This is a genomic window from Actinomadura livida, from assembly GCF_014648675.1.
Lineage (GTDB): Bacteria > Actinomycetota > Actinomycetes > Streptosporangiales > Streptosporangiaceae > Spirillospora > Spirillospora livida.
In genome coordinates this window covers 226,476-269,407 of sequence record NZ_BMRO01000013.1, presented here as the reverse complement: position 1 = coordinate 269,407, position 42,932 = coordinate 226,476, and the positions used below count along the sequence as shown (strand labels likewise).

The window sequence follows — 42,932 nt, the reverse complement described above, 5'->3', positions numbered from 1 at the left end:
GCTCTTACTTCCGGCCTTCTGGGCCGCCTCGACCCGGGCCTTCCACCTCTCGTTGCCCAGCAGCCAGTCAAAGGAGTTGGTCTGCAGAGCAAGGAGGTCCGGGACTTCGAGCGGCTCCTTGATGCGCGCGAAGGAGACGCGGTTCGGACCGGTTGCGGTATTCGAGGCGTTGCGCGAGGCTGCCAAGAGTGGTCCTTCCGAGGGCTCGCGGCGTAACTGGTGACACGCACGCCAGACGATCCACCACCGAGACCTGCACAAAGGGGTCCAAAAGGGACCACGGCAGGGATGCTCTCAGCAGCGGATAGTCAGAGGGCAGCGCAAAGGGGCAGTGTAGCCGACTGGTACACCGCTCGCAACTCTAGCGCCGCAGTATGCATCACGTTGCCATGGAGCATCGCTCCTCAACGCCTCTCAGTCAAGAGCGGACTTGGACTTTTCAGCCCCTGACCTGCAGTGAGGAAGGCCATAGTTTAAGGCTTGGGCGCGGGTGGGCCGGCAGGGCCCCGGGAAGCGGCGAACGGCCGCCCCCGGAGGGGACGGCCGCACGGTGTTCCCAGGTCGTCCGGCGAACGCCTCGGCGATCGCGGACCGGTGACCGGGACGGGTCAGGAGATCACGTCGACGTCCTGGGCCAGCCACTTGCCGCCGGTCTCGACCATCGTCATCTTCAGGCGCAGCGCCTCGGGGAGGCGCTGTGTCTCGTCGTCCTTGGTGGCCGACGTGCGGTTGGCGTAGACGAGGACGACGACCTTGTCGGGGGTGGCGCTGACGACGCCCGCCTTGAGCACCGTCGTGGTTCCGACGAGCTGCTGCTGGGTCGCGTTCGCCTTGAAGGACGGCATCTCCTTCTCGTAGTCGCTGCGCAGCTTCCCGGTGGTCATGTCGGCGGCCGTCTTCATGTCGGCGTCGATGGTCCGGAAGTCGTAGGACGACAGCGCCTTGGCGGCCTTGGACGCTGCCCACGCGCCCTCCCGGCCGGCGGCCTCGACGGCGTTCTGCTCGCGGTCCTTGAGGTACAGCATCGTGGCCGCGGTGCCGAAGGCGATGACGAGGACGGCCAGGACGGCGATGACCGTGTACCCGGAGCGGGTGGCGCCGCCGCGGGCGCCCCCGTCTTCGTCGTCTTCTTCTTCGTCGTCGTCCGCCTCGGCGGCGGCCGGCTTCTTCAGCTTGATCGGCTTGGCCGTCTTGGCGGGCTTCTTCGGCTTCTCGGCTTCGACGGCCTCTTCTTCGGCGTCGTCTTCGTCTTCTTCGGCGTCGGCCTCGTCGGCGTCCAGTTCGACGGAGGACTCCTCAGCGAGGACGTCCTCGTCGGCTTCGGGAGCGTCCTCGTCGGCCACAGATGCCCGTGCGGGCTCTGAGGTCTCCTCTGCCGTGTCGGCATCGTCGTCCGGGGCCCCAGAGGCTTCCGGGGCCTTTTTGGCGCGACGAGGCTTCTCAGACGTTTTGACGGCCTTCTTCGGCTCGGGCTCGTCCTCGGCGGCGGCGTCCGCGGCCTCCTGGGCCAGCCGGGCCGCCTCCCTCGCCTTGGCGGCGGCCTCCTCGGCGAGGCGGGCGGCCTCGGCGGCCTCCTCGGCCTTGCGCGCCTTGTCGTCCGCGGCGTTCTCGTTCTTCCGTGCGGAGCGCTTGCCCCGGCCGAGCATGGTCACGGGACCACCTCCAGTTCGGACACGAGCCACCGGTCATCGACCCGGGTGAGATCCATCAGGTACCTGTAGGCGCGTGCCGCGCCGTCCTTCACCTTGGGGTTGGTGACCGTCCCGTTGAGGGACACCATCACTTCGGCGGAGTCGTCGTCGATGGAGACGACGCCGGCCTCGACCTGGTCGACGCTCGACTTGGCCTGGGTCTTGCTGAGCTGGTCCAGGAGCTGCTTCGACTGGGTGCTGAGCTTGTTCTTCAGCTCGCCGGTGGTGCCGGCGACGATCCGGTCGAGGTCCTTCTGGGCGGTCTCGTAGTTGAGCGACATCAGGTTGACGCCCATCTGCCGCGCCGCCTGCGTCGCCTTTGCGCGCTCGTCGGCGTCGTTCTTGCCCTGCCAGGTGCGCGCGCCGAGCACGCCGGTGGCGACGACCAGCGCGACGACGAGCACGCCCAGGACGATCGTGGTGATCTGGGGCCAGCGGCGCCTCATCGGACCCGCCTCACTGGCTCAGGGGTCCGAGCATGAGCCACTTCCACGAAGAATCTCCCAACTCACGAGTACCGGCGGTGCGCTGCATGGCGTACCGCTTGCCGTCGGGCCCGTAGACGGCACCGGTCGTTGGATCGTATCCAGCGAATTCCACTGAGCCGGCCGGATACGAGAGGTAGAGGTTGCCGTTCGCCAGCTGGGCGGAGGGGGCGGCCGCGGCCTTCGCCTCGGCGTCCCCGCCCTTGGCCTGCGCCTTGCCGCCGCCGTCGCCGTCCTTGGCGTAGGCGCCGCCCTCGGGGAAGCCCGCGCCGGCGGTGGCGCCCGGCGGGACCTGCGGGTACGGCGCGATGGCGTCGGCCGGGAAGTTGCGGGGGCCGCGGACGGCGGTGGGCGCGTCCTTCGGCGCCTTGCAGCCGGCGTCCAGGCGGGGCTTCTTCTTGCCCGTGTGCTGCGGCCAGCGCCGCTTCACCTGCTCGTAGCCCTCGGTGCACGGGGGCGGCGAGTCGATGTTCAGCGCGAGGCCCATGTGCTGGGTTCCGTCGCCGGGCGTGACGGTGAAGGCGCCCGCGACGCTCACCGGGTAGAGGATGAACAGCGACCGCAGGCCCGCCTTGCGCGAGGAGATGACCTGGCCGGTGGTGGTGAGGTTCGCCAGGAGCACGGGCAGCGTCGGCGCGAGCTGGTGGACGGCCTTGTGCGTCTCGTCCACCGCGCCCGGCACGCTGTCGATGGTCCGGCGCAGCGCCGGGTCGTCGTTGCGGAGGGACGTGGTCAGCTCGTTCAGGTTCCGCGCGAAGCCCCGGATGTTGGCGGCCTGCCCGCGCTGGGTGTCCAGGACGGTGACGCTGTTGTCCAGGAGCCGCTTGGTGTCGGGGTAGGACTGGTCGGCGGTCTCCAGGATGCGGTCGGTGTCGTCGAGGAGGGACTGGAGGTCCTCGGCGGAGCCGGAGAACGCCTTGTTCAGCTCGTCCACGATGACGCCGAGGTCCTTGGTGTTGACCGAGCCGACCAGCGCGTCGACGTTGCGCAGCAGCTCGGCGGTGGACACCGGCAGCGTGGTGCGGTCGCGCGGGATCGTGTACGGGTCGCCCTCGTCGAGGTAGGGCCCGCTCTTCCGGGCGGGGACCAGGTCGATGTACTGCTCGCCGACCGCGGACCGGTTCGCCACGATCGCCTTCGTGCCCTCGCGCGGGATCCGCTCGCCGCGCCGGAGCTCCAGCTTGACCCGGATCCCGGTCTCGGTCAGCTCGATCGGCCCGACCCGCCCGACCGGGACGCCCCGGTAGGTGACCTCGGCGTTGCTGAACACGCCGCCGGAGTCGGTGAGGTCGACGTAGGCGACGTACTCGCGGCCGAGGAGGCCGCGGCCGACCCCGATGTAGTTCACCGACACGACCGCCACGCCGACGACGGTGATCACCGCGAAGGCGATCAGCTGGAGGATGATTCCGCGGCTGAGGATCACGAGAGGCTCCCCGTCATCAGGGTCCGCAGACCGCTGTCACCGGATCCCGGGCCGAGTGCGCCGGGACGGCCCTGCTGGTTCGAGCGGGGCCGGCTCGAACCGGGCTGGTCCGAGCCGGGCCGGTCGCCGTTCCCCGGCAGGCCGGGCAGTCCGCCGGAGCCGCCGCCCGGCGACTGGGGCAGCACGCCCAGCGGCGTGTCGGGCAGGGTCACGTTCGGGACCTGGAGCATGTTGCGCATCTGGTGGCCGCTGCCGAGCGTCTTCTCCAGGTCGGTGCCGCCGAACAGGTTCTGCGCTAGGGACTCGAAGTCGAGGTCGACGCGCAGGTGGACGTTGCCGTAGTCGCCCTCGACGACGTTCTCGAACGTCGCCGGGAACGGGAAGGTGATCAGCGTCTCCAGCGACTTCGGCAGGTCCGAGCCGGCCTTGTTGAGGTTCCGCAGGATCTTGTCGAGGTCCTGCAGGTTGGCGAGCAGGTCGGCCTTGGACTGGTTGATCACGTTGGTGGTGGTGCGGCTGAGCTTGTCCAGCGCGACCAGCATCTTGGTGAGGTCGGCGCGGTTGCGGTCCAGGACGGCGATCGCCGGGCCCGTCTGGTCGATGGTGTTCCGGATCGTCTCGCGCTCGTCCGCCAGCTTCCCGCTGAGCCGGTCGATGCTGTCCAGCGCGCGGGTGATCGCGTGCCGGTTGCGGTCGAGCGTCCCGGTGAAGGTGTTGAGCCGGTGCAGCACCGATTTGATCGTCGCCTCGCGGCCGCCCATCGCGGCCTGCAGTTCGCGGCTGATCGTGGAGACCTGCTCCAGGCCGCCGCCGTTCAGCAGCAGCGACATCGCCGACAGCACCTCTTCGATCTCGGTGCCGCGGGTCGTGCGGGCCAGCGGGATGATGTCGTTGTTGCCGAGCTGCCCGCTCGGCGGCTCGTTCGCCGGCGGGTCGAGCTGCACGAACTTCTCGCCGAGGAGGCTCGTCTGGCCGATCGTCGCGACGGCGTTGTCGGGCAGCTCGACGTCCTTGCGGACCTTGACGGTGACGACGGCGTACCAGCCGCGGTCGGACCGCGAGTCGCCGGCCAGCTCGATCTTCTCGACCTGCCCGACGGAGACGTCGTTGACCTTGACCGCGGACTGCGGGACGAGGTCCAGCACGTTCACGAACTCGATCTTCACGGTCGTCGGGTCCGACCCGAGGTCGGGGCCGCCGGGCAGCGGCAGCGACGACACGCCGTCGAACGTGCAGCCCGTCAGGGCCGTCACGCCCGCGAGGGCGACGACGCCGAACAGCCGTGCGCGGCCGCCCGCGAGGCGTCCCGCCCGGCGCACCCGCCGTGTCGTGCTCATCGGCCACCTCCAGGCAGCAGCGCGGTGATGTCCCCGGGCACGCCCTGCGCCGCGGCGCCGGTCCCGGCGCCGGTGTTCGACCCGCCGTTCGACCGGTTGCTCGCCTTGGCGGACTTGGGCGGGCCCTGCGGCCCGTAGGCGTCCGGCGGGATCGGGACCGGGTCGTAGTGCGTGGTCAGCGCGGTGATCCAGGACAGGTCCAGGTGCAGGCCCGTCAGCGCCTTGCCGATGCCGTTGTACGGCTCGACGAAGTCGAGGCACTCCTTGGCGGGCGTCCCCACCGAGTACGCCAGCGAGCAGACCCAGTCGGCCAGGTCGTGGAACTGGCGGAAGTTGTTGCGGGTGTGGATCGTGCCGCTGATCGGGTCGTACGCGCGGGCCAGGTTGTTGATGGCGAGCGGGCCGGCCTGCAGGACCTCGGCGAGGGCGTCCCGCTCCTTCACCAGCACGCCGGTGATCTGCGCGAGCTGCCGGACGCTCGCGGCCAGCTCGCTGCGGTTGTCCTTCACGAACCGCTGGACGTTGCGCAGCGTCGGCGCGAGGGTGTTGAGGGCCGCGCTCAGCTCCTCCTTCTCCCCCGCCAGCTGCGCCGACACCTCGTTGAGGTGCCCGCCGAACGACTTGATCTGCTGGTCGTTGGCCTTCATCGCGTCGGTGATGACGCGCAGGTTCCGGATCGTCTCGGCGATGTCACCGCGGTCGGTGCTCAGGGTGCTGAGCGCCTTGGAGGTGTCCGCGATCGTCTGCCGGATGTCGTCGCCCTGCCCCTCCAGGTTCGAGGCGCCGACCCGCAGCAGCTCCGACAGGGCCCCGGTGCCGTCCTCGCCCGGCGCATTGGCGCCCTCCGGGCCGAGGGCCTTGGTGAGGTCGTTCAGGCTGCCGCCGATGTCGTCGATCTCCACCGGGACGGCGGTGCGGCTGGTGGTCAGCGTCGCACCGTCCGCCAGGACCGCGCCGCCCTTGTACACCGGCGTCAGCTGGATGTACCGGTCGGCGACGAGCGTCTGGTTGATGATGACCGCCTGCGCGTCGGCAGGCACCTTGTACTTGGCGTCGTACTTCAGCTCGACCTTCACCGAGTCGCCGACGGGGTCGACGCTCGTGACCTCCCCGACGCGGATGCCGAGGATGCGGACGTCGGCGCCCGGATAGAGGCCGACCGTCTTGGTGAAGTACGCCGTCATCCGGCGCTGCTCCGGCTTCTGGAGCACCAGCAGGAGCACGGCGGCCAGCACCGCGACGGCGAGGATCGCGCCGCCGAGTCGGAGGATGGTCCCTGAATTGCGCACGGAAACCTGCCTGCTCACGGGAGGAAGGGCAACGGGTTGTCGCCCGTGACGCCGGTCTGGCCATTGCCGGAAGAGCCGTTGCCGTTGCCGGTACGGCCGCCCTGCTGGTGGGTGCTGCCCCCGCCCCCGCCGCCGCCTGGGCCGTCCCCGATCGAGGCGGGGATCGGCAGGAGGTTCTGGATCCACGAGTCGAACCAGCGGCCGGTGCCGGTCACGTCGGCGAACTGGCGGGCGAAGGGCGCGAACAGCTGGAGGATCCGGTCCAGGTTGTCCTGGTTCTTCAGCAGCACCCGGTTGACCCGCGCCAGGTTGTCCAGCATCGGCCTGAGCTGCTTCTCGTTCTCGTTGATCAGCGCGTTCACCTGCTGGGACAGGGTCACGGTGCGGATCAGCAGCTGGTGGATCACCGCGCGGCGGGCCTGCACCGCCTGCAGCACCTTGTCGCCGTCCTGGACCAGCTCGGCGAAGTCCTGGTTGCGGTCCGCGAGCAGCTGCGAGACGTCCTTGGCCTTGCCGGTCAGCTCGTGCAGCTCCTCGTCGCGGGACGCGATCGTGTTCGACAGCCGCCGCAGGCCCTGCAGCGACGCCCGGACCTCCTCGGGGGAGTTCTCGAACGTCTGCGACAGCACCTCGAACGACTTGGCGACCTGCTCGACGTCGATCGCGCCGACCCGCTGGCTCAGCTCGCTGATCGCCGGGACGACCTCGAACGGGACGTGCGTCCGCTCGACCGGGATCGTGCGGCCGAGCTCGCCCTTCCCGCGCGGGATCAGCTCCAGGTAGTGCGCGCCGAGGACCGTCTTGATCTTGATGCTGGCCTCGGTGCGGTCACCGAGCCTCACCCCGTCGTCGACCCGGAAGGTGACCTTGACGTGGTCTCCGTCCAGGTCCAGGGCCTTGACCTCGCCGACCTTGACGCCCGCGATGCGGACCTCCTCGTCGGGCTCCAGCCCCGCCGCCTCCTTGAACTGGGCGGTACGGGTGGTGCCGCCGGCGATGAGCGGGATGTTCTGCAGGTTCATCGCGAGGACGACCAGCACGATGATGACGGCGAACCCGATGAGGCCGATGGGGAACGGGTTGCGCTCGCGGAACGAGACCCTCATCTACTTGCACCTCGCGTTCTCGTTCACGATCGCCGGCGTCTGGTAGACCGGTCCGCCAGGCAGCCGCACCCGCGCGTCGAGGCCGCAGATGTACATGTTGAACCAGGAGCCGTAGGAGGAGATGTTCAGCAGCTTCTCCAGCCGGTTCGGCGTCCGCTGCAGGCCCTCGTCGATGTCCTTGCGGTTCGCGTCGAACGTCCCGGTGAGCTTGCGCAGCCCCGCGATGTCGTTCCGGATGCCGGGCCGCGCGTCGGCGAGCAGGTCCTGCGTGGTGCCGGTCAGGTCGTTGAGCGCGGCCACCGAGTCGAAGATCGCCTCGCGGTCGTCGGAGACGCCGCTGACGAACCCGCGCAGGTCGAGGATCAGCTTGTTGACCTCGTCGTGCCGCTCGTCGATGGTGCCGAGGACGGTGTTCAGGTTGTCGATCACCCGGCCGATGACCTTGTCCCGGTCGGCGAGCGTGCTGGTCAGCGACGCGACGTGCGCGAGCAGGCTGTTGATCGTCCCGCCCTCGCCCTGCAGCACCGTGATGATCTGCATCGCCAGCGTGTTGACGTCCTTGGGCTCCAGGGCCCGGAACAGCGGCCGGAAGCCGTTGAACAGCGTCGTCAGGTCCAGCGCCGGCTGCGTCTGCGAGATCGGGATCGTGTCGCCCGGGTCCAGGTACTCGTTGGCCTGGCCCTCCCCGTCGGCCAGCGCGAGGTACCGCTGGCCCATCAGGTTGCGGTAGCGGATGTGCGCCTGCGTGGACGACGGCAGCCCCGCCCGGAACGCGCCGTTCTCCTGGACGCTGAACGTCACCTCGGCCTGGTGGCCCTTGTAGAGCTTGATCTCCTCGATCTGGCCGACCCGGACCCCGGCGACGCGGACGTCGTCGTTCTTCAGCAGCCCGGTCACGTCCGAGAAGATCGCCTTGTAGGTCTTGGACGGCCCGAACCGCATGTTGGAGATCGTCATCGCCAGCACGCCGGTCGCCACCGCCGTGACGACCACGAAGGTCAGCAGCTTGATCGCCGCACTCGTCGTCTTCACTTGACCGTCACCACCGATCCCTGCAGCAGCGGCCCGAACAGCAGGGACGAGACGTCGGAGACCTCCTGGGCGGGGGTCTGCGTCAGCGGCCCGACAATGCTCTTGATCTTGTCCTTCTCGCTCATCGACCCCGGGTCGACGAAGATGTTCGACACCGCCCGGCCGCGGCCGCCCGCGGGCGCGTTCGCCGGGTCGGGGTCCTTCCACCACAGGTTGTCCTCGGTGCCGTCCAGCGCCAGGAAGTCCGGGAACGGGACCCGCGGGTTCGGCAGGTTGTAGCAGCGCGGGTTCCGCTGGTCCTTCACCTCGGGCAGCTCCAGCGGGTTCTTGTAGCCCGGCCGCGGCTTGACGATCTCGATCGTCAGGTTGAAGGTCTTGGACCCGTTCCCGCCGGCCACCCGCTCGGCCTCCGGCTTGATCTTCATGAGGCCCGCCAGCACGCACGGCATCGACGGCGAGTACCGGGCGACGAGGCTGAGCACGTCCCGGTTCGCGATGTTGAACCCGACGATCTTCGGTCCGTTGTTGCGCATGAACACGTCGCCGTCCTGCGCCAGCGCGGTCGTCGCCGGGATCAGCCGCTCGATCGTCGCCGTCTTGTCGGTGATCGTCTTGCTGGTCACGTTGAGGTTCCGGAGCGTCTGCAGCAGATCCGGCGCGGCGGCGTGGTAGATGTCGGACACGTCCGCCAGGCCGTGCAGGTCGTGGACGAGCGTCCCGAGCTCCGGGTTGATCTTCTTCAGCAGCGCGTCCGCCTGCTCCAGGTTCTGCCCGATCTGGTCGCCGCGGCCCTGCAGTGCCGTGGCGAGGGCGTTCAGCGTCGCGTTCAGCTCCGCCGGCTTCACCGCCTGCAGCAGCGGCAGCAGGTCGTTCAGCACCTTGTCGATCTCGACGGCGGTGCGGGACCGGTCCTGCTGGATCACGGCCCCCTCGGCCAGCCCCAGCGCGCCCGGCTGCTCCGGGATGTGCAGTTCCACGTACTTCTCGCCGAACAGCGTCTTCGGCAGCAGCCGCGCCTGGACGTTGCCCGGGATCAGCTTCGCCTTGTCTGGGTCGAGCGCCAGGTGCAGCGTCGCGCCCTGCGCCGTCGCGTCGGTGTCGCGCACCTCCCCGACGATCAGGCCCCGCACCTTCACGTCCGAGTGCGGCAGCAGCTGCAGCCCGGCGCGCTCCGTCCGCACCGTCACCTCGGTCACGGGAGTGAACGCCTTGTTGAACAGCGCCACGGTGAGCGCCAGCAACAGGACGATCACCAGCAACATGGAGATCCCGAGCAACCGAAACCGGATACGTTCCGTCATGATTCCGCCGCCCTCTGTGGGGGGGCGACCCCCCACGCCCCCCGGTTCGCTCCGCTCATCCCAGTCACCCCGCGATCCGAACGGTCGTATCAGTGCCCCAGATCGCCATGCCGAGGAGCAGGTCCACCACGTTGATGACGACGATGCTGGTGCGCACCGCGCGGCCCACCGCGACGCCGACGCCCGCCGGGCCGCCGCTCGCGTGGTAGCCGTAGTAGCAGTGGATCAGCATGACCAGCACCGAGAATATGATCACTTTTCCGAACGACCACAAGATGTCGTTCGGTGGTAGGAACAAATGGAAATAGTGGTCGTAGGTGCCGGTCGACTGGCCGTAGAAAACCGTCACGATCAGCCGCGTCGCGCCGTACGAGGCCAGCAGGCCCACGATGTACAGCGGGATGACCGCGATCATCCCGGCCAGCATCCGGGTCGTGACGAGGAACGGCATCGACGGGACCGCCATGACCTCCAGCGCGTCGATCTCGTCGGAGATCCGCATCGCGCCGAGCTGGGCGGTGAACCCGCAGCCGACCGTCGCCGACAGCGCCAGCGCCGACACCAGCGGGGCGATCTCGCGGGTGTTGAAGTAGGACGCGATGAAGCCGGTGAACGCCGCCGTGCCGATCTGGTTCAGCGACTCGTAGCCCTGCAGGCCGACCTGGCTGCCGGTGAAGAACGTCATGAATCCGACGATCACCACCGAGCCGCCGATCACCGCGAGGCCGCCGGTGCCGAGGCTCACCTCGGCCAGCAGCCGCAGCACCTCCGTGCGGTAGCGGCGCAGCACCCGGAACGTCCACGCGAACGCGCGGGCGTAGAACGACATCTGGTGGCCGAAGTCGTCCAGCCGCTGCAAAGGCGCGTTCACCGCCTTGCCGACGGCCTTCCCCGTCTTTCCTGGAGCCGCCATTTACATGCCCTTCGACGGCACGAACTGGAAGTACAGCGCGGAGATCAGGAAGTTCTCCAGGAAGAGCAGCATGAAGGTGATGACCACGGTCTGATTGACCGCGTCACCGACCCCCTTCGGGCCGCCCTTCGCGTTCAACCCCTTGTACGCCGCGACGAGGCCGGCGGTGATGCCGAACACGAACGCCTTGAACTCGGCCTGCAGCAGGTCGGGCAGCTGCGCGATGGCGTTGAACGACGCCAGGTAGGCGCCGGGCGTGCCGTCCTGCAGCATGACGTTGAAGAAGTAGCCGCCCATGAGACCGACGACGGAGACCAGCCCGTTCAGGAACAGCGCGACGAACGCGCAGGCGAGCATCCGCGGCACCACGAGGCGGTGCAGGGGGTTGATCCCCAGCACCTCCATCGCGTCGATCTCCTCGCGGATCTTGCGGGAGCCGAGGTCGGCGCAGATCGCCGAGCCGGCGGCGCCCGCCACCAGCAGCGAGGTCACCAGCGGGCTGGCCTCCCGGACGATCGCGACGACCGCGGTCGCACCGGTGTAGGACTGCGCGCCGAGCTGCCGGATGAGCCCGCCGACCTGCAGCGACAGGATGCCGCCGAACGGGATGGCGACCAGCATGGTGGGGACCACCGTGACGCTGACGATGAACCATGCCTGCTGGATGAACTCGCGCCACTGGAACGGCCACTTGAACATCGCGCGGCCGGTGTCCAGGCACAGGGCGAAGAAGCGGCCCGGCTCCCGGATCGCGATGTTGGCGGCGCCGTCCCCGATCTTGCGGAACGTCGTGGACGACCCGCCGCCCTTGCCATCCCCTCGCTGGTCCGCGCCGATACCAGGAGTGGACATCAGTACCCTGCACCCGCCCCTTGCTGTCCGGGCGGCGGGTTGCCCGGGAAGTGGCCGGGCGCACCGCCGGGGTGCGCGCCGGGCGGCGGACCGCCGGCGGGCGCCATCGACGCCACGTACCGCGGCCACTCCTCCACCCAGTTGCGGCCCAGGTCGTCCACGAAGGATCCGGGCGGCGGGGTGACGCCGTGCGCGGCGCACCAGGCGCCGGGGGCGTGCTGCCCCGGGCGGATCCGGCCGTCGCTGGTCATCAGCTGCGGCGGGATCGGCGGCAGCTTGCCCGGGTCGTGGCCCTGCTTGGCCTCGGCCTCCAGCTCGGAGACGTCCTTCTCCTCCGACATGCCGATCGGGCCGATCTTGCGCGCGTTGAGGAACTGCCGGACGACCGGCTCCTCGCTGGACAGCAGCATCTCGCGCGGGCCGAACATCACCAGCTCGCGGCGGAACAGCAGGCCGATGTTGTCCGGAACGGTCCGGGCGGTGTTGATGTCGTGGGTGACGATGAGGAACGTCGCGCCTATCTCGGCGTTCAGGTCGACGATCGTCTGGTTCAGGTAGGACGTGCGGACGGGGTCGAGGCCGGAGTCGGGCTCGTCCACCAGCAGGATCTCGGGGTTCAGGACGAGGGCGCGGGCGAGGCCGGCGCGCTTCTTCATCCCGCCGGAGATCTCCCCGGGGAGCTTCTTCTCGGCACCGAGGAGCCCGACGAGCTCGAGCTTCTCCATGACGATCCGCTTGACCTCGGACTCCGACTTCTTCGTGTGCTCGCGGAGCGGGAAGGCCACGTTGTCGTAGATGTTCATCGACCCGAAGAGGGCGCCGTCCTGGAACAGCACGCCGAACAGCTTGCGGGTCTCGTAGAGCTGCGCCTCGGGGAGGTAGGGGAGGTCCCGGTCGCCGACCCAGATGTGCCCGCGGTCCGGCTTGAGCAGCCCGACCAGTGACTTGAGGAAGACCGACTTACCGGTGCCGGAGGGGCCCAGGAGAACGGAGATCTCTCCCGCGGGCAGCGTCAGCGACACGTCCTGCCAGATGGTCTGACGGCCGAAGGACTTGGTCAGGCCCTCGACTCTGATCTCGACGCCCACTCGTCACCTTTCGTCCAGGCCGGGGGGGAATCCCGAACCAATGAGCGAGTAGCTCTAGGCTCTTTGTCGTCACACCGCGTGACCGCCCTCTTGCTACCGTCCAGTAGCCGTGACGGGTGCCACTACCGTAGCGGGACTCCGTCCAAATGGAAGGGGTTCCACTCCAGATCAGCGGCCAAATGCGACGTCGTAAGACAATCGTTACTTACGGCGTCTATGAGACTAGTGGTCCAAGAACCGGAGCCTCAAGCGGGGTCGGGGTGTTCGGCCGGGGAAGAACGGCTTCGTCCGTCCGCCGGGACACCGCGGCCCTCGTGTGGCCACAGCGTCAGAGGGGACGGTACGCCGCGCGCCGATAAGCGCACAACCCGCCCGGGCGCACGCTTTCGGGCATGCGTTTATCACTCCGGTACAACGAAAAGAGGCGGCCGCCCCACCCGTGGTGGGACGACCGCCTCCCGAGGAGCGGACGGAGCCGTACCGGCCCCGGGCTCTGGAACGCCTTACTTGACGGTGACCGTCGCGCCGGCCTTCTCCAGGGCCTCCTTGGCCTTGTCGGCGGCCTCCTTGTTGACCTTCTCGAGCAGCGGCTTCGGCGCGCCGTCGACCAGGTCCTTGGCCTCCTTCAGGCCGAGGCTCGTCAGCGCGCGAACCTCCTTGATGACCTGGATCTTCTTGTCGCCGGCACCCTCGAGGATGACGTCGAACTCGTCCTGCGCGGCGGCCTCCTCGGCGGCCGGGGCGCCCGCCCCGCCCGCGGGGGCGGCCACGGCCGCGACCGGCGCGGCGGCCTTGACGTCGAAGACCTCCTCGAACTGCTTCACGAACTCGGAGAGCTCGAGAAGGGTCATCTCCTTGAACGCGTCGAGCAGGTCGTCGGTGCTGAGCTTCGCCATGATCTTTCCTCCGCTATGGCTTGAATACTGGGGATTACGTAACCGCGGGTGCCTACTCGGCGGACGCCTCGGCGGCCTCGGCGGCCGGCGCGTCGGCGGTCTCGCCCGCCGCCTCGCGCTTGGCGCGCAGCGCCTCGGCCAGCTGCGCCGTCTGCGTCGGCAGGGCGTTGAAGAGCGCGGCCGCGTTGGACAGCGAGCCCTTCATCGCACCGGCGAGCTTCGCGAGGAGCACGTCGCGCGACTCGAGGTCGGCGAGCTTGGTGACCTCCGCCGCGCTCATCGCCTTGCCGTCGATGAACCCGCCCTTGATCACCAGCAGCGGGTTGGCCTTGGCGAAGTCACGCAGGCCCTTGGCGGCCTCGACCACGTCGCCCCGGACGAACGCGATGGCCGACGGGCCCTCGAGCAGGTCACGGAACTGCTCGTCGACACCGGCCTCGTCCGCCGCGCGCTTGGTCAGCGTGTTCTTCACCACGCGAAACCGTGCGGTCTCGCCGAGATTGCCGCGCAGTTCCCTGACCTGCGCGACGGTCAGCCCGCGGTACTCGGTCAGCACGGCGCCGCTGGAGCTCTGGAACTCGTCCTTGAGCTCGGCGATCGCCGCGTCCTTATCGGCCCTGGCCATGCGGCCTCCTTCCGATTACCTGGGTGTTCACGACCCTCCCCATCCCGGGGACGGGGCCCGATCGACCAAAAAACGCCCCGGCGCAGGCGCACGGGGCGTCCAGGCAAGGCACGGAGGCCATGCGGAAGCTCTCGTCTCACCTACGCAGGCCGCCCGACGAATCGGGTCCTTCGGTCACCTCGGCATGAGGTGACGACCGGCGGTCTTCGGCGCAACCAAGTTACCCGACAGACTTGCACTTCTCCAAAACGAGCTACCCACAGCGAGGGGACCGCGCCGTCGCGGCGCGGTCCCCTCCCCGTGTCGGCCTTGGTCAGCTGCCCGGCAGGCCGCCGCCACCGAGCCCCTGCAGCATCTGGCTGAAGTCGGTGACCTGGTTCGCCGGCGGCGCGGCGATGTTCACCGGCTTGCCGAAGTCGCGGTACTTGATGGTCATGGTCATGACCCCGTCGGCCGTCTGCTGGCCCTTCATGGTCATCTTGCGGGGGAGCTGCTGGTCGTCCACCCACAGGTCGAACTGCATGCTGTCCATGCCGGTCTGCGCGTAGCCCTTGCGGAGCACCTCCTGCTGGTCCGCGGGCAGCTGCGCGAGCGCGTCCTCAAGCCGGTAGGTACCGGTGTAGTGCGTCGTCTGGACGCCGTCCACCGTCTCCTTGCCGACCTCGCGCGCGTCCTTGGACGCCGTCAGCATCTTGGTGTTCTGGACCGGGTCCATCTGCCGCGACTGCTGGAGCAGCTGGTCGACGTTCAGGCCGGACTTGCGGCCCAGCTCGTCCAGCGACATCTTCAGCCACGGCTTGCTCGCGGACCCGCCGCCGAGCTGGCTGAGCATCGGCATCTTCATGTAGATGGTCCGGCCCACCAGCCGCTGCTCCATGCCCGGCATCGACTGCCCGGCGACCGTCATCTTGTCGAAGTTCATGCTGTAGGCGAGGTCCGGCTTGAGCTGGTACTGCATCCCACCGGTCATCGAGACGTCGCCGTCCGCGGCACCGGTCATCTGCATCGCCATGCTCGCCTTGAAGGTGTCGAGCTGGCCGGTCTTCTCCGCTGCCTTGCCGAGCACCTGGGCGGCCGAGAGCTTCAGGTTCTCACCGGCCTCACCCACCTTGTCGCCGGCGCCGCCGAGGCAGCCGGTCAGCGAGAGGGCGAGGCCGGTGGCCAGCGTGACGCCCGTGGCGAAACGACGGATCATCGTGGGGGGTCTCCTTGGTCTGCTCCACGGCCCGCTCACACCCGTTGCACGGCAGGGCCGCCTGAAGGATCAGACGCACCGGAGCACCACCGGGTTCACCGTTTTCGCGATCTTGTTGGCGGCCGGTCGGTTCTCCCGGGGCGACCCGGCCATCGGCGGGCTGCCGGCGAGCGAGGGGACCGCGCCCGATCGCGGCGCGGTCCCCTCCGGGCTCTCCTCCGTCAGCTGCCCGGCAGGCCACCGCCGAGCATCGCGCCCATGTCGGTGATCTGGTCGGCCGGCGGCTCGGTGATGTCCACCGGCTTGCCGTAGTCGCGGTAGGTGATCGTCATGTGCATGGAGCCCGTGGTCCTGTCGGCCTTCGTCTCCAGCTTGCGGGGAAGCCGCTCGTCGTCGACCCAGAGGTCGAACCGCATGTCCGTCAAGCCCGCCTCATCGGCGCTCTTGCGGTGGGCCTCCCGCAGATTCACCGGAACCTGCGCGAGCGCGTCCTCCATCCGGTAGGTGCCGGTGTAGCGGGTCGTCTTGACCCCGCCCACCGTCTCCTCGCCGACCTTCTTCACGTCCTTGGACGCGGTCAGCAGCCTGGTGTTCTGCACCGGGTCCATCTCGCGCGTCTGCTGGAGCAGCGGCCCCAGGCCGACGCCGGTCTTCTTATCGGCCTCGTCCAGCGAGATCTTGATCCACGGCTTCGCCGTCTGGACTCCGCCGCCGTCCGCGCGGACGGGCAGCTTGACGTAGATGTTCTGGCCGACGAGGCGGTGCTCGCCACCCGACATCGACTGGCCGCCGACCGACATCTCCTCGAACAGCAGGCTGGTCGCCAATTCCGGCTTCCGCTGGTACTTCATCGTGCCGTTCTGCGAGATATCGCCCTCCGGCGAGCCGCTCACCTCAAGGACCAGGTCGGCCTGGAAGGAGTCGGCCTTCCCCGTCTCCTCCGCGGCCTTCCCGAGCACCTGCGCGGCGGTGAGCTCCAGCTTCTCACCGGCCTCGCCCACCTTGTCGTCCGCATCCCCCAGACAGCCGGACAGCGAGAGGGCGAGGCCGGTGGCCAGCGCGACGCCGATGGCGAAACGACGGATCATCGTGATGATTCTCCCTTGGACTGCTTTTGGCCCCGGCCCATGCGGAAATCCCCAGAGCCAATTGCCAAGTCAGACGCCCGGGAGGTGATTACGGTTTGCCAAATTCGGCGATATGGCCACAAGCGGCTACGTCAGTTGCCGCCGAGCAGCCCGGCGATCGACAGTTCGCCGACCTGGTCGGACGGCGGCGGGTTCACCTTGAACGACTCTCCGTAGTCGCTGTAGAGGACGGTCACCGTGCCGGTCTCGCCCTGCTCGCCGCTCATCTTCGACACGAGCTTGCGCGGCAGGTTCTCCGCGTCCGTCCACAGATCGAAGTTGATCTTGTGCTGCGCGTCCTCCGCCGGCAGCCACTTGCGCACCTTCTCGCGCGACTCCGCGTCGAGCCGGTTCAGCGCGTCCTGGACGGTCACCGTCCCGGTGTAGTGCGTCGTCTCGACCCCGTCGACCTTCTCGGTGCCGACCCGGCGCGCGTCCTTGGAGCCGGTGAACATCTTCGTCTGCTCGGCCGGGTCCACCTTCTCCACCTGGCCGATCAGACCCTGGATGTCGAACCCGGTGTGCTGCGACGCCCGGTCCACATCGATCTTCAGCCACGGCTTGCCGCCGCTGACGAACTTGGCGAGCTGCGGGACCTTCGCGTACAGCACGTCGCCCGTGAACAGCGCCTGCCCCTGCGCCCCCGGGACGCTCTTCCCGCCGCGGCTGAACTCGTCCAGCTTCGCGCTGAACTGCAGCGTCGGCCGCAGCTGGAACTGCCCGTTGGCGCGGATCTCCCCGCTGCCGCCCTGCCCCGTCCCGGTCACCGTGAGGTCGGCCTTGAACGTATCCGCCTCACCGGTCTTCTCCGAGGCCTTCAACAGCGCCTGCCCGGCACTGAGCTGCATGTTCTCCGTGGTCCCGGTGCCGCCCCCGCCGCATCCGCTCAGGAGCAGCGCGGCGCTCACGGCGGTGCCGCCGGCCGCCACCACGAGTCGTCGTTTCATGAGGTTCGAGCCTCCCTTGTCGCCCTGCTGGTGATCCCAGTGTCACGGGGACGCCAACGACGCTACATCCCCCGCTGGTACGAATGCCCCCACCCGAGGTACGACCATCGTCGTACTCATCGCATTGCCCTTGGCGGTCAGGCCCTAGAGGGCCTTCCCTTCAACGGGCACTGCGCGCGATCGCTGTGCTTATTTGCATTGCCCTTGGCGGTCAGGCGCTATAGCGCCCTCCCTTCAACGGGCACTGCGCGCGATCGCTGTGCTTATTTGCATTGCCCTTGGCGGTCAGGCGCTAGAGCGCCCTCCCTTCAACGGGCACTGCGCGCGATCGCTGCATCGCTCCGGCTCGCCCTGGGGGCTCGCTGCGCGATCAGGTTCCTCGCAAGCTCGAAACCTGCCTTCGGACGCGATCGCAAGCGTCGAGGTTGCTGCGGGGTTGCTGTGGTGACTGAGGTCGTGCCCATTTGCACTGCCCTAGGCATAGGCTCTTGCGCTTCTTACCTTTGGCGTGCGCGCTTGCCTTGGGTGGGTCAGCGGTAGGCGTTGAAGGTCATGGAGCCGGTGAAGGCGGCGCCGGGCGCCTGGGCGCTCAGGCCGATCGAGGTGGGGCGGGACTTGCTGTCGGCCCAGAGGTCCAGGCCGCAGCCGGTGTCCTGGGGGATCAAGTCGCGGATCGCGGCGGCCGCTTCCTGCGGGAGGAGCGAGTAGACGCTGCCCATGCGGGCCTGGGCGGTGAACTGGGTCCGGCCGCTGTCGTCCGGCTCGCTCGCGGTCGTGCCGGGGAGCGTCCCGATCATGAAGGTGAACTGGCGGGGGTCGGACTGGGTCTGCAGGGTGTTCAGCTGCGCGGCCGTGAGGGTGGACTGGGTCCACTTCTCCCCGTCGAAGCCCTTGAGGGTCTGGCCGCTCACGATGACCTTCTGGGTGATCTTGGTGAGCTCGCCGCCCTGCATCGTCTGGGTGACGCCGGTCGCGTTCATCGCGAACTTCGGGTACAGGGTGAACGACGCGGTCTCCGCGGCGTGCTTGTAGTCGCCGTTCGCGCCGATGGACACCTTGACCTCGGTCTTGCGGGTGAAGGCGTGGAGGCTCGGGCCGGGCTGGGGCGGCGCGGTGGGCAGGTTCGCGAAGGCGCCGCCGCCCGGGGTGCCCGGCGTGCCGGGGGCGTTGCCCGTCCCGGCCGGGTTGGAGCCGGGTGCCGCGGGGGCGCCGGGGGTGACGAGGCCGGTGGCGGTGCCGTTCGGGTTCGCCGGGTCCTGCCGGGACATGGCCGCGGACGCCGGCGACGCGCCCCCGTCCCCGGCGGAGTTGCCGCCGACCTGGACCGCCATCACGATCGCCGTGGGCACGACGGCGACGGCGGTGACTGCGGAGATGGCGATGGCACGGTCGGTTCGACGCTTCACGGGGAAGATTCAACACCAGATTCCCCACCGGTAACAAAACAATCCGGCTACCCAATTGTCCGGTTCCGGACGCTGATCTATGTATCCAGCCCGTTCGGTGCTATGTGCCGGTACGCGAACAGGGCGCCCCCGGAGCCGGGGACGCCCTGTGCCGTGCTGCCGCTCAGACCTCTTCGAGGTCGGCGGTGAGGTTGCGGACCGCGTTCGGGTCCACCGGGATGCTCGGGCCCATCGACGTCGTCATCGACGCCTTCTTCACGTACCGGCCCTTCGCGGCGGACGGCTTGAGCCGCTGGATCTCCTCGACGGCCGCGGCGTAGTTCTCCACCAGCTGGCGCGGCTCGAAGGACGCCCGGCCGATGATGAAGTGCAGGTTCGCGTGCCGGTCGACCCGGAACTCGATCTTGCCGCCCTTGATGTCGGACACGGCCTTCGCCACGTCCATCGTGACCGTGCCGGTCTTCGGGTTCGGCATCAGGCCGCGGGGGCCGAGCACCCGGCCCAGGCGTCCGACCTTGCCCATCTGGTCCGGCGTGGCCACGACCGCGTCGAAGTCCAGGAAGCCGCCCTGGATGCGCTCGATCATGTCGTCGGTGCCGACGAAGTCGGCGCCCGCCGCCTCGGCCTCCTGCGCCTTGGCGCCGGCGGCGAAGACCAGCACGCGGGCGGTCTTACCGGTGCCGTGCGGCAGGTTGACGGTGCCGCGCACCATCTGGTCGGCCTTGCGGGGGTCGACGCCCAGCCGCAGCGCGACCTCCACGGTCGGGTCGAACTTGACGACCTTGGTCTCCTTGGCGAGCTTCACGGCCTCGGCCGGGCTGTACAGCCGCTCCCGGTCGATCTTCTCCGCCGCGGAGCGGTAGCCCTTGCTGCGCTTCATGGTGATTCCCTTCCGGAATTCGTGGTACGGGCCAGCGCGTGGCCCTGCCACTGCCGTCCCGCCGGCGGCGGGATACGGCGTCAGGTCACTTGATCTCGATGCCCATCGACCTGGCGGTGCCGGCGACGATCTTCTCGGCGGTCTCCAGGCTCTTGGCGTTGAGGTCGGGCATCTTGGTCGTGGCGATCTCGCGGACCTGGTCGGCGGTGATCGAGCCGACCTTGGTCTTGTGCGGCTCGCCGCTGCCCTTGTCGACGCCCGCGGCCTTCAGGATGAGCTGCGCGGCCGGCGGGGTCTTGGTGACGAAGGTGAACGACCGGTCCTCGTAGATGGTGATCTCTACGGGGACGACGTTGCCGCGCTGGGACTCCGTGGCAGCGTTGTACTGCTTGCAGAAGTCCATGATGTTGACGCCGTGCGGACCGAGCGCGGTACCGACCGGCGGCGCCGGAGTCGCGGCCCCGGCCTGCAACTGGACCTTGACGAGCGCGGCGATCTTCTTCTTCTTCGGAGGCATTCGAACCCCTTTATCCCATTTATCGGTGGTTCCGACTCCCGGTCATCCGGGCAACACGGCGGCTGGGACGCATCCTCCGTGTAGGAACCACTTGGACTCGCAACCCGCGTGAGCGGGGAGCATCGCTGGTGCTGCCTGTCCGGTGCGCAGATGCACCGGGCCGTCCCCGCGAAAGCGGGACGATTTCCCGGTGGGGTTCGATCCGGACCGTGCCGGCCGTCCCCCGCCTGGGCGGGACAACCCGTCCAGGATACGGCCTCGTGCGGGCCGGTCGGTCCATCGGGCCGAACATGCTGCACGCCCCGCATGAGTCCGGGCCATCCCCCGCATCGCGGGAAACGGCCCGGCACGGGCTCAAGTCAGATCTTGGAGACCTGGTTGAAGGAGAGCTCGACGGGGGTCTCCCGGCCGAAGATCGAGACCAGGACCTTGAGCTTCTGCTGCTCGGCGTTGATCTCGTTGACCGTGGCGGGGAGGGTGGCGAACGGGCCGTCCATGACGGTGACCGACTCGCCGACCTCGTAGTCGACGGTGGCGGGGGCCTTCGCCTGCTCCTTGGCCTTGACGGTGCCCTCCTCGGGCTCCGGGGCGAGCAGGCCGGCGACCTCGTCCAGGCTCAGCGGGGACGGCTTGTTCAGCAGCCCGACGAACCCGGTGACGCCGGGCGTGTTGCGGACCGCGGCCCAGGACTCGTCGGTCAGCTCCATGCGGACCAGGATGTAGCCCGGCAGGACCTTCTCGTTGACCTTCTGCCGCTTGCCCTGCTTGATCTCGGTCACCTCGTGCTGCGGGACCTCGATCTGGAAGATGTAGTCCTCCATGTTGAGGGTCTGCGTCCGGGTCTCGATGTTGGTCTTGACCCGGTTCTCGTACCCCGCGTAGGAGTGCACGACGTACCAGTCGCCCGGCTGGAGCCGGAGCTGCATCTTGAAGTCGGCGTAGGGGTCGGCCGGGGGGCCGGCCTCCTCCTCGTCTTCGTCCTCGTCCTGCTCGTCCGTGACGGCCTCGGCGAGATCGGCGGCGTCCGCGGCGGCGTCCGGCCCGGGGCCCTCGCCCTCGAGCTTCGTGTCCGCGGGCTCGCCTTCGCCGGCGGCGACGGCCGCCTCGGCCGTCTCCTCGGCGGGCTCGGCCGCCTGGTCTGCCGCAGCAGCCGCAGCGGACTGGGCCTCTTCAACGGCCTCGTCGTAGGGCTGTGAGGGCTCGGACACGGTGTCTCTTTCTCTCGGCTTGCGGTGAATGGACTTGCGGTGGTGCGGCGGCGGCACGTCGGTACGCCGCGGCCCCGGGCGCGATCAGCCGAGGCCGATCAGCCGAAGATGGCGTAAATGCCCTGCTGCAGCCCGTAGTCGACGCCGGACACGATCCCCACCATGATCAGCACGAAGATCAGTGCCGCGACCGTGTAGGTGATGAGTTCCCGCCGCGTGGGCCAGATGACCTTGCGCAGCTCGGCGATGATCTGGCGCACGAAGAGCGCCGGAGTCGTCCGCCGCGGGGACTTCTCCTTCTTGCGCTTGCCCTCGCCCTTGGCCTCGGGCTCGTCGCGCTCGTCGGTCTCAGTCGCCATTTGCCGCCGTTCACCTCATAGGTCGTGATCCAACCACCATGTGGTTGCCGCACGGTCCCGTGCCGCGAAGCGCCACGGCGCCGCCATGTCGCGGCCGGCACGGGTGCGCGCACCGCACCTCGCAGGGCAGGAGGGACTCGAACCCCCAACCGCCGGTTTTGGAGACCGGAGCTCTACCAATTGAGCCACTGCCCTTCATTCTCCGGGTCAACGGAGAACACCCGGCCACGGGACCGGGTCGTGCCGCGTCCAGCTTACGACCTTTGCCGACATCCGTGTGCGGACAGGCTCGTAGAGCGGGGACGCGCCACTAGGACGGTGAGTCTACGTGCCCCGGGCCCCCGCGTCGAACCGGATGGCGCGAGACGCCCGGACCGTGTCACCGGACCGCGCCGGGGACGCGTCCGGACCCGCCCCGGTATACCGCTCTGGCCACCGGACATCGTCTGTAACGATAGGGATATGAGCATCGACCGTCCTCGCATCTCCAAGCGCATCGCCGCGATATCCGAATCCGCCACGCTGGCCGTCGACGCCAAGGCCAAGGCGCTCAAGGCGGCGGGCCGCCCGGTCATCGGGTTCGGCGCGGGCGAGCCCGACTTCCCCACTCCCGGCTACATCGTCGAGGCCGCGGTGGCCGCCTGCTCCGTGCCGCGCTTCCACAAGTACACGCCCGCGGGCGGGCTGCCCGAGCTGCGCGCCGCCATCGCGGAGAAGACCGAGCGGGACTCCGGCTACAAGGTGGAGGCGTCCCAGGTCCTGGTGACCAACGGCGGCAAGCAGGCGGTGTACGAGGCGTTCGCCGCACTGCTCGACCCGGGCGACGAGGTGCTCGTGCCGACGCCGTACTGGACGACCTACCCCGAGTCGATCAAGCTCGCGGGCGGGGTGCCGGTGGACGTGGTCGCCGACGAGACCACCGGCTACAAGGTGAGCGTCGACCAGCTGGAGGCGGCCCGCACCGACCGGACGAAGGTCCTGCTGTTCGTGTCGCCGTCCAACCCGACCGGGGCCGTGTACTCCCGCGCCGAGATCGAGGCGATCGGCCGCTGGGCGGACGAGCACGGCCTGTGGGTCGTGACCGACGAGATCTACGAGCACCTGGTGTACGGGGACGCCGAGTTCCACTCGATGCCCGTGGTGGTGCCGGAGCTGGCCGACCGGACGGTCGTGCTGAACGGCGTCGCCAAGACGTACGCGATGACGGGCTGGCGGGTCGGCTGGCTGATCGGCCCGGCGGACGTGGTGAAGGCCGCGGCCAACCTCCAGTCGCACGCGACGTCCAACGTGGCGAACGTGTCGCAGGCCGCGGCCATCGCGGCGGTGACGGGCGACCTGTCGGCGGTGGCGGAGATGCGCACGTCGTTCGACCGGCGCCGCAGGACGATCGTGCGGATGCTGAACGAGATCCCGGGCGTGGTGTGCCCCGAGCCGGAGGGCGCGTTCTACGCCTACCCGTCGGTGAAGGAGCTGCTGGGCAAGGAGATCCGCGGCAAGCGCCCCGAGACGTCGGTCGAGCTCGCGGCGCTGATCCTGGAGGAGGCGGAGGTCGCGCTGGTGCCGGGCGAGGCGTTCGGCACGCCGGGCTACTTCCGCCTGTCGTACGCGCTCGGCGACGACGACCTCGTCGAGGGCGTCTCGCGGGTCGCGAAGCTGCTGTCCGAGGCGGGCTGACACCCTTCCGCCATCACGGACCGGCCCCGGGCGCACACGTGCCCGGGGCCGGTTCCGTGCGGAACGGGCCGCGTCCACCGGCCCGTTCCCGGAGCGTTCCGGCGGGACGTCCCGCCGCGGCCCCTCCCCACCGCGGGACGTCCCGCCGGAACGGTGTCAGTGCCTCCCCGAGACACGGCGACCCTCCGGCGCCGCGTTCACGGGCGGACGCCCTCGGCGACGCGCATCAGCCGGGTCTCCACCGAGCCGCCGGCCGACACCGTCACCCCGACGCCGGGTCTGGCGAGCCAGGAGATCTGGCGTCCTGAGCCGGGACGGTCGGCGGTGAGCGCGGGCGCCCCCCGCACGGACGTGTGCCCGGGCAGGCCGGGCGACTTCATGAGGTCCCGCGGGCCGGTGAGCCCGCTCCCCTTGACCATGGCGATCTCCAGCCACCCCGCGCTCCCGCGCCACTTGCAGGTCGTCGTCTCGCGCTCGGCGCCGCCCGTCACCGTGCACGGGCCCGCGGCGGTGAGGCCGTCCGGAATGTAGGTGATCCAGCCCGGCAGACCGTCCACCACTCCCCCTGGGCCGGGCTTGCGCGGGCCATCCGCGGACCTGCCCGCCGACGGGTGGGCCTCCGGCCGGGAGGAGGCGCCCGCCCTGGGCTCCCCCTTGGCTGACGGGGACGCGGAGGAACCCGGGGCGGGCGGTCGTTCCGGCTGCTCGAGCGTCGGGCCGCCGTCCGCGGTTCGGGCGGTCCCGGGGTTCCCGGCAGGTGTGGCCCGGAACGACTGGTAGGTGGGCACCAGGGCGAGCGCCGCGACCGTGGCCGCGGCGGCTCCGGCGGCGGCGTGGATCCGGGCCTTGCGGCGCCGGTGCCGGCGCTTGACGTCCGCGACGAGCGACGCCGGCGCGGTCGTCCCGGCCACCTGCTCGGCCATGGCCTGCCGCAGTTCACTCTCCAGGTCCATCGCTCATCTCCCCAGTGGCGCCAGGTTCGTGCCGAGGCGCTCCCGGAGCCTGGCGAGCCCCCGGGACGCCTGGCTCTTGACCGTTCCGACCGAACAGCCGAGCGCCTGCGCCGTCTCCGCCTCCGACAGGTCCTCCCAGAACCGCAGGACCAGTACCGCCCGCTGCCGCGGGCCGAGCCTGCGCAGCTCGTCCATGAGTGTCCCCCTCAGCTCGACGGCGTGTTCGGGCGAGGCCGCCGGCCGTTCCGGCAGCCGCGCCATGTGGATCTCCTTCAGGACCTTCCAGCGCCGGGAGCGGCTGATCACGAGATTGACCAGGATCCTGCGGACGTAGGGCTCGGGGTCGCTGCCGGGCTCGATCCGCCCCCAGTGCCGGTACGCCTTCTCCAGCGCGGTCTGCAGGACGTCCTCGGCGTCCTGCCGTGCCCCGCACATCAGCGCGGCGGTGCGCAGCAGGGCATCGCCGCGTGCGGCCACGAACTCCACGAACGTCTCGTCGTCTCGACGCCCCACTGTGCTCCGTCCCGGGCTGGCGCGAATCCGGCCGGTCTTCTGTCGGGGGGTGGGCGGCTCCGCGCCGAGCCGCCCACCCGGTTCCTGGTACCGCTGTGTGCTGGCCGGCCCCTTTACCCGGCCTGGGCCAGCGCGGTGGTGACGTCCTTCAGGCCGCCCGCGAGGACGGGGCTGCCGTTGACGAGCAGCGACCGGCCGTCCGCGTCGAACAGCAGCACGCCGCCGCGGTCCGGGAGGATCGAGCCGGCGGTGCCGCCGGGCACGGTCACGGGGGTGCCGCCCTTGGGCAGCTTCAGCGCCTGCCGCAGCTGATTCTGCGTCATGCCGGCGGGCGTCCTCAGGGTTTCGACGGTGATCCACCGGCCGGTCTTGTCGGCCCACTTCTGCGTGACGGCGCAGATGTTCGCCTTCCGCAGGTCGGCGGAGCCGGGGACGGTCGAGACGTGGCGCAGGCCCTTGGCGAGCAGGACCGTCCGCTCGACCGTGCCGCCGACCTCGACCGCCGGCGCCAGCTTGCCGCAGTCGAGCCGGGGGACGGCGGGCAGGCCGGGCTTGGCCGGGACGCGGGCGGACGGACTGGTCGCCGGGGTCCCCTTCGTCAGCTCCTTCGTGGACGGCAGGCAGGTCGGCAGGTCGGACGGGAGCTTGCCCCTTGCGTCCGGCAGCTTGGCGTCCGGCAGCTTGGCGTCCGGGACCTTCGCGTCAGGGACCTTGGCGTCAGGCAGGTCGGCGTCGGGGAGCCCAGCGCCCGGGAGGTCGGTCTTGGGCACGTCCGCCTTCGGCAGTTCCCTCGTGGCGGGGTTCTGCTCCAGGTGCTTCCGGACCTGCTTCTCCGCCCCGGTCTCCGGGATCTTGGCGCTGGGCAGTGCGGGCTTGGCCGGCAGGCAGGTCGGCGGGGTGCCGGGCACGGCGTCCCGGACCTCGCGCTCCACCGCGGGGGCCGTGGCGCCCTGGGGGCGGAGGTCCGCCTCCTGGTGGGAGCCGGCCATCGCCCAGGTCGCGCCGCCGCCCACGGCGACGGTCCCGATGGCGGACGCCGCGATCAGGGCGGCCTTCAGCGTGATCATCGTGTATCCCTTTCCTGCCCGTGCTCGTTTACGGGGGTGCCCGTCTCTCTCTGGCGCCCCTCGTATACGCACGGTGTCCGGACGGGGTTGCACGCGATCCCAAAGTTTTTTCGGGATGCCCATGTGCGGGGATGGCCGTCGCGAGTCATCCGAGGTAGTCCGGTGAGGTGATCCTTCCGGAAGGGGGTTCAACCGCGCCGATCACCCGGCAGCATTGGCACATGGAGGCCCCTACCGTGTCAGCTCGTCCCGCCCAGGAGCTTCTGGGTTCCGCCCGCAATGACGTGGCACTGCTCCCCAAGGCGCACCTGCACCTGCATTTCACCGGGTCGATGCGGCATTCGACGCTCGTCGAGCTCGCCGGCACGCACGGCGTGCATCTGCCGGACGCCCTCGTGGAGGACTGGCCGCCCAAGCTGCAGGCGACCGACGAACGCGGCTGGTTCCGGTTCCAGCGCCTCTACGACATCGCCCGCTCGGTGCTGCAGACGCCCGGCGACCTGCGCCGCCTGCTGCGGGAGACGGCCGCGGACGAGGCGGCGGAGGGGTCGGGCTGGCTGGAGATCCAGGTCGATCCGAGCGGGTACGCGGCGAAGTTCGGCGGGCTGACCCCCACGGTGGAGCTGGTGCTGGACGCGGCGCGGGACGCGTCCGAGGCCACCGGCGTCGGCATCGGCGTGGTCATCGCCGCGAACCGCACCCGGCACCCGCTGGACGCCAAGACGCTCGCCCGGCTGGCCGTCCAGTACGCCGGCCGGGGCGTCGTCGGGTTCGGGCTGTCCAACGACGAGCGGCGGGGCCGGGCCTACGACTTCGAGGGCGCGTTCCGGATCGCCAAGCGCGGCGGCCTGCTGTCGACCCCGCACGGCGGTGAGCTGCTCGGCCCGGCGAGCATCCGGGAATGCCTGGAGACCCTGGAGGCCGACCGGATCGGGCACGGCGTGCGCGCCGTCGAGGACCCGCGGCTCCTGGAGCAGATCATCGAGCGCGGTGTGACGCTGGAGGTGTGCCCGGCGTCGAACGTGGGCCTCGGGGTGGCGGAGACGGCGTCGGACGTGCCGGTGCGGCGGCTGTACGAGGCGGGCGCGTCGATCGCGCTGGGCGCGGACGACCCGCTGCTGTTCGGTTCGCGGCTGGCCGTCCAGTACGAGCTCGCCCGGGCCGACCACGGCTTCTCCGACGCCGAGCTTGCCGATCTGGCGAAGCAGTCGATCAGGGCGTCGGCGGCGCCGGACGACGTGCGGGGGCGGCTGCTCGCGGGCGTCGACGCCTGGCTGGCGGGCTGAGCCTCCCGGACCGCACGCTGGCCGGCCGACCGCCGGGACACGGCGCCGCGCTAGTGCCGGGCCTCCTCGCCGGACGGCCACATCCCACGGCTTTCGAGGTGGCTCACCAGGAGTTCACCGGCCCTGACGACGTGGTCGCGCATCCGTTCGGCCGCCGCGGCGGCGTCGCCGTCCCGCAGCGCGGCGAGGATGTGCTCGTGGTCTCGCACGGCGAGGTCCGGCCAGCCGGGAAGCCTCCCGTACAGGCCGCGCGGGACGTACCGGGCGGCCGTCCCTAGCGACCAGGCCAGCTTCGCCGAGTCGGCCGCCAGGTTGATCTCGCGGTGGAAGTGGTGGTTGTGCTCCTCCATCAGGTCGGGTCGCCGAGCGGCGAAGGCACGCTCCAATTCGCGGTGGAGCGCCTCCAGGCCGCGCAGGTCCTCCGGGCCGATCCGGGGGGTGGCGCGGGCGGCCAGCTCGGCGGCGATGCCCGCCTGCACCCAGAACAGGTCCTGGACGTCCCGTTTCGACAGCGGCGCGACGACGAACCCGCGGCGCGGCTCCAGGACGACGAATCCCTCGCTGCGCAGCGACTTCAGCGCCTCCCTGACCGGGGTGACGCTGATGCCGAACTCCATGGCGAGCCGTTCGAGCCGCAGATGGTCGCCGGGCCGGACCCGGCCCTCCATGATCAGCTCGCGGATGCGGGCGGCGGCCTCGTCGCTCAGCTGGAGGCGCATGCCGAGCGCCTGCCGGGGGGCGGGTGCGGGTGGGGCCACGGTCGTACTCCCGTCCGGGCCCCGCCGCGGCCGGCCCCGCGGTCCTCAAGGGCCCTGCCTCCATGGTTCCCGCTCGGCGGCCGTTTCAGCCGCCGGGCGGGCCGGGAGGCGGGTCAGGCCGTGATGCCCTCGACGAGCAGCAGGACGCCGAACGCCGCGAAGCCGGCGGCGGCACCGTACTTGATGACCCGTTCGGGGAGCTTCTTGCCGAGGACCTGGCCGACCACGATCGCCAGCGCGTCCGCGGCGACCATGCCGATCGTCGACCCGGCCCACACGCCGGCCAGCGCCGCGAGGCCGCCGTGGTCGGCGGCGAGGGTGACGGTGGCGAGCATGGTCTTGTCGCCCAGCTCGGCGAGGAAGAACGCCCCGCCGACCGCCAGGATCGCCGAGCCGGTGGCGCGCCGCGCCCGGTCGCGTTCGTCGTCGTCGAGTTCGTCGCCGCGGAGCGTCCACAGCGCGAAGCCGAGGAACGCGACGCCGGCGAGGATGGAGATCGGGCCGGTCGGGAGCGCGGCGCCGAGCGCCGCGCCGAGGGCGACGCTCGCCAGGTGGACGACCGCGGTCGCGGCGGTGATGCCGATGAGCACGTGCAGCGCGCGGAAGCGGGTGGCGAAGGTCATCGCCATGAGCTGGCTCTTGTCGCCCAGTTCGGCGACGAAGATCACGACCAGGCTGATGAGGAAGGCGGACAACGGGCTACCTCTCGCTCGGATGCCGGGCGAGGGCGGGGGTTCGGGCGCGCGACCTCGGCCCGGCACGACTGCCGGGCCGAGGGTCTCGTCCGCCTCGCGGGCCCGTCGGAGCGCGGCCCTTGCGTACGGAGGCCCGCGTGACCGGGCGCCGTCGGCGGCGCCAGTATGTCGATCACGCGATTGGGACTACTCCCCCTCGACGCCCCGAGCCTACCAACCGGCGGGTCAGAGGGTCACACCGACGAGGACCGGCTCGTTGACCAGCTCGACGCCGAACGCCTCGCGGACGCCGCGGCGCACCTCGCGGGCGAGCGCCAGGAGGTCGGCGGTGCTGGCGTCGCCCGGGTTGGTGAGGGCGAGGGTGTGCTTGGTGGAGATGCGCGCCGGGCCGGCGGCGTGGCCCTTGCCGAAGCCGGCGCGGTCGATCAGCCAGGCGGCGGACGTCTTGACCCGTCCGCCGGACTCCGGGTAGCGCGGGAACGTCGCGTCCGGGCCGAGGCGGTCGGCGACGCGGCGCTCCAGCTCGGCGAGCTGGCCGGGTTCGAGGACCGGGTTGGTGAAGAACGACCCGGCGCTGCGGGTGTCGGGGTCGGCCGGGTCCAGGACCATGCCCTTGCCGCGCCGCAGTTCGAGGACGGCGTCGCGCGCCTCCTTCAGCGTCACCCTGTCCCCGGGCTGGACGCCGAGCTTCTTCGCGAGCTCGGTGTAGGCGATGGGCCGCGACTCCTCGGCCTCGTGGAGCGCGTACGTCACGTCGAGGACCACGAACCGGTCGTGCCCTTTGAAGGCGCTGTGCCGGTAGGTGAAGCGGCAGGCGTCGCGGTCGAGGGCGACGACGGTGCGGGCCTCCCGGTCGTAGGCGCGGACCTCGACGATCGTCTCGCTGACGTCCTGGCCGTAGGCGCCGACGTTCTGGATCGGGGTGGCGCCGACGCGGCCGGGGATGCCGGACAGGCATTCGACTCCGGCGAGCCCGTCGGCGACGCAGCGCGCGACGAACGGGTCCCAGTCCTCGCCGGCCTGGACCCGGAGGAGGACGGTGTCGCCTTCGGCGGCGACGCGTTCGGTGCCGCGGGTGCCGATGTGGACGACGGTGCCGGGGAACCCGTCGTCGGACACCACGAGGTTGCTGCCGCCGCCGAGCACGAGCACGGGTTCGCCCGCGTCGTCGGCGTTGCGGATCGCGGCGACGAGCTCCGCCTCGGTCGTCGCCTCGACGAAGCGGCGGGCGGGGCCGCCGAGCCGCAGCGTGGTGTATCCGGCCAGGTCCACCTCTTCAGCGAACACCGCCACGTCGTGTTCCCCTCCCGTGCGTGCCCGGTCACTCGCCGCGTCCCGCTCGCGTCCCGCGGGCCGTCCCCGCACCGGCCGGGCGGCCCGGCCGGTGCGCGGCGCCACGTGCGGTTCAGGCGAGCTTGACGACCGCCTTCGCGCGCGTGAGGACCTTCTGGTCGTTCGACCTGGCGGTGAGCGCCACGACGACCTTGTTGTCGTCGAGCTTCTCCTCCACCTGGCCGCTGATCTCCAGGGTCGCGCCGCCCTCGTCGGGGACGACGACCGGTGAGGAGAACCGTACCCCGTAGTCGACGACGGCAGCCGGGTCGCCGGCCCAGTCGGTCACGAACCGGCCGCCCTGCGCCATCGTGTACATGCCGTGCGCGATGACGTCCGGGAGCCCCACGGCCTTCGCGACGGACTCGCGCCAGTGGATGGGGTTGAAGTCGCCGGACGCGCCCGCGTACATGACGAGGTTGGCGCGGTCGACCGCGTAGGTCTGCGCGGGGATCTCGGTCCCGACCTCGACGTCGGCGTAGTTCACCTTCGCGGTCATCAGGCCCCCCGCTCCACGATCGTGTTGTAGGTCTTGCAGATCAGCTCGCCCTCGACGGTCTTGATGTCGGTCTCGACGACCATCTTCTCGTTGCTGCCGATCGACTTGATCTCGGTGACCGTCGAGGTGCAGGTCACGACGTCGCCGGCGCGGACCGGGCGGGTGTACTCGAACCGCTGCTCGCCGTGCACGACCATCGCGTAGTTCAGGTTGAGGTCGGGGTCGGCGAGGGCGGGGTTGCCGAGGGACACGACGATGGGGAAGGTCGGCGGTGCGATGACGTCGGGGTGCCCGGCCGCCTTCGCCGCCTCCTGGTCGCGGTACACGGGGTTCCGGTCGCCGATCGCGTCCGCGAACTCGCGGATCTTCACCCGGCTGACCTCGTACGGCTCGGTGGGCGGGAAGCTCCGCCCGATGAAATCACGGTTGAGTGCCATGCAATCCCGTCCCTCCAGGTCGAACAGGTGCCCGGTGCCCGCCTGGGCACGCGCTGCTTCCGTCTCGGTCGGACGCTAACAGAACGGCGTTCAGCCCGCCCTCGCGGGTGTCGTGTCGCGAGGACGGGCTGATCACGTCAGAGCAAGCATGCCAAGAAGCGGCTGTTCCGCGGGCCGGGACGGACGATTGCGGGCCACGGCACCGCGCCCGACCGGCGGGTCCCCCGGTTCCGGCCCGCGCGAGAACGCGGCGGGCGGGTACTACGCCCCGACCAGGCGGTGCTGGTCAGCGGGTCCCGGGGCGGACGGCGGGCACTGGCTGCGTGCAGAAGTGCGACGGGCGGTGCCGCGTCCGTCCGGACGCCTCGGTCAGCGGGTCTCCCGGTGCGGACGGTGGGTCCGGCAGTTCGGGCAGTACTTCTTGATCTCCAGGCGGTCCGGGTCGTTGCGCCGGTTCTTCCGCGTGATGTAGTTGCGGTGCTTGCACTCCTGGCAGGCCAGCGTGATCTTCGGCCGGACGTCGGTGGCAGCCACGATGGAGTGCCTTTCTTACTGGGGAATGGGACTTCGGACCTCGGCCGCCCTTGCGGGCGGCCGGTGATCGCACCCAGCCTGCTCACCCCCGTCGGCCGGGGATGAGAGACATGGGTAGTAGCGAGGGCCGGACTTGAACCGGCGACACAGCGATTATGAGCCGCTTGCTCTGCCTGACTGAGCTACCCCGCCGTGATGGTCGGTGTGGACCGGAATGCAAGGATACCGGATGCGCACCGCGCCCCGGAAACACGAAAACCCGGACCGGGATCGGGGCATCGGTTCCACGGGTTCCGCAGGACCGCCTCCAGGCTACCGGGCGTGCCGATGACCTGCGAAACGTCCACTGGAACCGGTGGGACGGTACCACAGCGCACTCTACGGAACGAAATCGGCGGCCGAGGGATTCCCGCCGTCCGGATACGCCGCCCGGATACGCCGAAGGCCGCCCCGAACCGGGACGGCCTCTGCGGTGGTGAGCCCCTTTACGGAATCGAACCGTAGACCTTCTCCTTACCATGGAGACGCTCTGCCGACTGAGCTAAAGGGGCTTGCGTCGTTCGCGCAGTGAAACCATACACGGAGACGGGACCGCACGCGAACTCGTTTGCCCTGCCCGGGGCGGCCGGGGACGGCGCCCGCCCGGTGCGCGGCGCACGGGTCCGGGCGGACGACGTCCCAACGGCGTCCCCGCTGGTCAGCGCAGCAGGGTGCGGGCGATGACGAGCTGCTGGATCTGGCTCGTCCCCTCGTAGATGCGGAACAGCCGCGCGTCGCGGTAGAAGCGCTCGACGCTCACGCCGCGCATGTAGCCCATGCCGCCGAAGACCTGCACGGCGCGGTCGGCGACGCGGCCGACCATCTCCGAGCAGAAGTACTTCGTGCAGGACGGCCCGAGCTTGGTGTCCTCCCCCGCGTCGTAGGCCCTGGCCGCCTCCAGGACCATCGAGCGTCCCGCGTACAGCTCGGCCTGGGAGTCGGCGATGAGCCCCTGCACGAGCTGGTATTCGCCGATCGTGTTCCCTCCCTGGCTGCGTTCCTTCGCGTACGCGACGGTCTCGTCCAGGATCCTCTGGGCGAGACCCACGCAGACGGCGGAGATGCTGATCCGGCCGTGGGCGAGGGACGCCATGGCGGTGCGGAAGCCGGTTCCCTCCGTCCCGACCATGTTGCGGGCGGGGACGCGCACGCCGTCGAAGAACACCTCGGCGGTGTGGGCGCCGCGCTGGCCCATCTTCTCGTCGGGCGGTCCGATCGTCAGGCCGTCCGCGCCCTTCTCGACGAGGAACGTCGAGATGCCCCGGGAGCCGGGGGCGCCCGTCCGGGCGAAGACCATGAAGACGTCGGCCTCGGGCGCGTTGGTGATGAACCGCTTCGCGCCGTCGATGACGTAGTCGTCGCCGTCGCGCACCGCGCTCGTGGTGAGGGTGCTGGGGTCGGAGCCGGCCTCGGCCTCGGTGAGCGCGAACGCCCCGACGACCTCCCCGGACGCGAGCCTGGGCAGCCAGGCGTCCTTCTGCTCCTCCGTCCCGGCGTTGACGAGGACCTGCCCGGCGATGCCGTTGCTGGTGCCGAACATCGAGCGGAACGCGGGGCTGGCGTAGCCGATCTCGAAGACCAGCCGCACCTCCTCGCCGACCGAGAGCCCGAGGCCGCCGTACTGCTCGGGCAGCGCGTAGCCGAACAGGCCCATCTCCCGCGCCGTCTGCCGCACCGGCTCCGGGATCGCGTCGGTCTCCTCGATCTCCTCCTCGCGGGGGATCACCTGGTCGCGGACGAAGCTGCGGACGGCCTTGAGCACGTCGGCGAAATCCTGAGACTCCATGCGCCCATTCTAGAATCAGATTCCAGGATGGCGCCCGCCCCCGGCTCTTCCGATTTCCGGGTCAGAACCGGACGAGGACCGCGGTGGCGTCGTCGTACTGCTTCCCCCGCGGGCCGGTCGCGGACGCCTCGGCCTTCCTGGTCCGCCGGATCAGCTCCCGCGGGCCCTCCTCGTCCAGCAGCCGGAGCAGGTCGTCCCAGCCCATCCGCCCGAACCGCTCCACCAGCCTGGACGCGCCGTCGCTCAGCACCGCCGCCCGCCGCAGCCCGGCCAGCGGCACCTCGCCGGTCAGCCCCTCGTACGCGGCCTCCGGTTTCGTGCTCGCCACCCAGAACCCGCCGGGGCTGTTCCGCAGCTCCCGGACGGACTCCAGGGTGTAGCTCGGCAGGTGGTCGACGCGGTCGTCCCGGAAGACCCGCACCTCGCCGGCGTCCACCACGATCGGCGAATCGGCGAGGACGTACCACTCCACCACCGCGCCGCGCCGGCGCAGCAGCGACACCGTCGCCGAGGGGCTGTCCGGGTTCTGCAGGTCGCAGGTCCCCGCGTGCCCCTCCCCCGTCACCTTGATCGCCTCCGCCACCAGGTCGGGCAGCGGCCGGCCGTCCTCCGGCGCCAGCAGCGCCGCGATCCGCCCGCCGAGCCTGCGCACCAGCCACGCCGGGTCGTGCCGGCACCCGCTGTCCACGCCCGGCGGTGCCGTCGCCCCGTCCAGCAGCACGACCCACCCGGGCCCCGCCGCCACGAAGTCCTCGTTCGGCCGCCCCGGAGTCGCCTCGCTCACATAACTCACCTGCACGGAGGCAGGTCTACCCCCTGGAAAGCCGCGCCGGTGACGGTAGACCAAAACCCGAACCCGGGCCACCGCGGGCCCGGCCGATCCCCTCGTACCAAGCGGTAACACCATGGGCGCGACCCGCATATTCTGCACAGAGCCCCGAACTTGGGTGGTCCGGAGAAGGAATGCCGAGGTCACCGGCCTGGGGGCGGTACACCCGACCGGGATCACAAGGCCGCATGCGGGTGGGGACGCGGCGTCTCGGGCGGCACGGCCGGTTAACGTTGCACCACGACAAACAACCGCGTTGCGGGAGAAGTCGCGGGAAACATGTCCATGCGGCCCCCTTCCCGGCGGACAGCTGTAGATGGGAGAAACAATGAGCGGTGACCCGAGCGGGACAGCCGAGCCACCCATGTCGCACCTGCTGCGCTCACGGCGCGACGCCGTCCTGGGCCGGTGGGTCGAGCTGGTCACCGAGGGGACGCGCGGCCGCATGACCGAGGGCGAGGTGCGCTCGGAACTGACCGAGCTGTACGGCCTGGTGGAAGGGGCGCTCACCGACCCCGGCGGCACCACCGCCGGGGAACTGCGCGCGGCGCTCGCCGACATCTCCCGCAGCCGCGCCCGGCAGGGCTTCAGCCCCACCGAGACCGCCGTCGCCGTGTTCGCGCTCAAGCGGGCCGTCCACGAGAACCTCGACGGGACCGGCGGCGACGCGGCGTACGCCGATTTCATCGATTTCTCCGCCTACATCGACGAGCTCGGGCTGGCGACCTTCGAGACGTACGCCAACGCGCGCGAGCAGGTCATCGCCGACCAGGCCGAGCAGCTGCTGGAGCTGTCCACGCCCGTGGTGAAGCTCTGGGACGGCATCCTCGGCGTCCCGCTGGTCGGCACGCTGGACTCGGCCCGCACCCAGGTGGTGATGGAGACGATGCTCCAGCTGCTCGCCGACACCGGCTCCCGCTACGCCGTGATCGACATCACGGGCGTGCCCGCCGTCGACACCGAGGTCGCGCAGCACCTGCTGAAGACGGTGATGGCGGCCAGGCTGATGGGCGCCGAATGCGTCATCTCCGGCATCCGCCCCCAGATCGCGCACACCATCGCGGCGCTCGGCATCGAGTTCGGCGACATCGTCACCAAGTCCTCCCTCGCCGACGCGCTGGCCTACGCGATGCGCGGCAGCGGCCTGCGCGTCCTTAGCGGAACGGACGCGTGATGCAGCAGATCCCGATCCTCAAGATCGGCCGGTTCCTGCTGGTGTCCATCCAGATCGACCTGCAGGACCAGACCGTCGTCGCGCTCCAGGAGGACCTGGCCGACTCGATCGTCAAGACCGGGGCCCGGGGCGTGATCATCGACATCTCCGCGGTCGACATCGTGGACTCCTACATCGGCCGGATGTTCTCCACCATCGCCGCCATGTCGCGGCTGATGGACGCCGAGACCGTCGTCGTCGGCATGCGTCCCGCCGTGGCGATCACGCTGGTGGAACTCGGGCTGTCCCTCGACGGCGTCCGCACCGCGCTGGACCTGGAGCAGGGCATGCGGCTGCTCGAGTCGTCGCTGGGCGACCGGTGACCATCGAGCCCGCCGGCGAGATGCCCATCTCCGGCAACGACGACGTCGTGCGCGTGCGGCAGCTCGTGCGGACCGCGGCGGCCTCGGCCGGCTTCTCCCTCGTCGACCAGACCAAGATCGTCACCGCGGCCAGCGAGCTGGCGCGCAACACGCTCGTCCACGGCGGGGGCGGCTCGGTGGGCATCGACCAGACGGTCGGCGACCGCGGCAAGCACGGTCTCCGCATCGTCTTCACCGACCGGGGCCCCGGCATCCCCGACCTGGAGCAGGCCCTGGTCGAGGGATGGTCCAGCGGGAACGGGCTCGGGCTCGGGCTGTCCGGCACCCGGCGTCTCGTGGACGAGTTCTCGCTGGAGAGCGAACCCGGCGAGGGCACGACGGTGACGGTGGTCAAGTGGATCCGCTGACGGTCGCCGACTGGACCGTCAGCCCCGCGGCGGACGAGTCGCGCTGGTTCGTCGTCGAGGAGGCCAGCGCGGCCGCCGGGGTGCGGCGCGGCATCACCGTGTTCGCCGAACGGCTCGGTTTCGCCGGGGAGCGGCTCGGCCAGGTCCAGCTCGCGGCCACCGAGGCCGCCACCAACCTCGCCAAGCACGCGGTGCGCGGCGAGATGCTGGTGCGCGTCGTCCGGAACGGGTCCACCGCCGCGCTGGAGATCGCCTGCGTCGACCACGGGCCCGGCATCGCCGACGTGTCCCGCTCCCGCCTCGGCGGCTACTCGACCACCGGGACGCTGGGCCTCGGGCTCGGCTCGATCGAGCGGCTGGCCGACCGCAGCGGCCTCCACTCCCTCCCCGGGGTCGGCACCACGCTCTACGCCCGGTTCCGGCAGCCGGCGGACGGCCCCCCGGCCGCGCCGGCCCCGGCCGACCCGCCGTTCGCCGGGGTGACCCGCCCGATAGCCGGCGAGACGGAGTGCGGCGACGCCTACGCCGCGCTGGCGACCCGCGACGGGGCGGTGTACGCGATGCTCTGCGACGGCCTCGGGCACGGGCCGCTGGCGGCGCGCGCGGCGCAGGAGGCCGTCGACGTGATGCGGGAGACCGCACTGCCGGCGCGCCCCGCCGAGATCCTCGAACGGATCCACCGGCGGCTGCGCCCCACCCGCGGCGGCGCCGTCGCCGTCGCGCTGATCGTCCCGGAGCGGAGACGGGTACGTTATGCGGGAGTCGGGAACATCTCCGGGTGGATCGTCCACCCGGACCGCCGCACCGGGATGATCTCGGTTCCGGGGATCGCCGGTTCGCATGCCCGCGTCCGGGAACAGGTCTATGATCTGCCGCCCGGGGCCGCGGTCGTGCTGCATTCCGACGGCCTGACCGACCGGTGGGATCCCGCCGCCCGGCCCGGGCTGTTCGACCGCGAGCCCCTGCTGATCGCGGCGACCCTGCTGCGAGACGCCGGTTCCAGGCACGACGACCGCTCGGTGCTCGCGGTGACGTCGCCAGGAAGGGGGTGACCGCGTGGCGGACGAACTCATGCGGCTGCAGCTCGCCGATGAGGAGGGCGTCTTCGCCGTCCGGCAGGCCGGCCGGCACGTCGCCGCCGCCCTGCACTGCCCCCACCACGACCAGGTCCGCGTCGCCACCGCCCTGAGCGAACTCGGCCGTGAGCTGTACTCCAGCTACGGCCGGGTCACGGTCGCCTTCCAGCTCGACCGGAACCCGGAGGGGAACCCCGGCCTGGTGATCGAGCTCGTCTTCGACGCCCGGCCGGACGTGGTGATCCCCGGGGAGGGCGTCACCGCCGCCGCGCGCCTGATGGACCTCGTCGAGGAGGACGGCGCGGGCGGGCTCAGCCTCGTCCGGACCCGCAAGAACCTCCCGACCGGCACCCGCATCACCGACGGCGAACTCGACGAACTGCGCCTCCGGCTGCGGCAGATGCACCCCGTCTCCGCGCTGGAGGAACTGCGTACCCAGAACACTGAGCTGATCGAGTCACTGGAGGAGTCCCAGCACAGGCGCGAGGAACTCCAGGAGCTCAACGCCGAACTGGAGAAGACCAACCAGGGGGTCATGGCCCTCTACGCCGAACTCTCCGAAGAGCTGGAGAAGACCAACCAGGGCGTCGTGGCGCTGTACGCGGAGCTGGACGAGAAGACCGACCAGCTCCGCGAGGCCGTCGAGACGAAGAACCGCTTCTGGGCCGCCATCAGCCACGAGCTCCGCACCCCCATCAACGGCATCGTCGGCCTCGCGCGCCTGCTGCTCGACCCCCAGAACGGCTCTCTCGACGAGGAGCAGAAGCAGCAGGTATCACTGGTCGTCGACACCGGGGTGGCACTGCTCGGGATGGTGGACGAGCTGCTGGACATGGCCAAGGCCGAGCAGGGCCGGCTGGAGCCGCGCCTCGGCCTGACGGACACGCACTCCATGCTGGGCCAGCTGACCGCGCTGCTGGTGCCCATCGCCAAGAGCAAGAGCCTGACCCTGACCGTGGACGCCGCCGACGCCCCGTCCGTCCTGGTGACCGACGAGGTGATGCTGACTCGCGTGCTGCGCAACCTGCTCGGCAACGCGCTGAAGTTCACCGACGCGGGAGAGGTGCGGCTGACCGTCCGGCCCGCCCCGGACCACGTGGTGTTCGTCGTCTCCGACACCGGCCGGGGCATCGCGCCCGCCGACCACGAACGGGTCTTCGAGGAGTTCTACCAGGTCCCCGGCGTCAGTGCGGCGGGCACTGGGCTGGGCCTGCCCTACGCCCGGAGGCTCGTGACGCTGCTCGGCGGCGACCTGTCCCTGGAAAGCGCCCTCGGTGCGGGGACGACCGTGACGGTCCGGCTGCCCACGGACCAGCCGCTCGCCGACCTCGGCCTCCGGCACGTCCTCGTCGTCCACGGCGAGGACGCGTCGCGCCGCGCCCTCCGCGGTCTCGTCGAGGGCGGGGCAGGCCGGGTGAGCGAGGCCCCGGACGCCGCCACCGCGCTGAACCTCGCCGCGTCCGACGCACCGGACCTCGTCCTGCTCGGCTCCGGCGAAGACCTCACCGCCCTGCCGCCCGACGCGATGGTGGTGGCGGTCACCGAAGGCACGGTGTCCGGCCAGCCACCGCCCAGGGCCGACGCCACGCTGAGCAGGGACCACATCGATCCGGTCATGCTGGCGGAAACGGTGCGGCAGGTCAGGGAACGGCGAACGCAGGGGGACCGATGACGGACGTGGAGCACTGCACCGCGCTGGTCGTCGACGACGACAACACCAAGCGGTACATCATCGGCAGCTGGCTGCAGCGCGCGGGCCACTCGGTCGTGTACGCGACGAACGGCGCCGAGACCTTCCAGCGCCTCGCCGAGCACGACGTGAACCTGGTCGTCCTGGACGTCAAGCTGCCCGACATGAGCGGCGTCGAGGTCTGCGCGCGGATCAAGGCGGAGCCGGAGACCGCGTCCATGCCGGTCATCCACATCTCCGCGTGGGCGGTGGACGTCACCGACCGCACCCACGGCCTCCAGCGCGGCGCCGACGCCTACCTGACCGACCCCATCGACCCGGACGAGTTCATCGCGACGGTCGAGGCCGTCATGCGCTACTACCGCGCCCGGATCCGCGCCGAACGCATGGCCGGCCAGCTCTCCGCGTTCACCCGCACCTCCCTGGCGATCAACGCCGCGGAGACCTTCGAGCAGCTGACCACGGTGGCCGCCCGCGGCGCCTACGACATCTTCGCCGAGCCCGCCTCGGTGCTCGTCCTGGCCCCGGACGGCCGCCCCCGCCGGGCGGTCAGCCTGGACGGCGAACCCGAGCAGCGCTCCAGCCCGCTCGGCGTGTTCGACCAGCTGGCCGGCCTGATGGACCTCGGCGACGTGCCCGACACCACGGTCACCCTCGTCTCCGCGCACGAGTGGAAGTCGGTCCTGCCCGACGCGGTCGCCCACGGCGACGTCGCCGTCGTGATGTCCCGTTCGAAGCGCGGCCGCCCCCCGATCTGCATCGGCATCGAGGCCCGCGGCGAGCCCGACGAGGTCGACCTCAACATCCTCCGCCAGCTCGGCCAGGCTCTGGCCCTGGCGATGGAGGCCCTGCGGTCCTTCGCCGAGCAGCACTTCATCTCCCTGACCCTGCAGCGCAGCCTGCTGCCGTCGGAGCACCCGTCCGTCCCCGGCTGGACGTTCTCCGTCCGCTACGAACCGGCCAGCGACCAGGCGGAGGTGGGCGGCGACTTCTACGAGGTCATCGACCGCGGCGACCACACGCTCGTCGCCATCGGCGACGTCCAGGGCCACTCCCTGCACGCCGCGACGGTCATGGCCGAGATCCGCCACGCCCTGCGCGCCTTCGCCGAGGAGGGCCACGACGCCGTCACCATCCTGAAACTCCTGAACGCCGTCATGCTCCGCTACCACGACGACCAGACCGTCACGATGTGCCTGATGACCCTCAACATCCACACCGGCGCCTTGCAGGTAGCCAACGCCGGCCACCTCCCTCCGCTCTACCTGACCGACGGCGAGGCCCGCTACGGCAAGGGCGGCGGAGTCCTCCTGGGCTTCCCCGCCGACGGCGTGGCCATCGAGGAGACCGAGGTCCCCCCGGGCGGCACCGTGGTCCTCATCACCGACGGCCTGATCGAAGACCGCGGCATCCCCCTGAGCACCAACCTGGAACGCCTGCGCACCATAGCCACCCCGGTCGACGACGACCTGGAACGTTTCAGCGACCGCCTACTAGCAGAGTTCGGCCACCGAGAAGACGACGTAGCCCTAGTAGCCCTCCGCCGCACCCGCTAACCGACGAGAACGGCCCCTGACCGCGAAAACCCGGGTCAGGGGCCGTTCTGTGTGATGTGGCGGGTGCAGGGTTCGAACCTGCGTAGGCTAAGCCGACGGATTTACAGTCCGCTCCCATTGGCCACTCGGGCAACCCGCCTGGGCGTCGCTTGCGCGGCGGCACTGGAAAGAATAGCGGACGGTGGGAGTGGGTGTGACATCGGGGCGCGGGCTTGATCGCTAAGCTCGGTGGACCGCGAAAGTTGCTGCTGAGGGGATGTGTGCGCGATGGCGGACAGCTCTTTTGACGTCGTGAGCAAGCTCGACCGGCAGGAGGTCGACAACGCGTTGAACCAGGCCGCCAAGGAGGTGGCCAACCGGTTCGACTTCCGGAACGTGGACGCGGGGATCAAGTGGTCGGGCGAGTCGATCGAGATTCAGGCGAACACGGAGGAGCGGGCCAACGCCGTGCTCGACGTGCTGAAGGACAAGCTGGTGAAGCGGGGGATCTCGCTGAAGGCGATCGACCCCGGGGAGCCGAAGCTGTCCGGGAAGCTGTACCGGCTGGGCGTGGGGTTGAAGGAGGGCATCGCGCAGGACGACGCGAAGAAGATCAGCAAGATCATCCGGGATGAGGGGCCGAAGGGGATCAAGGCCCAGATCCAGGGGGACGAGCTGCGGGTCAGCTCGAAGAAGAAGGACGACCTGCAGGACGTCATCGCGCTGCTCAAGAGCAAGGACCTGGACGTGGCGCTGCAGTTCGTGAACTACCGGTAGTCGAGTGCGCCGGCCCCATCCCCCGCAGAAGGGGCCGGCGCTTTGTTATGACGCGGCCGCGTCCTCGATGGTTCGGTCGAATTCGTGGAGAGTTCGGGCGAGGGCCGTCAGGTCGAGGTCCAAGGCGCGGGCCAGGGACGCGACGGTGAAGAACGCCGGCGCCGCGATGGCGCCGCGTTCGATCTTGCGGAGCGTGTCGAGGGAGATGCCGGCCTCCTGGGCGACGGAGGCGGCGCTGCGGGGGCCGCGGGCGGCGCGGAGCACCTGGCCCAGGGCGCGGCCTCGGTCGCGCTGCTCTTCGGTGAGCGGGGTTCGAACCATGCGAGCATTGTAATACTGGTATTAGTATCTTCGCATGGTGAACTACCGAACTCCGCGGGAGTGGGAGCGCATGCGGGAGGCGGGACGGGTCGTGGCCCGGATCCTGCGGGACGTGCGGGCGGCGGCCGAGCCCGGTGTGCCGCTCGCCGAGTTGGACGCGGTGGCCGCGCGGACGCTCAAGGAGCATCAGGCCACATCGCCGTTCCTGCACTACAAGCCGAGCTGGGCTCCGATGCCGTATCCGGCGAACATCTGCGTCTCGGTCAACGACGTGGTGGTGCACGGGATACCGGCGGGCGGGGTGCTCAGGGACGGTGACCTCGTGACGGTCGACGCCGGCGCGACGGTCGGGGGCTACTGCGGGGACGCGGCGGTGTCGTTCATGGTGGGGACGTCCGACGAGGGCGGCACGCGGCTCATCGAGACGACGCGGCTCGCCCTGGAGCGGGCCATCGCGGCGGCCGTGCCCGGGAACCGGATGGGGGACGTCGCGGCGGCGATCGAGGGCACGGCCCGCGAGGCGGGGTACGGGATCGCGGACGGGTCCGGCGGGCACGGCATCGGGACGGAGATGCACGAGGATCCGCCGGTGCCGAACAAGGGGCGGCCCGGGCGCGGGATGAGGCTCAGGGAAGGTCTCACGATCGCCATCGAGCCGCTGGTCACCGAAAGCGGGCGTGACGGGACCCGCATTCTCCCGGACGGGTGGTCGGTCGCAACGGCCGACGGGAGCCGCGCGGCGCACTTCGAGCACTCGATCGCGGTCACCGCGGGCGGGCCGGTGGTCCTGACGGCGCTCTAGCGGCGGCCGGCCATGCGCTCCAGGCGGGCGATGCGGTCGGCCGTCGGGGGGTGCGTGGAGAAGAGCCTGCCGATCCCGGCGCCGGCGAACGGGTTGGCGATCATCAGGGAGCTGGTGGTGGCGAGTTCGGGGTCCTGCGGCAGCGGCATCGCGCGGGTGCCGGCGTCGATCTTGCGGAGCGCGGAGGCGAGGGCGAGGGGGTCGCCGGTGAGGAGGGCGCCGGCGGCGTCGGCGGCGTACTCGCGGGTGCGGCTGATCGCCATCTGCACGACGGCGGCGGCGACCGGGCCGAGGACGAGCATCAGCAGCGCGCCGAGGAGGCCGGGGCCGTCGTCGTCCTCCGAGCGGCCGAACGGGATGAAGATCGCCAGGTAGGACAGGTACGTGATGACGGTGGCGATCGCGGCGGCCACGGACGAGAGGAGGATGTCGCGGTTGTAGACGTGCGACAGCTCGTGACCGATAACGGCCCGCAGTTCCCGTTCGTCGAGGATGTGCAGGATGCCGCGGGTGCAGCAGACGGCGGCGTTGCGCGGGTTGCGGCCGGTGGCGAACGCGTTCGGCTGGCGCGTCTCCGAGACGTACAGGCGCGGCATGGGCTGGTGGGCGGAGTTCGCGAGTTCGCGGACGAGCCGGTACAGCCGCGGCGCCTCGACCTCGCTGACCGGGTGGGCGCGCATGGAGCGCAGGGCGATCCGGTCGCTGA

The 42,932-nt window shown here is 70.5% G+C and carries 45 protein-coding genes and 4 tRNA genes (1 of these 49 only partly in view); 10 read left to right on the top strand and 39 right to left on the bottom strand.

Features of this window, described 5'->3' with window-relative positions; genetic code table 11:
* The 23 genes from IEZ03_RS28950 to IEZ03_RS28840 form a co-directional block, all read right to left on the bottom strand.
* Positions 1–186, bottom strand: a 186-nt coding sequence (locus IEZ03_RS28950; RefSeq protein ID WP_189241245.1) for a hypothetical protein, incomplete at its 3' end; no start/stop codon positions are given.
* 422 nt (positions 187–608) lie between these two features.
* Complete coding sequence (locus IEZ03_RS28945) at positions 609–1,646, bottom strand: Rv1363c family protein (RefSeq protein WP_506269205.1); 1,038 nt, start codon at positions 1,644–1,646, stop codon at positions 609–611.
* Between the two features lie 2 nt (positions 1,647–1,648).
* Complete coding sequence (locus IEZ03_RS28940; protein ID WP_132043975.1) at positions 1,649–2,137, bottom strand: Rv1363c family protein; 489 nt, start codon at positions 2,135–2,137, stop codon at positions 1,649–1,651.
* Between the two features lie 10 nt (positions 2,138–2,147).
* A complete protein-coding gene (locus tag IEZ03_RS28935; RefSeq protein ID WP_184889177.1) occupies positions 2,148–3,602 on the bottom strand; it encodes an MCE family protein in 1,455 nt (484 codons plus the stop codon).
* Positions 3,599–4,939 carry an MCE family protein gene (locus tag IEZ03_RS28930; RefSeq protein ID WP_184889179.1) on the bottom strand — a complete coding sequence of 447 codons (1,341 nt, stop codon included), beginning with the start codon at positions 4,937–4,939 and terminating at the stop codon, positions 3,599–3,601. The genes IEZ03_RS28935 and IEZ03_RS28930 overlap by 4 nt, the downstream gene beginning before the upstream one ends.
* Entirely contained in the window at positions 4,936–6,228 is a 1,293-nt protein-coding gene (locus tag IEZ03_RS28925; RefSeq protein ID WP_229808648.1) for an MCE family protein, read from the bottom strand. The genes IEZ03_RS28930 and IEZ03_RS28925 overlap by 4 nt, the downstream gene beginning before the upstream one ends.
* A 14-nt stretch (positions 6,229–6,242) precedes the next feature.
* Entirely contained in the window at positions 6,243–7,334 is a 1,092-nt protein-coding gene (locus IEZ03_RS28920; protein ID WP_184889183.1) for an MCE family protein, read from the bottom strand.
* Positions 7,335–8,366 (bottom strand): MCE family protein, encoded by a 1,032-nt coding sequence (locus IEZ03_RS28915; protein ID WP_184889185.1) that lies wholly within the window; start codon positions 8,364–8,366, stop codon positions 7,335–7,337.
* Positions 8,363–9,628: an MCE family protein gene (locus tag IEZ03_RS28910; protein ID WP_229808647.1), complete on the bottom strand. Its 1,266-nt coding sequence runs from the start codon at positions 9,626–9,628 to the stop codon at positions 8,363–8,365. The genes IEZ03_RS28915 and IEZ03_RS28910 overlap by 4 nt, the downstream gene beginning before the upstream one ends.
* Positions 9,629–9,731: 103 nt before the next feature.
* The gene (locus IEZ03_RS28905) at positions 9,732–10,580 is read right to left on the bottom strand and encodes an MlaE family ABC transporter permease (RefSeq protein ID WP_184889189.1); all 849 of its coding nucleotides are present in this window, start codon (positions 10,578–10,580) and stop codon (positions 9,732–9,734) included.
* The gene (locus IEZ03_RS28900; protein WP_131978753.1) at positions 10,581–11,432 is read right to left on the bottom strand and encodes an MlaE family ABC transporter permease; all 852 of its coding nucleotides are present in this window, start codon (positions 11,430–11,432) and stop codon (positions 10,581–10,583) included. It abuts the gene before it with no gap.
* Positions 11,432–12,520 carry an ABC transporter ATP-binding protein gene (locus IEZ03_RS28895; RefSeq protein WP_184889191.1) on the bottom strand — a complete coding sequence of 363 codons (1,089 nt, stop codon included), beginning with the start codon at positions 12,518–12,520 and terminating at the stop codon, positions 11,432–11,434. Before IEZ03_RS28895 ends, IEZ03_RS28900 begins: the two co-directional genes overlap by 1 nt.
* 503 nt (positions 12,521–13,023) lie before the next feature.
* On the bottom strand, positions 13,024–13,416 hold the full coding sequence (gene rplL / locus IEZ03_RS28890; RefSeq protein ID WP_131978747.1) for a 50S ribosomal protein L7/L12: 393 nt from the start codon (positions 13,414–13,416) through the stop codon (positions 13,024–13,026).
* Between the two features lie 52 nt (positions 13,417–13,468).
* Positions 13,469–14,041, bottom strand: a complete 573-nt coding sequence (rplJ, locus tag IEZ03_RS28885) for a 50S ribosomal protein L10 (RefSeq protein ID WP_184889193.1) — start codon at positions 14,039–14,041, stop codon at positions 13,469–13,471.
* Positions 14,042–14,354: 313 nt separating this feature from the next.
* The gene (locus IEZ03_RS28880; RefSeq protein WP_184889195.1) at positions 14,355–15,236 is read right to left on the bottom strand and encodes an SCO4651 family lipoprotein; all 882 of its coding nucleotides are present in this window, start codon (positions 15,234–15,236) and stop codon (positions 14,355–14,357) included.
* Between the two features lie 221 nt (positions 15,237–15,457).
* Positions 15,458–16,324 (bottom strand): SCO4651 family lipoprotein, encoded by an 867-nt coding sequence (locus tag IEZ03_RS28875; protein WP_184889197.1) that lies wholly within the window; start codon positions 16,322–16,324, stop codon positions 15,458–15,460.
* Positions 16,325–16,455: 131 nt separating this feature from the next.
* Positions 16,456–17,310, bottom strand: a complete 855-nt coding sequence (locus tag IEZ03_RS28870) for an SCO4651 family lipoprotein (protein ID WP_221480904.1) — start codon at positions 17,308–17,310, stop codon at positions 16,456–16,458.
* Positions 17,311–17,840: 530 nt separating this feature from the next.
* Positions 17,841–18,716, bottom strand: a complete 876-nt coding sequence (locus tag IEZ03_RS28865; RefSeq protein WP_184889199.1) for a hypothetical protein — start codon at positions 18,714–18,716, stop codon at positions 17,841–17,843.
* A 163-nt stretch (positions 18,717–18,879) separates the two neighbouring features.
* Positions 18,880–19,596, bottom strand: a complete 717-nt coding sequence (rplA, locus tag IEZ03_RS28860; protein WP_184889201.1) for a 50S ribosomal protein L1 — start codon at positions 19,594–19,596, stop codon at positions 18,880–18,882.
* 85 nt (positions 19,597–19,681) lie between these two features.
* The gene (gene rplK, locus IEZ03_RS28855; RefSeq protein ID WP_184889203.1) at positions 19,682–20,113 is read right to left on the bottom strand and encodes a 50S ribosomal protein L11; all 432 of its coding nucleotides are present in this window, start codon (positions 20,111–20,113) and stop codon (positions 19,682–19,684) included.
* A 359-nt stretch (positions 20,114–20,472) separates the two neighbouring features.
* The gene (gene nusG / locus IEZ03_RS28850) at positions 20,473–21,321 is read right to left on the bottom strand and encodes a transcription termination/antitermination protein NusG (protein ID WP_184889205.1); all 849 of its coding nucleotides are present in this window, start codon (positions 21,319–21,321) and stop codon (positions 20,473–20,475) included.
* A gap of 98 nt (positions 21,322–21,419) precedes the next feature.
* Positions 21,420–21,680: a preprotein translocase subunit SecE gene (secE, locus tag IEZ03_RS28845; protein ID WP_132044009.1), complete on the bottom strand. Its 261-nt coding sequence runs from the start codon at positions 21,678–21,680 to the stop codon at positions 21,420–21,422.
* Between the two features lie 122 nt (positions 21,681–21,802).
* Positions 21,803–21,875: transfer RNA gene (locus IEZ03_RS28840), tRNA-Trp, on the bottom strand.
* A 267-nt stretch (positions 21,876–22,142) separates the two neighbouring features.
* On the opposite strand from IEZ03_RS28840, the gene IEZ03_RS28835 reads away from it, so the two are divergent.
* Complete coding sequence (locus IEZ03_RS28835) at positions 22,143–23,354, top strand: pyridoxal phosphate-dependent aminotransferase (RefSeq protein ID WP_184889206.1); 1,212 nt, start codon at positions 22,143–22,145, stop codon at positions 23,352–23,354.
* Positions 23,355–23,551: 197 nt separating this feature from the next.
* Here the strand turns inward: IEZ03_RS28835 and IEZ03_RS28830 are convergent, their stop codons facing one another.
* The 3 genes from IEZ03_RS28830 to IEZ03_RS28820 all read right to left on the bottom strand — a co-directional run bounded on the left by IEZ03_RS28830 (position 23,552) and on the right by IEZ03_RS28820 (position 25,887).
* A complete protein-coding gene (locus IEZ03_RS28830; protein WP_184889209.1) occupies positions 23,552–24,307 on the bottom strand; it encodes a hypothetical protein in 756 nt (251 codons plus the stop codon).
* A 3-nt stretch (positions 24,308–24,310) separates the two neighbouring features.
* The gene (locus IEZ03_RS28825) at positions 24,311–24,820 is read right to left on the bottom strand and encodes a SigE family RNA polymerase sigma factor (protein ID WP_132044015.1); all 510 of its coding nucleotides are present in this window, start codon (positions 24,818–24,820) and stop codon (positions 24,311–24,313) included.
* Positions 24,821–24,933: 113 nt separating this feature from the next.
* Positions 24,934–25,887 carry a hypothetical protein gene (locus tag IEZ03_RS28820; protein ID WP_184889211.1) on the bottom strand — a complete coding sequence of 318 codons (954 nt, stop codon included), beginning with the start codon at positions 25,885–25,887 and terminating at the stop codon, positions 24,934–24,936.
* A 221-nt stretch (positions 25,888–26,108) separates the two neighbouring features.
* Here IEZ03_RS28820 and IEZ03_RS28815 point away from each other — a divergent pair, with 221 nt between their 5' ends.
* Entirely contained in the window at positions 26,109–27,173 is a 1,065-nt protein-coding gene (locus IEZ03_RS28815; RefSeq protein WP_184889213.1) for an adenosine deaminase, read from the top strand.
* Positions 27,174–27,223: 50 nt separating this feature from the next.
* On the opposite strand, the gene IEZ03_RS28810 is transcribed toward IEZ03_RS28815, so the two are convergent.
* The 10 genes from IEZ03_RS28810 to IEZ03_RS28765 form a co-directional block, all read right to left on the bottom strand.
* Positions 27,224–27,931 (bottom strand): GntR family transcriptional regulator, encoded by a 708-nt coding sequence (locus IEZ03_RS28810; protein ID WP_221480905.1) that lies wholly within the window; start codon positions 27,929–27,931, stop codon positions 27,224–27,226.
* Between the two features lie 113 nt (positions 27,932–28,044).
* Positions 28,045–28,626 carry a TMEM165/GDT1 family protein gene (locus IEZ03_RS28805; protein WP_184889215.1) on the bottom strand — a complete coding sequence of 194 codons (582 nt, stop codon included), beginning with the start codon at positions 28,624–28,626 and terminating at the stop codon, positions 28,045–28,047.
* A gap of 225 nt (positions 28,627–28,851) precedes the next feature.
* Complete coding sequence (locus tag IEZ03_RS28800) at positions 28,852–29,919, bottom strand: UDP-N-acetylmuramate dehydrogenase (RefSeq protein WP_184889217.1); 1,068 nt, start codon at positions 29,917–29,919, stop codon at positions 28,852–28,854.
* Between the two features lie 112 nt (positions 29,920–30,031).
* Entirely contained in the window at positions 30,032–30,457 is a 426-nt protein-coding gene (locus IEZ03_RS28795; RefSeq protein WP_184889219.1) for a MaoC family dehydratase, read from the bottom strand.
* Entirely contained in the window at positions 30,457–30,894 is a 438-nt protein-coding gene (locus IEZ03_RS28790) for a MaoC family dehydratase N-terminal domain-containing protein (protein ID WP_184889221.1), read from the bottom strand. The genes IEZ03_RS28795 and IEZ03_RS28790 overlap by 1 nt, the downstream gene beginning before the upstream one ends.
* Before the next feature lie 369 nt (positions 30,895–31,263).
* Positions 31,264–31,428, bottom strand: a complete 165-nt coding sequence (gene rpmG / locus IEZ03_RS28785; RefSeq protein ID WP_026404241.1) for a 50S ribosomal protein L33 — start codon at positions 31,426–31,428, stop codon at positions 31,264–31,266.
* A gap of 118 nt (positions 31,429–31,546) precedes the next feature.
* Positions 31,547–31,620, bottom strand: a tRNA-Met gene (locus IEZ03_RS28780).
* A 286-nt stretch (positions 31,621–31,906) separates the two neighbouring features.
* Positions 31,907–31,979 (bottom strand) — tRNA-Thr (locus tag IEZ03_RS28775).
* Positions 31,980–32,125: 146 nt separating this feature from the next.
* Positions 32,126–33,253: an acyl-CoA dehydrogenase family protein gene (locus tag IEZ03_RS28770; protein ID WP_184889223.1), complete on the bottom strand. Its 1,128-nt coding sequence runs from the start codon at positions 33,251–33,253 to the stop codon at positions 32,126–32,128.
* A gap of 61 nt (positions 33,254–33,314) precedes the next feature.
* Positions 33,315–34,037, bottom strand: a complete 723-nt coding sequence (locus tag IEZ03_RS28765; protein ID WP_229808646.1) for a PP2C family serine/threonine-protein phosphatase — start codon at positions 34,035–34,037, stop codon at positions 33,315–33,317.
* Positions 34,038–34,410: 373 nt separating this feature from the next.
* Here IEZ03_RS28765 and IEZ03_RS28760 point away from each other — a divergent pair, with 373 nt between their 5' ends.
* The 6 genes from IEZ03_RS28760 to IEZ03_RS28735 are packed head-to-tail and all read left to right on the top strand — an operon-like array spanning position 34,411 to position 40,347.
* Positions 34,411–35,256: an STAS domain-containing protein gene (locus IEZ03_RS28760; protein ID WP_229808645.1), complete on the top strand. Its 846-nt coding sequence runs from the start codon at positions 34,411–34,413 to the stop codon at positions 35,254–35,256.
* Positions 35,256–35,618: an STAS domain-containing protein gene (locus IEZ03_RS28755; RefSeq protein ID WP_184889227.1), complete on the top strand. Its 363-nt coding sequence runs from the start codon at positions 35,256–35,258 to the stop codon at positions 35,616–35,618. The genes IEZ03_RS28760 and IEZ03_RS28755 overlap by 1 nt, the downstream gene beginning before the upstream one ends.
* Positions 35,615–36,025 carry an anti-sigma regulatory factor gene (locus IEZ03_RS28750; RefSeq protein WP_308428003.1) on the top strand — a complete coding sequence of 137 codons (411 nt, stop codon included), beginning with the start codon at positions 35,615–35,617 and terminating at the stop codon, positions 36,023–36,025. The genes IEZ03_RS28755 and IEZ03_RS28750 overlap by 4 nt, the downstream gene beginning before the upstream one ends.
* The gene (locus IEZ03_RS28745) at positions 36,013–37,077 is read left to right on the top strand and encodes an ATP-binding SpoIIE family protein phosphatase (RefSeq protein ID WP_184889229.1); all 1,065 of its coding nucleotides are present in this window, start codon (positions 36,013–36,015) and stop codon (positions 37,075–37,077) included. Before IEZ03_RS28750 ends, IEZ03_RS28745 begins: the two co-directional genes overlap by 13 nt.
* Before the next feature lie 4 nt (positions 37,078–37,081).
* Positions 37,082–38,773 (top strand): ATP-binding protein, encoded by a 1,692-nt coding sequence (locus tag IEZ03_RS28740; RefSeq protein ID WP_184889231.1) that lies wholly within the window; start codon positions 37,082–37,084, stop codon positions 38,771–38,773.
* Positions 38,770–40,347, top strand: a complete 1,578-nt coding sequence (locus IEZ03_RS28735) for a fused response regulator/phosphatase (protein ID WP_184889233.1) — start codon at positions 38,770–38,772, stop codon at positions 40,345–40,347. Before IEZ03_RS28740 ends, IEZ03_RS28735 begins: the two co-directional genes overlap by 4 nt.
* A 57-nt stretch (positions 40,348–40,404) precedes the next feature.
* Here IEZ03_RS28735 and IEZ03_RS28730 read toward each other — a convergent pair.
* A tRNA-Tyr gene (locus IEZ03_RS28730) sits at positions 40,405–40,486 on the bottom strand.
* 128 nt (positions 40,487–40,614) lie between these two features.
* Between IEZ03_RS28730 and IEZ03_RS28725 the strand changes: the two genes are divergently transcribed.
* Positions 40,615–41,103 carry a YajQ family cyclic di-GMP-binding protein gene (locus tag IEZ03_RS28725; RefSeq protein WP_184889235.1) on the top strand — a complete coding sequence of 163 codons (489 nt, stop codon included), beginning with the start codon at positions 40,615–40,617 and terminating at the stop codon, positions 41,101–41,103.
* 45 nt (positions 41,104–41,148) lie between these two features.
* On the opposite strand, the gene IEZ03_RS28720 is transcribed toward IEZ03_RS28725, so the two are convergent.
* The gene (locus tag IEZ03_RS28720) at positions 41,149–41,424 is read right to left on the bottom strand and encodes a helix-turn-helix domain-containing protein (RefSeq protein ID WP_184889237.1); all 276 of its coding nucleotides are present in this window, start codon (positions 41,422–41,424) and stop codon (positions 41,149–41,151) included.
* Positions 41,425–41,458: 34 nt separating this feature from the next.
* Between IEZ03_RS28720 and map the strand changes: the two genes are divergently transcribed.
* Positions 41,459–42,226: a type I methionyl aminopeptidase gene (gene map / locus IEZ03_RS28715; RefSeq protein WP_184889239.1), complete on the top strand. Its 768-nt coding sequence runs from the start codon at positions 41,459–41,461 to the stop codon at positions 42,224–42,226.
* On the opposite strand, the gene htpX is transcribed toward map, so the two are convergent.
* Positions 42,223–42,932, bottom strand: the 3' portion of a protein-coding gene (htpX, locus tag IEZ03_RS28710; RefSeq protein ID WP_229808644.1) for a zinc metalloprotease HtpX. Its footprint extends 145 nt past the window's final position; 710 of the gene's 855 nt are visible here — the last part of the coding sequence; its start codon lies beyond the right edge, outside the window — the gene reads right to left on this strand; it ends in the stop codon at positions 42,223–42,225. The two genes, map and htpX, sit on opposite strands and share 4 nt — an antisense overlap.

Coding starts and splice junctions, on each gene's coding strand:
- IEZ03_RS28945 (WP_506269205.1), bottom strand. CDS start 1,646: ATGCTCGGCCGGGGCAAGCGCTCCGCACGGAAGAACGAGAACGCCGCG.
- IEZ03_RS28940 (WP_132043975.1), bottom strand. CDS start 2,137: ATGAGGCGCCGCTGGCCCCAGATCACCACGATCGTCCTGGGCGTGCTC.
- IEZ03_RS28930 (WP_184889179.1), bottom strand. CDS start 4,939: ATGAGCACGACACGGCGGGTGCGCCGGGCGGGACGCCTCGCGGGCGGC.
- IEZ03_RS28920 (WP_184889183.1), bottom strand. CDS start 7,334: ATGAGGGTCTCGTTCCGCGAGCGCAACCCGTTCCCCATCGGCCTCATC.
- IEZ03_RS28910 (WP_229808647.1), bottom strand. CDS start 9,628: ATGTTGCTGGTGATCGTCCTGTTGCTGGCGCTCACCGTGGCGCTGTTC.
- IEZ03_RS28905 (WP_184889189.1), bottom strand. CDS start 10,580: ATGGCGGCTCCAGGAAAGACGGGGAAGGCCGTCGGCAAGGCGGTGAAC.
- IEZ03_RS28900 (WP_131978753.1), bottom strand. CDS start 11,432: ATGTCCACTCCTGGTATCGGCGCGGACCAGCGAGGGGATGGCAAGGGC.
- rplL (WP_131978747.1), bottom strand. CDS start 13,416: ATGGCGAAGCTCAGCACCGACGACCTGCTCGACGCGTTCAAGGAGATG.
- rplJ (WP_184889193.1), bottom strand. CDS start 14,041: ATGGCCAGGGCCGATAAGGACGCGGCGATCGCCGAGCTCAAGGACGAG.
- IEZ03_RS28880 (WP_184889195.1), bottom strand. CDS start 15,236: ATGATCCGTCGTTTCGCCACGGGCGTCACGCTGGCCACCGGCCTCGCC.
- IEZ03_RS28875 (WP_184889197.1), bottom strand. CDS start 16,324: ATGATCCGTCGTTTCGCCATCGGCGTCGCGCTGGCCACCGGCCTCGCC.
- IEZ03_RS28870 (WP_221480904.1), bottom strand. CDS start 17,310: ATGAAACGACGACTCGTGGTGGCGGCCGGCGGCACCGCCGTGAGCGCC.
- rplA (WP_184889201.1), bottom strand. CDS start 19,596: ATGAAGCGCAGCAAGGGCTACCGCTCCGCGGCGGAGAAGATCGACCGG.
- rplK (WP_184889203.1), bottom strand. CDS start 20,113: ATGCCTCCGAAGAAGAAGAAGATCGCCGCGCTCGTCAAGGTCCAGTTG.
- secE (WP_132044009.1), bottom strand. CDS start 21,680: ATGGCGACTGAGACCGACGAGCGCGACGAGCCCGAGGCCAAGGGCGAG.
- IEZ03_RS28835 (WP_184889206.1), top strand. CDS start 22,143: ATGAGCATCGACCGTCCTCGCATCTCCAAGCGCATCGCCGCGATATCC.
- IEZ03_RS28830 (WP_184889209.1), bottom strand. CDS start 24,307: ATGGACCTGGAGAGTGAACTGCGGCAGGCCATGGCCGAGCAGGTGGCC.
- IEZ03_RS28820 (WP_184889211.1), bottom strand. CDS start 25,887: ATGATCACGCTGAAGGCCGCCCTGATCGCGGCGTCCGCCATCGGGACC.
- IEZ03_RS28815 (WP_184889213.1), top strand. CDS start 26,109: ATGGAGGCCCCTACCGTGTCAGCTCGTCCCGCCCAGGAGCTTCTGGGT.
- IEZ03_RS28795 (WP_184889219.1), bottom strand. CDS start 30,457: ATGACCGCGAAGGTGAACTACGCCGACGTCGAGGTCGGGACCGAGATC.
- IEZ03_RS28790 (WP_184889221.1), bottom strand. CDS start 30,894: ATGGCACTCAACCGTGATTTCATCGGGCGGAGCTTCCCGCCCACCGAG.
- IEZ03_RS28770 (WP_184889223.1), bottom strand. CDS start 33,253: ATGGAGTCTCAGGATTTCGCCGACGTGCTCAAGGCCGTCCGCAGCTTC.
- IEZ03_RS28760 (WP_229808645.1), top strand. CDS start 34,411: ATGAGCGGTGACCCGAGCGGGACAGCCGAGCCACCCATGTCGCACCTG.
- IEZ03_RS28755 (WP_184889227.1), top strand. CDS start 35,256: ATGCAGCAGATCCCGATCCTCAAGATCGGCCGGTTCCTGCTGGTGTCC.
- IEZ03_RS28735 (WP_184889233.1), top strand. CDS start 38,770: ATGACGGACGTGGAGCACTGCACCGCGCTGGTCGTCGACGACGACAAC.
- IEZ03_RS28725 (WP_184889235.1), top strand. CDS start 40,615: ATGGCGGACAGCTCTTTTGACGTCGTGAGCAAGCTCGACCGGCAGGAG.
- IEZ03_RS28720 (WP_184889237.1), bottom strand. CDS start 41,424: ATGGTTCGAACCCCGCTCACCGAAGAGCAGCGCGACCGAGGCCGCGCC.
- map (WP_184889239.1), top strand. CDS start 41,459: ATGGTGAACTACCGAACTCCGCGGGAGTGGGAGCGCATGCGGGAGGCG.